This is a genomic window from Methylobacterium segetis (genome assembly GCF_004348265.1).
Classification (GTDB): Bacteria; Pseudomonadota; Alphaproteobacteria; order Rhizobiales; family Beijerinckiaceae; genus Methylobacterium; species Methylobacterium segetis.
Window position 1 is genome coordinate 1 of sequence record NZ_SMNT01000040.1, and the last position, 49,783, is coordinate 49,783.

45 protein-coding genes are annotated in these 49,783 nt (G+C 71.3%); 19 read left to right on the forward strand and 26 right to left on the reverse strand.

The genetic code is table 11. From position 1 onward, the window contains the following. Together E1J50_RS27265 and rsmD are read left to right on the forward strand one after the other, a co-directional pair. A partial coding sequence (locus E1J50_RS27265; protein ID WP_207919194.1) for a hypothetical protein occupies positions 1-1,631 on the forward strand: 1,631 nt, incomplete at its 5' end. Next, positions 1,628-2,197, forward strand: coding sequence for a 16S rRNA (guanine(966)-N(2))-methyltransferase RsmD (rsmD, locus tag E1J50_RS12145; protein ID WP_132253909.1), 570 nt, complete (start codon positions 1,628-1,630; stop codon positions 2,195-2,197). The genes E1J50_RS27265 and rsmD, both read left to right, overlap by 4 nt. A 15-nt stretch (positions 2,198-2,212) precedes the next feature. Here rsmD and mutL read toward each other — a convergent pair whose 3' ends face one another. From mutL to E1J50_RS12160, 3 genes are all read right to left on the reverse strand, one after another. Continuing rightward, a complete protein-coding gene (gene mutL / locus E1J50_RS12150; protein WP_132253912.1) occupies positions 2,213-4,171 on the reverse strand; it encodes a DNA mismatch repair endonuclease MutL in 1,959 nt (652 codons plus the stop codon). Positions 4,172-4,230: 59 nt separating this feature from the next. Further along, complete coding sequence (locus tag E1J50_RS12155; protein ID WP_132253914.1) at positions 4,231-4,557, reverse strand: hypothetical protein; 327 nt, start codon at positions 4,555-4,557, stop codon at positions 4,231-4,233. Positions 4,558-4,682: 125 nt separating this feature from the next. Then, positions 4,683-5,699: a KpsF/GutQ family sugar-phosphate isomerase gene (locus E1J50_RS12160; protein WP_132253916.1), complete on the reverse strand. Its 1,017-nt coding sequence runs from the start codon at positions 5,697-5,699 to the stop codon at positions 4,683-4,685. A 277-nt stretch (positions 5,700-5,976) separates the two neighbouring features. Here E1J50_RS12160 and E1J50_RS12165 point away from each other — a divergent pair, with 277 nt between their 5' ends. Then, positions 5,977-7,707 carry an outer membrane beta-barrel protein gene (locus E1J50_RS12165; RefSeq protein WP_245516548.1) on the forward strand — a complete coding sequence of 577 codons (1,731 nt, stop codon included), beginning with the start codon at positions 5,977-5,979 and terminating at the stop codon, positions 7,705-7,707. A gap of 24 nt (positions 7,708-7,731) precedes the next feature. Here E1J50_RS12165 and E1J50_RS12170 read toward each other — a convergent pair whose 3' ends face one another. From E1J50_RS12170 to E1J50_RS12195, 6 genes are all read right to left on the reverse strand, one after another. Further along, positions 7,732-8,325, reverse strand: coding sequence for an AprI/Inh family metalloprotease inhibitor (locus tag E1J50_RS12170; protein ID WP_132253921.1), 594 nt, complete (start codon positions 8,323-8,325; stop codon positions 7,732-7,734). A 167-nt stretch (positions 8,326-8,492) separates the two neighbouring features. Then, on the reverse strand, positions 8,493-9,296 hold the full coding sequence (locus tag E1J50_RS12175) for a succinate dehydrogenase iron-sulfur subunit (RefSeq protein ID WP_132253923.1): 804 nt from the start codon (positions 9,294-9,296) through the stop codon (positions 8,493-8,495). A 96-nt stretch (positions 9,297-9,392) separates the two neighbouring features. Then, positions 9,393-11,207 carry a succinate dehydrogenase flavoprotein subunit gene (gene sdhA, locus E1J50_RS12180; protein ID WP_132253925.1) on the reverse strand — a complete coding sequence of 605 codons (1,815 nt, stop codon included), beginning with the start codon at positions 11,205-11,207 and terminating at the stop codon, positions 9,393-9,395. A 31-nt stretch (positions 11,208-11,238) separates the two neighbouring features. After that, positions 11,239-11,652 carry a succinate dehydrogenase, hydrophobic membrane anchor protein gene (gene sdhD / locus E1J50_RS12185; protein ID WP_132253927.1) on the reverse strand — a complete coding sequence of 138 codons (414 nt, stop codon included), beginning with the start codon at positions 11,650-11,652 and terminating at the stop codon, positions 11,239-11,241. Positions 11,653-11,665: 13 nt separating this feature from the next. Further along, entirely contained in the window at positions 11,666-12,067 is a 402-nt protein-coding gene (sdhC, locus tag E1J50_RS12190; protein WP_132253929.1) for a succinate dehydrogenase, cytochrome b556 subunit, read from the reverse strand. Positions 12,068-12,201: 134 nt separating this feature from the next. Then, on the reverse strand, positions 12,202-13,452 hold the full coding sequence (locus E1J50_RS12195; protein ID WP_132253993.1) for an SLC13 family permease: 1,251 nt from the start codon (positions 13,450-13,452) through the stop codon (positions 12,202-12,204). Positions 13,453-13,829: 377 nt separating this feature from the next. Here E1J50_RS12195 and E1J50_RS12200 point away from each other — a divergent pair, with 377 nt between their 5' ends. Both E1J50_RS12200 and E1J50_RS12205 read left to right on the forward strand, forming a co-directional pair. Beyond that, a complete protein-coding gene (locus E1J50_RS12200; RefSeq protein WP_132253931.1) occupies positions 13,830-14,714 on the forward strand; it encodes a LysR family transcriptional regulator in 885 nt (294 codons plus the stop codon). A gap of 82 nt (positions 14,715-14,796) precedes the next feature. Continuing rightward, positions 14,797-16,485: a thiamine pyrophosphate-binding protein gene (locus E1J50_RS12205; protein WP_132253933.1), complete on the forward strand. Its 1,689-nt coding sequence runs from the start codon at positions 14,797-14,799 to the stop codon at positions 16,483-16,485. A 3-nt stretch (positions 16,486-16,488) separates the two neighbouring features. Here E1J50_RS12205 and E1J50_RS12210 read toward each other — a convergent pair whose 3' ends face one another. Beyond that, positions 16,489-17,826, reverse strand: a complete 1,338-nt coding sequence (locus tag E1J50_RS12210; RefSeq protein ID WP_132253936.1) for an Nramp family divalent metal transporter — start codon at positions 17,824-17,826, stop codon at positions 16,489-16,491. 179 nt (positions 17,827-18,005) lie between these two features. Here E1J50_RS12210 and mntR point away from each other — a divergent pair, with 179 nt between their 5' ends. Continuing rightward, a complete protein-coding gene (gene mntR, locus E1J50_RS12215; RefSeq protein ID WP_132253938.1) occupies positions 18,006-18,464 on the forward strand; it encodes a manganese-binding transcriptional regulator MntR in 459 nt (152 codons plus the stop codon). Between the two features lie 4 nt (positions 18,465-18,468). On the opposite strand, the gene E1J50_RS12220 is transcribed toward mntR, so the two are convergent. The 6 genes from E1J50_RS12220 to E1J50_RS12245 form a co-directional block, all read right to left on the reverse strand. Continuing rightward, positions 18,469-19,767, reverse strand: a complete 1,299-nt coding sequence (locus E1J50_RS12220) for a type III PLP-dependent enzyme (protein ID WP_245516549.1) — start codon at positions 19,765-19,767, stop codon at positions 18,469-18,471. Continuing rightward, positions 19,764-21,266 carry an AMP-binding protein gene (locus E1J50_RS12225; protein ID WP_132253940.1) on the reverse strand — a complete coding sequence of 501 codons (1,503 nt, stop codon included), beginning with the start codon at positions 21,264-21,266 and terminating at the stop codon, positions 19,764-19,766. Before E1J50_RS12225 ends, E1J50_RS12220 begins: the two co-directional genes overlap by 4 nt. Positions 21,267-21,359: 93 nt before the next feature. Then, positions 21,360-21,650: an acyl carrier protein gene (locus E1J50_RS12230; RefSeq protein ID WP_245516550.1), complete on the reverse strand. Its 291-nt coding sequence runs from the start codon at positions 21,648-21,650 to the stop codon at positions 21,360-21,362. Between the two features lie 99 nt (positions 21,651-21,749). Continuing rightward, positions 21,750-22,682 (reverse strand): transglutaminase family protein, encoded by a 933-nt coding sequence (locus E1J50_RS12235; protein ID WP_132253946.1) that lies wholly within the window; start codon positions 22,680-22,682, stop codon positions 21,750-21,752. After that, positions 22,679-25,198: a circularly permuted type 2 ATP-grasp protein gene (locus tag E1J50_RS12240; RefSeq protein ID WP_132253949.1), complete on the reverse strand. Its 2,520-nt coding sequence runs from the start codon at positions 25,196-25,198 to the stop codon at positions 22,679-22,681. Before E1J50_RS12240 ends, E1J50_RS12235 begins: the two co-directional genes overlap by 4 nt. Then, positions 25,195-28,464: a transglutaminase family protein gene (locus E1J50_RS12245; RefSeq protein WP_207919195.1), complete on the reverse strand. Its 3,270-nt coding sequence runs from the start codon at positions 28,462-28,464 to the stop codon at positions 25,195-25,197. Before E1J50_RS12245 ends, E1J50_RS12240 begins: the two co-directional genes overlap by 4 nt. Before the next feature lie 308 nt (positions 28,465-28,772). Between E1J50_RS12245 and E1J50_RS12250 the strand changes: the two genes are divergently transcribed. Together E1J50_RS12250 and ligD are read left to right on the forward strand one after the other, a co-directional pair. Then, the gene (locus E1J50_RS12250) at positions 28,773-29,948 is read left to right on the forward strand and encodes a zinc-binding metallopeptidase family protein (protein WP_132253953.1); all 1,176 of its coding nucleotides are present in this window, start codon (positions 28,773-28,775) and stop codon (positions 29,946-29,948) included. A 66-nt stretch (positions 29,949-30,014) separates the two neighbouring features. Beyond that, on the forward strand, positions 30,015-31,586 hold the full coding sequence (gene ligD / locus E1J50_RS12255; RefSeq protein WP_132253955.1) for a non-homologous end-joining DNA ligase: 1,572 nt from the start codon (positions 30,015-30,017) through the stop codon (positions 31,584-31,586). Between the two features lie 177 nt (positions 31,587-31,763). Here the strand turns inward: ligD and E1J50_RS12260 are convergent, their stop codons facing one another. After that, positions 31,764-32,225, reverse strand: coding sequence for a low affinity iron permease family protein (locus E1J50_RS12260; protein ID WP_132253957.1), 462 nt, complete (start codon positions 32,223-32,225; stop codon positions 31,764-31,766). Between the two features lie 563 nt (positions 32,226-32,788). Here E1J50_RS12260 and E1J50_RS12265 point away from each other — a divergent pair. The 4 genes from E1J50_RS12265 to E1J50_RS12275 all read left to right on the forward strand — a co-directional run bounded on the left by E1J50_RS12265 (position 32,789) and on the right by E1J50_RS12275 (position 35,450). Beyond that, positions 32,789-33,127 carry a VanZ family protein gene (locus tag E1J50_RS12265; protein WP_245516551.1) on the forward strand — a complete coding sequence of 113 codons (339 nt, stop codon included), beginning with the start codon at positions 32,789-32,791 and terminating at the stop codon, positions 33,125-33,127. Between the two features lie 26 nt (positions 33,128-33,153). Next, entirely contained in the window at positions 33,154-33,312 is a 159-nt protein-coding gene (locus E1J50_RS27270) for a hypothetical protein (protein WP_165937844.1), read from the forward strand. A 577-nt stretch (positions 33,313-33,889) separates the two neighbouring features. After that, positions 33,890-35,119: an acyl-CoA dehydrogenase family protein gene (locus tag E1J50_RS12270; protein WP_132253961.1), complete on the forward strand. Its 1,230-nt coding sequence runs from the start codon at positions 33,890-33,892 to the stop codon at positions 35,117-35,119. A gap of 67 nt (positions 35,120-35,186) precedes the next feature. Continuing rightward, the gene (locus tag E1J50_RS12275; RefSeq protein WP_132253963.1) at positions 35,187-35,450 is read left to right on the forward strand and encodes a GNAT family N-acetyltransferase; all 264 of its coding nucleotides are present in this window, start codon (positions 35,187-35,189) and stop codon (positions 35,448-35,450) included. A 63-nt stretch (positions 35,451-35,513) separates the two neighbouring features. Here E1J50_RS12275 and E1J50_RS12280 read toward each other — a convergent pair whose 3' ends face one another. The 6 genes from E1J50_RS12280 to E1J50_RS12305 all read right to left on the reverse strand — a co-directional run bounded on the left by E1J50_RS12280 (position 35,514) and on the right by E1J50_RS12305 (position 39,324). Next, the gene (locus E1J50_RS12280; RefSeq protein ID WP_132253966.1) at positions 35,514-36,413 is read right to left on the reverse strand and encodes a hypothetical protein; all 900 of its coding nucleotides are present in this window, start codon (positions 36,411-36,413) and stop codon (positions 35,514-35,516) included. A gap of 100 nt (positions 36,414-36,513) precedes the next feature. Beyond that, a complete protein-coding gene (locus E1J50_RS12285; protein WP_132253968.1) occupies positions 36,514-37,260 on the reverse strand; it encodes a DUF4336 domain-containing protein in 747 nt (248 codons plus the stop codon). A 69-nt stretch (positions 37,261-37,329) separates the two neighbouring features. After that, the gene (locus E1J50_RS12290; RefSeq protein ID WP_132253970.1) at positions 37,330-37,635 is read right to left on the reverse strand and encodes a hypothetical protein; all 306 of its coding nucleotides are present in this window, start codon (positions 37,633-37,635) and stop codon (positions 37,330-37,332) included. Between the two features lie 143 nt (positions 37,636-37,778). Continuing rightward, entirely contained in the window at positions 37,779-38,354 is a 576-nt protein-coding gene (locus E1J50_RS12295; protein ID WP_425374928.1) for a phospholipase A2 family protein, read from the reverse strand. A 101-nt stretch (positions 38,355-38,455) separates the two neighbouring features. Beyond that, positions 38,456-38,818 (reverse strand): YybH family protein, encoded by a 363-nt coding sequence (locus E1J50_RS12300; RefSeq protein ID WP_132253972.1) that lies wholly within the window; start codon positions 38,816-38,818, stop codon positions 38,456-38,458. 62 nt (positions 38,819-38,880) lie between these two features. Next, entirely contained in the window at positions 38,881-39,324 is a 444-nt protein-coding gene (locus tag E1J50_RS12305; protein ID WP_132253974.1) for an OsmC family protein, read from the reverse strand. A 259-nt stretch (positions 39,325-39,583) separates the two neighbouring features. Here E1J50_RS12305 and E1J50_RS12310 point away from each other — a divergent pair, with 259 nt between their 5' ends. From E1J50_RS12310 to E1J50_RS12320, 3 genes are all read left to right on the forward strand, one after another. Further along, positions 39,584-40,012, forward strand: a complete 429-nt coding sequence (locus E1J50_RS12310) for a PAS domain-containing protein (RefSeq protein WP_132253977.1) — start codon at positions 39,584-39,586, stop codon at positions 40,010-40,012. A gap of 118 nt (positions 40,013-40,130) precedes the next feature. Then, entirely contained in the window at positions 40,131-41,381 is a 1,251-nt protein-coding gene (frc, locus tag E1J50_RS12315; protein ID WP_132253980.1) for a formyl-CoA transferase, read from the forward strand. Between the two features lie 488 nt (positions 41,382-41,869). Next, positions 41,870-42,103, forward strand: coding sequence for a hypothetical protein (locus tag E1J50_RS12320; protein WP_132253982.1), 234 nt, complete (start codon positions 41,870-41,872; stop codon positions 42,101-42,103). Positions 42,104-42,162: 59 nt separating this feature from the next. On the opposite strand, the gene E1J50_RS12325 is transcribed toward E1J50_RS12320, so the two are convergent. Together E1J50_RS12325 and oxc are read right to left on the reverse strand one after the other, a co-directional pair. Beyond that, the gene (locus E1J50_RS12325; protein ID WP_132253984.1) at positions 42,163-42,855 is read right to left on the reverse strand and encodes an alpha/beta hydrolase; all 693 of its coding nucleotides are present in this window, start codon (positions 42,853-42,855) and stop codon (positions 42,163-42,165) included. 204 nt (positions 42,856-43,059) lie between these two features. Beyond that, on the reverse strand, positions 43,060-44,835 hold the full coding sequence (gene oxc / locus E1J50_RS12330) for an oxalyl-CoA decarboxylase (RefSeq protein WP_245516552.1): 1,776 nt from the start codon (positions 44,833-44,835) through the stop codon (positions 43,060-43,062). Between the two features lie 461 nt (positions 44,836-45,296). Between oxc and E1J50_RS12335 the strand changes: the two genes are divergently transcribed. The 4 genes from E1J50_RS12335 to E1J50_RS27280 all read left to right on the forward strand — a co-directional run bounded on the left by E1J50_RS12335 (position 45,297) and on the right by E1J50_RS27280 (position 49,479). Beyond that, positions 45,297-46,142, forward strand: coding sequence for a transglutaminase-like domain-containing protein (locus E1J50_RS12335; protein ID WP_132253986.1), 846 nt, complete (start codon positions 45,297-45,299; stop codon positions 46,140-46,142). Positions 46,143-46,250: 108 nt separating this feature from the next. Next, positions 46,251-48,899, forward strand: coding sequence for an MGH1-like glycoside hydrolase domain-containing protein (locus E1J50_RS12340; protein WP_132253988.1), 2,649 nt, complete (start codon positions 46,251-46,253; stop codon positions 48,897-48,899). A 78-nt stretch (positions 48,900-48,977) separates the two neighbouring features. Then, positions 48,978-49,130: a hypothetical protein gene (locus tag E1J50_RS27275; protein ID WP_165937845.1), complete on the forward strand. Its 153-nt coding sequence runs from the start codon at positions 48,978-48,980 to the stop codon at positions 49,128-49,130. A 175-nt stretch (positions 49,131-49,305) separates the two neighbouring features. Then, positions 49,306-49,479, forward strand: a complete 174-nt coding sequence (locus tag E1J50_RS27280) for a hypothetical protein (protein WP_165937846.1) — start codon at positions 49,306-49,308, stop codon at positions 49,477-49,479. Positions 49,480-49,486: 7 nt separating this feature from the next. Here the strand turns inward: E1J50_RS27280 and E1J50_RS12345 are convergent. Continuing rightward, positions 49,487-49,783, reverse strand: a 297-nt coding sequence (locus E1J50_RS12345; protein ID WP_132253991.1) for a DUF4399 domain-containing protein, incomplete at its 5' end; no start/stop codon positions are given.

Below are 49,783 nucleotides of genomic sequence, written 5' to 3' on the forward strand. Positions count from 1 at the left end.
AGCCCGGCGGCTTCGGAGGCAAGCCCGGCGGCTTCGGAGGCAAGCCGGGAGGCCGGTTCGGCGACAAGCCCGGCGGCGGCTTCCGCGGCAAGGCGGAGGGCCGGTCCGACGCGGCGTCCGGCGGGCCGCGGTCCGGTTCCCGTTCCGGCCCCCGGGGCGAGGGCAAGCCCGGCGGCTTCGGAGCCAAGCCCGGCGGCGGGTCGGGCCCGCGGGCCGGCGGCGGCAAGCCGGGTGGAGGCAAGCCCGGCGGCTTCGGGGGCAAGCCCGGCGGCTTCGGAGGCAAGCCCGGCGGCTTCGGAGGCAAGCCGGGAGGCCGGTTCGGCGACAAGCCCGGCGGCGGCTTCCGCGGCAAGGCGGAGGGCCGGTCCGACGCGGCGTCCGGCGGGCCGCGGTCCGGTTCCCGTTCCGGCCCCCGGGGCGAGGGCAAGCCCGGCGGCTTCGGAGCCAAGCCCGGCGGCGGGTCGGGCCCGCGGGCCGGCGGCGGCAAGCCGGGTGGAGGCAAGCCCGGCGGCTTCGGGGGCAAGCCCGGCGGCTTCGGAGGCAAGCCCGGCGGCTTCGGAGGCAAGCCGGGAGGCCGGTTCGGCGACAAGCCCGGCGGCGGCTTCCGCGGCAAGGCGGAGGGCCGGTCCGACGCGGCGTCCGGCGGGCCGCGGTCCGGTTCCCGTTCCGGCCCCCGGGGCGAGGGCAAGCCCGGCGGCTTCGGAGCCAAGCCCGGCGGCGGGTCGGGCCCGCGGGCCGGCGGCGGCAAGCCGGGTGGAGGCAAGCCCGGCGGCTTCGGGGGCAAGCCCGGCGGCTTCGGAGGCAAGCCCGGCGGCTTCGGAGGCAAGCCGGGAGGCCGGTTCGGCGACAAGCCCGGCGGCGGCTTCCGCGGCAAGGCGGAGGGCCGGTCCGACGCGGCGTCCGGCGGGCCGCGGTCCGGTTCCCGTTCCGGCCCCCGGGGCGAGGGCAAGCCCGGCGGCTTCGGAGCCAAGCCCGGCGGCGGGTCGGGCCCGCGGGCCGGCGGCGGCAAGCCGGGTGGAGGCAAGCCCGGCGGCTTCGGGGGCAAGCCCGGCGGCTTCGGAGGCAAGCCCGGCGGCTTCGGAGGCAAGCCGGGAGGCCGGTTCGGCGACAAGCCCGGCGGCGGCTTCCGCGGCAAGGCGGAGGGCCGGTCCGACGCGGCGTCCGGCGGGCCGCGGTCCGGTTCCCGTTCCGGCCCCCGGGGCGAGGGCAAGCCCGGCGGCTTCGGAGCCAAGCCCGGCGGCGGGTCGGGCCCGCGGGCCGGCGGCGGCAAGCCGGGTGGAGGCAAGCCCGGCGGCTTCGGGGGCAAGCCCGGCGGCTTCGGAGGCAAGCCCGGCGGCTTCGGAGGCAAGCCGGGAGGCCGGTTCGGCGACAAGCCCGGCGGCGGCTTCCGCGGCAAGGCGGAGGGCCGGTCCGACGCGGCGTCCGGCGGGCCGCGGTCCGGTTCCCGTTCCGGCCCCCGGGGCGAGGGCAAGCCCGGCGGCTTCGGAGCCAAGCCCGGCGGCGGGTCGGGCCCGCGGGCCGGCGGCGGCAAGCCGGGTGGAGGCAAGCCCGGCGGCTTCGGGGGCAAGCCCGGCGGCTTCGGAGGCAAGCCCGGCGGCAGGCCCGGCGGCAAGCCCCGCGGCGGCCGGTGAGGATCGTCGGCGGCGCGCTCCGCGGCCGACGCCTCGCCTCCCCCCGCACCGAGGCCATCCGGCCGACCTCGGACCGCCTGCGCGAGGCCCTGTTCAACGTCCTCGCCCACGCCTACGCGGACGCGGTCTCGGGGGCGCGGGTGCTCGACCTCTTCGCCGGCACCGGCGCGCTCGGCTTCGAGGCGCTCTCGCGCGGGGCGTCCTACGCGCTCCTCGTCGACGAGGGCGCGGAGGCGCGCTCCCTCATCCGCCAGAACATCGAGGCGCTGGGGCTCGAGGGCGTCACCCGCCTGTTCCGCCGCGACGCGACGAAGCTCGGCCCGGCCGGTCCGGCCGGGCGCTTCGGCCTCGTCTTCTGCGACCCGCCCTACGGCCGCGATCTCGCCCCGAGGGCCCTCGCCTCGGCGGCGCAAGGGGGGTGGCTGGAGCCCGGCGCACTCGCCGTCATCGAGGAGGCGGCGGAGGCCGCGCTCACCCTGCCGCCGGCCTTCGAGAGCCTGGAACGGCGGGTCTACGGGGACACGGCGGTGATGATCGCGATCTACGCGGGAGGCCGCGAAACGTGATCGCTTGGGGCCTGCTCAACGGCGCCCGAACAGCTTCTCGATGTCGGCGAGGCTCAGCGTCACGAAGGTCGGGCGGCCGTGGTTGCACGAGCCCGAGAGCGGCGTCGCCTCCATCTCGCGCAGGAGGGCGTTCATCTCCTCCGGCCGCAGGCGCCGGCCCGCCCGGATCGAGCCGTGGCAGCTCATCCGCGAGAGCACGGCGTCGAGCCGCCGCCCCAGCGGGCCGCCGCCTTCCGTGCCCGCCGCGCCCCCCTCCTCCAGCCCGCTCTCGGCCAGCGCGTCGAGGATGTCCGTGACGAGGGCGCGGATCGAGGTCCGGCCCAGGGCGGCGGGCACCTCCCGCACCAGCACGGCGCCGGGGCCGAAGGCCTCGATCGCGAGGCCGAGCCGATCGAGGTCGGCCGCGGCCGCGACGAGGCGCTCCGCGTCGTGGGGCGCCATCTCCACCACCTCCGGGATCAGCATGCCCTGCCGGGCGATGCCGCCCTCGGCCCGCTCCCGCTTCAGCCGCTCGTAGACGAGGCGCTCGTGGGCGGCGTGCTGGTCGACGAGGACGACGCCCTCGCGGGTCTGGGCCACGATGTAGGTCTCGTGGAGCTGCGCCCGCGCCGCCCCGAGCGGATGGTCGAGGGGCTCGCTCTCGGAGGGCGCCGCGCGCCAATCGGCCGCCGGCGGGGCCAGGGGCGGATCGGACGGGCCGGGTTCGAGGAGGGCCTGCGCCGCCTCGCCGAAACCCTCCGCCTCCGGTCCGGCCTCGGCCGTCTCGCGGCGGAACTCGGCCGGCGCCCCGAAGGAGGGCGCGCGGCCGGGAAAGAAGCTCGGCCGGGCCGGGCGGAACAGGCTCGGGGCACTCGCGCCCGTATGGGTGCGCAGCGGCGCAAGACCCCCCTCCGGCAGGGCCGCCCCCACCGGCCGCAGGGCCTCGAGCGCGCGGGCGGCGCCCGTCGTGGCGGAGCGGGCGCCGCCCCGGCGCAGGGCCTCGTGGATCGCGCTGACGATAAGGGCGCGCACGAGGCCGGGGTCGCGGAAGCGCACCTCGGTCTTGGCCGGATGCACGTTCACGTCGACGAAGCCCGCGTCGCAGGTGAGATGGAGCGCCAGGACCGGGTGCCGGTCCGAGGCCATGGTGTCGGCGTAGGCGCCGCGCACGGCCCCGAGGAGCAGCCGGTCGCGCACCGGCCGCCCGTTCACCGTGAAGTGGATGTGGGTGGCCGACCCCCGGTGGAAGGTCGGCAGGCCGACATGGCCCTCGAGCGCGAGGCCCTCCCGCGCCATCGAGAGCGGCAGCGCGTTCGGCCCGAAATCGGGCCCGAGCACCGCCACGAGCCGACGCAGCATCGCGGCCGGTCCCCCCTCCGTCTCGGCGGGGAAGACGATCGGCTGGCCGGATTCGGTGCGGAGGGTGAAGCGGATCCCGGGCTCGGCCACCGCGAGGCGGCGCAGCATGTCGGCGATGGCCGCCGTCTCCGCCCGGTCGGATTTCAGGAATTTGAGGCGGGCGGGCGTCGCCGAGAACAGGTCCGCGACCTCGATGCGGGTGCCGCGGGCGGCCGATGCCGGCCGCACCTCGCCCTTGAGGCCCGCATCGACGGTGAGGCTCGCGCCGGAGGAGGCCTGCGCCGTACGGGTGGTGATGGTGAGCCGCGCCACGGCGGCGATCGAGGGCAGCGCCTCGCCGCGACAGCCCAGGGAGGCGATGCGGGTGAGGTCCCCGTCCGGCAGCTTCGATGTGGCGTGGCGCTCCACAGCCAGCGCCAGATCCTCCGGATCCATGCCGATCCCGTCGTCGACGACCCGGATCAGGCGGCGCCCTCCCCCCTCGATCGTGACCTCGACCGAGCGGGCGCCCGCGTCGATCGCGTTCTCGACGAGTTCCTTCACCGCCGAGGCCGGGCGCTCCACCACCTCGCCCGCGGCGATGCGGTCGACGAGGATCGGGTCGAGGCGGCGGACCGGGCGGGCGGGGCTGGGCATGGCCGCGCCAATATAGGGGCCGGCTCGCTCCCGCGCGAGCCGGCCCGCAATCGCGTGCCTCAGCGCGTGTAGGTGAAGGTGCTGATCTGGCAGACGTTGACGTTGTTGCGCACCAGCGAAGCGCCGTTCTCGAACACCGCCTTGAAGTCGTAGCGGCAGGCGCCGGAGCCGTCGTCGATGTTGATGTCGAAGGTCTCGCCGTCATCGATCACGTCGCGGCCGAGGATGTCCTCCTCCCACTCGTTCGTGCCGGTCGTCGAGGCGTAGAAGTGCTTCATCGCCATGCCGGTCCTGTTGACGATGTCGACGTGCCGGTTGGCCGCCGTCGCGGCCTCACCGGCGAGAAGCAGCAGCCCGGCCGCGCCGAGCAGAGACGAAATGCGCATGGTCCAATCCCCCGAATCGACCGTCGTTGCGGCCGAGCTCGGGCGTAGCGCAGTTCAATTGCCGTTCCAAGTATAGGGCGCCGAACGAATTCTGTTCAGATCGGATCGGCCCGAGGAGAAACTGCTCAGGCGACGCCGGAGCGAAGCAGATCGTGGTAATGGACGAGGCCGACCGGGCGGCCGTCCTCCACGACGATCAGCGCCGTGATCTTCATGGATTCCTGGATCTCCAGCGCCTTGGCGAGGAGGGTCTCGGGGTTCACCGTCCGGGGATTCACGCTCATCACCGCCTCGACGGAGACGCTGTCGAGGTCGGCGCGGAACACGTTGCGGCGCAGGTCGCCGTCGGTGACGATGCCGGCGAGCCGCCCGTCGGCCTCGACGACGATCACCGAGCCGAAGCCCTTGGCGTCGATCTCGGCGATGGCCGCCCGCATCGGCGTGCCGCGGGTGACGCGGGGCAGCTGCGCATCCGTGTGCATCACCTCGCGCACCTGCCGCAGCGAGGCGCCGAGGCGTCCGCCCGGATGGTAGATCGAGAACTCGCGGGCCGAGAAGCCGCGCGCCTCCAGGAGCGCCACGGCGAGCGCGTCGCCGAGCGCCAGCTGCATGGCGGTGGAGGTGGTCGGCGCGAGCCCGTTGGGGCACGCTTCCCGCGCCTTCGGCAGGGTGAGACAGACGTCGGCCTCGCGCCCGAGCGTCGAGGCGGCGTTCGACGTGATCGCGACGAGCCCGACGCGGTAGCGCTTGGCGTAGCCGATGATGTCGGCGAGCTCCGTCGTCTCGCCGGACCAAGAGAGGGCCACGACCACGTCGTCGGGCTGCACCATGCCGAGATCGCCGTGGCTCGCCTCGGCCGGGTGGACGTAGAGGGCTGGCGTGCCGGTGGAGGCGAGCGTCGCGGCGATCTTGCGCCCGATATGGCCCGACTTGCCCATGCCGGTGAGGATGACCCGGCCGCGCGCCCGGCCGATCCGCTCGACCGCGGCGGTGAAGGGCGCGCCGAGCCCGTCCGCCACCGCCTCCATCAGGCAGGCGAGGCCCTCGCGCTCGGTGCCGATGGTGCGCAGGGCCGAGGCGACCGCCGCCCCGTGCGTGCCCGTCGCCGCGTCGCGCTCGCCGATCCGCTGTGCCAGGGCCATGTCCGGGACGCTCCCCTCGATCCGCCGTCGCGGGTCCCGCGGACCCGGATCCGGCGGATCCATGGCCGGCGAATGTGGTCGCAGCGGGGCCGGGCCGGCCGTGCCCCGAGGGTGCCGCAGGAGCCGTTAAGGTGCCGCTAACCCTGTTCGTTTACCGACGATCAAGATGCGGCCCGCCCGGCACCCGACGGTGCGCGCGGACCGAAGGACATCACGCGACGGCCCCACCCGTGACGGGCGGACCGCCCGCGGGTCACGGGCGGGGGATCAGGGGCCGGTGAAGCGGGGCAGGCCGATCGCGAGGGGAAGCCGGGCGTCGGGCCTCGCGCTGCTGGCTGCCCTCGGCGGCCCCGCGGCTGCCCAGAGCCCGAATTTCACGGCCGCGAGCCCCGTCACGGGCCAGCCCGACAACCCCGGTGCCGGCCTGGTTCCCGGGCAGGACGGCCTGCCGACGCTGCGCCCGAACCGCGACCCCGGCGCGCCCGGGTCCGGCCTCGCCGGTTCCTCCGCCGAGGGCGAAGATTCCTCGGGCAGCGCCACGGGCCGGTCGGCCCCGAGCGCCGGGACCCAGGCCCGGCTCACGGGCCGGAGCAACGCCGTCACCGGGCTCGAGGCGAGCAATCGCGCCCTCTCGACGCTGCTGCGCCAGCGCGCGGCCCCGCCCCGGCGCATCGGCACGGCGACGCGCCGGATCACGCAGCAGGCGACGCAGATCCCGCCGCCGGCGCTCCGCCTCAGTCCCGTCGTGCAGAACGCCGTCGTCGGCGTGCCGCTGCCGACCCTGTCGGCGGCCTTCGTTCCGACCCTCGGGCTGCAGACCCCGGGCGCGCTCCTGGCCAATGCCCTGCGCCGGCCGATCGCCACCGACGATGCCTACGCGCCCCTCGGGATCAAGCTCGGCACCTTCACGCTCTTCCCGTCCTTCACGCAGAGCCTCGGCTACGACACCAACCCGGACCAGACCACGAAGCAGCTGGCGCGCGGCTCGGTGGCCCTGAGGAGCGAGGGCGAGCTCAATTTCCGCAGCGATTGGTCGGCGAGCGAGCTCGCGGGCGAGTTACGCGGCGGGTACTCGAACTTCCCCGAGAACGATGCGGCGAGCCGGCCGAACGGGGCCGGCGCCGTCCGCCTGCGCCTCGACGCCAACCGGGATCTGCGCTTCGACGTGGAGGGCCGCTTCCTCGTCGACACGCAGCGCACGAGCAGCCCCGACCTGCAGGCGGCCGCCGTCTCGCGGCCGATCGTGGCGACCTACGGCACCTCGCTCGGTGCGACCCAGACCTTCAACCGGCTGCAGGTCTCGCTGCGCGGCTCGGTGGACCGCTCGGAATTCGAGGATGCCCGGCTCTCGAACGGCACGGTGCTGCCCCAGTCCGATCGCAACCTGAACCAGTACGGCCTGCGCCTGCGTACGGCCTACGAGATATCGCCGGTCATCACGCCCTTCGTGGATCTCCTGGCGGATACCCGGGTCTACGACCTGCGGCGCGACTCGACGGGCCTGCGGCGCGACTCGGACGGTGTCGGGATCACGGCGGGCGCCACCTTTGCCCTCGGACGCACCGTCACGGGCGAGGTCTCGGCGGGCTTCCAGCACCGCACCTACGTCGACCCGGCCCTGCGCGACATCAACGCGCCGCTCCTCAACGCGGCCCTCGTCTGGAGCGCCAGCCCGCTCACCACCGTGCGCTTCGGCGCCGTGACGGGCGTGACCGAGACGGCGGTGGCGGGCTCCAGCGGCATCCTGACGGAGGCGACGACGCTGGAGGTTCAGCACGACCTCCTGCGCAACCTCTCGATCACGCTGGGCGGCGCGCTCCTCAACAACACCTACGAGGGGACGAGCATCCGCGAGACGGGCTTCTCGGCGACCGCCCGCCTCGATTATCGCTTCAACCGCTGGCTGACGTTCCGCGGAAGCTACATCTACCAGCAGATTGACAGCACGGTCGCCGGCGCGAGCTTCAAGGACAACACCCTGCTGTTCGGCATGCGGGTGAACCCCTGACGGCGCGGGCCGCCGGTGCCCGGCTCAGCGCACGAGGGCCAGCGAGGCGCCGGACTTGGTCAACGCCCCGTCGAGGGCGCCCCCGCCCTGGCGCAGCCGCGCCGCCACGGTGCCGCCGGCCTGGTAGAGGTAGACCTCCCCGTCCCGGTAGTCCCAGGCCGTCACCTTGGCGAGATCCTTGTTGGCGCAAGCTGCGGCCGAGGCCTTGTAGAGGTCGAGGGCCGGCGCGCTCGACAGCGAGACCTTGCAACTCGCGCCCGACGCGTCGCGCGCGGTCCAGCTGCCGACGACGGCCGAGCGGCCGCTCGCCACGACCGGGGGCGGCGGCGGCGGGGGCGCGACGGGCTCCGCGATCACGTTTGAGCCTGGCGCCACGGCCGCGACCTCGCCGCCGACCGGCGGGGGCAGCCCGTCGGGTGCCGCCGTCGCGCCGGGCGGGGGCGCGAGCGGGGCCGCCGTCACGGCACCGGATGGCACGGCCGGCACCGTCGATTCCAGCGCGGCCTGCGGCCCGACGCTCGCCCGCGCGCGCGGCCCGTCGAAACGGGAGGTGCCGCAGGCCGCGAGGCTCACGGTGAGGGCGGCGACGGCGAGAGACGACAGCAACTGGCGCGGCATCGATCCACTTCCCTTCGGCGCCTTCCCGGCGCGTTTGCCCGCCTGCCTCACCGGCAAATGCGCTGCCCGCAAGGCGAGGACGGTGGCACCCCTTGGGGATTGCCGGGGTGCCGCCGGTTTTCGGGGAAGTGTGGCGGGCGCGCCTCACCGGGCGCCCGCTGGCCGCCTCAGACCTCGCGGGCGATCATCATCTTCTTGATCTCGGCGATCGCCTTGGCCGGGTTCAGGTTCTTCGGGCAGGTGTTGGCGCAGTTCATGATCGTGTGGCAGCGGTAGAGGCGGAACGGGTCGTGCAGCCCGTCGAGGCGCTCGCCCGTGTTCTCGTCGCGCGAGTCGATCAGCCAGCGATAGGCCTGGAGCAGCGCCGCCGGCCCCAGGAAGCGGTCGCCGTTCCACCAGTAGCTCGGGCAGCTCGTGGTGCAGCAGGCGCACAGGATGCACTCGTAGAGCCCGTCGAGGCGGGCGCGGTCCTCTGGCGTCTGCTTCCACTCCGCCTCGGGCGCGGGCGTCTCGGTCTGCAGCCAGGGCTCGATCGCGGCGTGCTGGGCGAAGAAGTTCGTCAGGTCCGGCACGAGGTCCTTCAGGACCGGCATGTGCGGCAGGGGGTAGATCCTCACGGCAGCGGACTTCTTGCCCGCCGCGTGCTCCTTGCAGGCGTCGATCCCCATCGTGCAGGCGAGCGAATTCTGCCCCTCGATGTTCATGGCGCAGGAGCCGCAGATCCCCTCGCGGCAGGAGCGCCGGAAGACCAGCGTCGAGTCGACCTTGTTCTTGATCCACAGGAGGGCGTCGAGGACCATCGGCCCGCAATCGTCGCGGTCGACCTGATAGGTGTCGATCCGCGGGTTGGCGCCGTCGTCCGGGTTCCAGCGATAGACCCGGAACTCGGTGAGGGTCTTCGCCCCCGCCGGTGCCGGCCAGGACTTGCCCTCGCGGAGCTGGGAGTTCTTGGGAAGGGTGAACTGAGCCATGGACTTCTCGCTCTCACGAGCCGGAGACGCAGCGGCGACCCCGGGACGGCGTCTCGCCTCCGCCCATCTCGGATCGCCGCATTCGGGAATGGTTCGTCAGTACACCCGCGCCTTCGGCTCGATGTACTGGATCTCGTTCGACATCGTGTAGGTGTGGACCGGTCGGTAATCGATCGCGACGGTGTGGCTCGACTCGTCGAGCCAGGAGAGGGTGTGCTTCATCCACTCCCGGTCGTCGCGGTCGGGGAAGTCCTCGCGGGCATGCGCGCCGCGGGATTCCTTGCGGTTGGCCGCCGATTCCATCGTGACGACCGCCTGGCCGATCAGGTTGTCGAATTCGAGCGTCTCGAGAAGGTCGGTGTTCCAGATCAGCGAGCGATCCGTGATGCGGATGTCCGCGGCCGCGTTCCAGACCTTGTGGATCAGGCCCCTGCCCTCCTCCAGCACCTCGCCGGTGCGGAAGACCGCGCAATTGTTCTGCATGGTCTTCTGCATCTCGAGGCGGAGTTCCGCGGTCGGCGTGCCGCCGTCGGCGTAGCGGAAGCGGTCGAGGCGGCCGAGCGCCTTGTCGGCCGAGCCCTTGGGCAGTTCCGGCTGGCGGCCGTTCGGCTCGACGATCTCGGCGCAGCGCAGGCCCGAGGCGCGGCCGAACACGACGAGGTCGATCAGCGAGTTCGAGCCGAGGCGGTTCGCCCCGTGCACCGAGACGCAGGCCGCCTCGCCGATCGCCATCAGCCCGGGCACCACCGTATCGGGGTTGCCGTCCCGCAGGGTCAGCACCTCGCCGTGATAGTTCGTGGGGATGCCGCCCATGTTGTAGTGCACGGTCGGCAGCACGGGGATCGGCTCCTTCGTCACGTCGACGCCCGCGAAGATCTTGGCGCTCTCCGAGATGCCGGGCAGGCGCTCGTGCAGGATCTTCGGGTCGAGATGGTCGAGGTGCAGGAAGATGTGGTCCCCGCCCTTGCCGACGCCGCGGCCGGCGCGGATCTCCATGGTCATCGAGCGCGAGACCACGTCGCGGGAGGCGAGGTCCTTGGCCGAGGGCGCATAGCGCTCCATGAAGCGCTCGCCCTCCGAATTCGTCAGGTAGCCGCCCTCGCCCCTGGCCCCTTCGGTGATCAGGCAGCCCGCGCCGTAGATGCCGGTCGGATGGAACTGCACGAACTCCATGTCCTGCAGCGGCAGGCCGGCGCGCAGCACCATCGCGTTCCCGTCGCCCGTGCAGGTGTGGGCCGACGTCGCCGAGAAGTAGGAGCGGCCATAGCCCCCCGTGGCCAACACCGTCATCTGGGCGCGGAAGCGGTGGATCTCGCCCGAGGCCTGGTCGATCGCGATGACGCCGCGGCAGCGCCCGTCCTCGTCCATGATCAGGTCGAGGGCGAAGTACTCGATGAAGAAGTTGGTGTGGTTCTTCACCGCCTGCCCGTAGAGGGTGTGGAGCATGGCGTGCCCCGTGCGGTCGGCCGCCGCGCAGGTGCGCTGCGCGGTGCCCTTGCCGTAATCGGTCGTCATGCCGCCGAAGGGCCGCTGGTAGATCTTGCCCTCTTCCGTGCGGGAGAAGGGCACGCCCCAATGCTCCAGCTCGTAGACCGCCGCCGGGGCGTTGCGCACGAGGTACTCGATCGCGTCCTGGTCGCCGAGCCAGTCCGAGCCCTTCACGGTGTCGTACATGTGCCAGCGCCAATCGTCCGGCCCCATATTGCCGAGCGAGGCCGAGATGCCGCCCTGCGCCGCCACGGTGTGCGAGCGGGTCGGGAAGACCTTGGTGATGCAGGCGGTGCGCAGGCCGGCCTGAGAGCAGCCGACCGTGGCGCGCAGGCCCGCGCCGCCGGCGCCGACCACCACCACGTCGAAGCTGTGGTCGTGGATCGTGTAGGCGGGCCGGCTCCCGCTCGTTCCGTTTGCCATCGGCGGCTCCTTGATCTCTCGGGGGCTCAGGTCAGGCGAGGCGGGCGAGGCCCACGCGCAGGATCGCGTAGAGGCAGGCCACCGCGACGACGACCGCGTAGAAGTTGTTGGCGAAGAGCGCCGCGATGCGCAGCGCCTTGTCGTGCACGTAATCCTCGATGATCACCTGCATCCCGAGCCGCATGTGGAGCGTCACGGAAATCACCGCGAGGATCAGGATCAGCGCGACGATCGGGTGGCCCATCAGCGCCACCGCCTCGGGGTAGGGCCGGCCGACCATCAGCGCGACGATCACCACGAAGGCGAGCATCAGGGGCGCGTTCGAGGCCGCGGTCAGCCGCTGCAGCCACCAGTGGCTGGCGCCGTGGCCGGAGGGGCCGAGGCCGCGGACGCGCGCGCGGGGCGTGCGGATCGAGAGGTTCGTGTTCTGGCGGTTGTCGGCCATCGGGGAGCCTCCCTCAGCGCAGGGTCAGGGCGAGCGCCCAGATGACGACGGTCAGCGCCACCGAACCGATCAGCGTGCCGCGGGACAGCCACAGGCGCTCGCCGCGCTCCAGGCCGACGCCGAAATCCCACACGAAGTGGCGCAGGCCGCCCAGCATGTGGTGCATCAGCACCCAGGTGTAGGCGAACAGGACGAGGATCCCGATCCACGAGCCGAAGAACCACGCGACCCAGGCATAGGCGCCCGGCCCGGAGGCCAGAGCCACGAGCCAGATCGCGACGAGGGCCGAGCCGCCGTAGAGCGCCGTTCCGGTGATGCGGTGGAACACCGACATCGCCATGGTCCAGGTCCAGCGATAGATCTGGAGGTGGGGCGAGAGCGGCTGGGCGACCGTAGGTCTGGCGGTGGGGGCCATGCGGATCCTCGGGTGCTCTTCGAAACTGGACTGTCTCTAAACTCACGTATCGCTAGTGCGGTGCAGCGCAAGCCGCAATGCGACAAGGGGCGGAGGCGCTTCGGCGTGAGACCGGCTGTGATCTGTCACGGGGCTCACGGCATCTGCCCCACGATACGCCACCACAAGTAGTCGAGTGGGGCGATCACAATCAGGGACACGAGGCCGAGCGCCAGGGTCAGGCGGGTCGCGTCGGAGAGGTCCACCCGGCCGAGGTCACTCGCGAAGACGATCGGGGGCGCCTGATAGGGCAGGAACAGTGCGGAGTAGCCCACCACCTGCACCATCACGACGCTCATCAGGTCGAGGCCCGTCGCCCGCGACATCTCCGAGGCGAGCGCGGTGTAGAGCGCGGGCGCCCCGTTCGCCGTGACGACGAGAGCGAGGGCGCTCGCGATCAGGGTCAGCACGCCGAAATTCCGGGCCGGTGCGCCCGGCTCCAGCGGCGCGACGGCCAGCAGCGCGTGGCCGAGGCGCGCTCCGAGACCGGTTTCGTTGACGAGCGCGACGAGGCCGAGCAGGGCCGCGATGTAGAAGCAGGTCCTCAAATTCACGGCGCCGAAGGCCTCGGGCCGCAGGACCCCGATGCGAGGCAGGAGGCAGATCACCGCCGCCGAGAGGCCGACCCAGGCCGGGGCGATGTGATGCAGGCTGTCGGTGACCCAGAGCGCCAGGGTGCCGACGAGGATCAGCGCGAGGCGCCGCTCCTCCCCCGAGAGGGGGGGCAGCGGCGGCAGGCTGCCGGCCTGCGCCTCCAGCCGGTCGGGGAAGATCTTCAACGTCAGCCAGACGAGGAATCCGCCCTTCACGAGGGCGAGCACGGGCGCGTGAAGCCAGAGGTAGGGCAGGTAGGCGAGGTGCAGCCCGTGCTGCACCTCCGCGGTGCCGGCCATCACGAGGTTCGGCACGTTGGCGGGCAGGATCGCCGCCGACAGGATCGGCGTCGCGACCCCGACGGCGAGCACCGCGCCCGTGCGCCCCTTGCGGCCCGCCGCGAGGCCGAAGGCGTCGCAGAGCGCCAGAACCACGGGCACGAGGAGCGCGATGCGCCCGAGATTCGAGGGCATCACGAAGGCGAGGGCGAAGGAGAAGGCCGTCAGCCCGGCGATGAGGCGCGGGTAGGAGCCGCCGAGATGGCCGCTGAGCGAGCGGGCGAGCCGGGCCCCGAGGCCCGTGCGGGTCATGGCAAGGCCCACCACCATGCCGCTGAGGACCAGCCAGAAGGCCGAGGAGGCGAAGCCGGAGAACACGGTCGAGGGCGCACCGAGCCGGAACAGCATGGCGGCGGCGAAGAACAGCATCGCCGTCACCACCTCGGCGACGCTCGCCGTGGCCCAGAGCCCCATGCAGAGCACGAGGAGCCCGGCCGTGATGAGGAGGGCGGTGTCCCCGCCCGTCAGGCCCGCGAGCCAGCCGTGCAGGAAGCCGTCCAGGGGAGCCTGAGCCTGCATCGGCTGTGGAGGATCCTGAGACAGGGGATTGCGGGCACCTGTGCCGGCGCCTCGCGAGCCCGGACTCTTCCCTGGAATGGGACCCGTTCGCAATTCGGGATCGCGCGATGGAGCCTTCGCCGCTGACGAAGGGTCGCCGCTGTAACTCTCCGGCGGCCTCGGTGGTATACCAGGGGAGCGCGGGGCTTTCGCGGTCGGCCGCCGGGTTGCAGGATGTCCCAGCCTTCGCCGCTCGCGCAAGCCCGCACGGCCGGCGCCCCCGGAGAGGAGCGATGCTGCGCTTCGATATCGTCGATCTGGGCCTGTTCCGCCACGTGGTCGAGGCGGGCTCGATCACACACGGAGCGGAGCGGGCGAATCTCGCCCTCGCCGCCGCCTCGGCGCGGATCCGGGCGATGGAGGACAGCCTCGGCGCGGCCCTCCTCGTGCGCAACCGGCAGGGGGTCACGCCGACGCCGGCCGGGCGGACGCTCCTCGCCCATGCCCGCACGCTCCTCGCCGACATCGAGCGCATGCGCGAGGAGATGTCGGCCTATTCGGGCGGCACGGCGGGCCAGATCCGCATCCTCTCGAACACCAACGCGCTGACCGAGTTCCTGCCGGAGGTGCTCTCGGCCTACCTCGCGCGCCATCCCGGCGTCAGCGTCGACATCGACGAGCGCACCTCGGACGAGATCGTCGGGCTCGTCGCCGAGGGCACGGCCGATCTCGGCATCGTCTCCGGCACGGTGGATACCGGCGCCCTGCAGACCTTCCCGTTCCGGCAGGACCGCTTCGTCCTCGTGGCGGCCCCGGACCATCCGCTCGCGGCGCGGGACTCGGCGGCCTTCGCGGAGGTTCTCGCCCACGATCTCGTCGGCCTAGACCGGATGAGCGCGATCACCCGCTTCCTCGCCGACAAGGCGGCCCGGATCGGCCGGCCGATGCGGCTCCGCGTGCAATTGCGCAGCTTCGATGCGGTCTGCCGCCTCGTCGAGTGCCGGGTCGGGCTCGGCATCGTGCCCGAGACCACGGCGCAGCGCGCCGCCCGCGGCATGGCGATCCGGATCGTACCCCTCGCCGACGGCTGGGCGAGCCGCGACCTCACCCTGTGCCTGCGCAGCCTGGAGGCGATGCCCGCCTTCGCGCAGGATTTCGTGGCGCATCTGCGGGCGTGAGACGCGTCCGGCACATCCGTTGCCTCGCAGGCCCGAAGGCGTAGCCTGTCCTCCGGCGTACAGGCATGAGGAGACAGGCCCGATGAGCATCGCGACCGTCGAGGGCCTCGGGCGCCGCCGCGGCGCCGCCGTGCTCGTCGAGGTGCTGCGCAGCGAGGGCGTGCGCTACATCTTCGGCAATCCGGGCACCACCGAACTGCCCCTGATCGATGCCCTGACCGATGCGGCCGACATCGCCTACGTGCTGGCGCTCCAGGAGGCGAGCGCGGTGGCGATGGCGGACGGCTACGCGCAGGCGGCGCGGCGGCCCGGCTTCCTCAACCTGCACACGGCGGGCGGACTCGGGCACGGCTTCGGCAACCTGCTCAACGCGCAGATCGCCGGCACGCCGCTTGTGGTGACGGCGGGCCAGCAGGATTCGCGGCACGCCATCACCGACCCGCTGCTGTTCGGCGACCTCGTCACCATCGCGGCACCGACCGTGAAATGGGCCCGCGAGGTCACCCACGCCGACCAGCTGCCGATCCTGCTCCGCCGCGCCTTCCACGACAGCAGCGCGGCACCCTCCGGCCCCGTCTTCCTGTCGCTGCCGATGGACGTGATGGAGGAGATGACGGACGCCTCCCCGGGCGAGATCTCGACCATCGACCGCTGCGCGGTGGCCGGCTCCCTCGACCGGCTCGCCGATCATCTGGCCGGCCTTACACCGGGCCGCCTCGCCATCATCGCGGGCGACGAGATCGAGGCGAGCGACGCCTCGGCCGAGGCCGTGCGCCTCGCCGACGCGCTCGCCGCGCCCGTCTACGGCTCCTCCTGGCCGGCCCACATCCCCTTCCCGACCGCGCACCCGCTCTGGGCGGGCAATCTGCCGACGAAGGCGACAGAAATCGCCGAGATCCTCGGGGCTTACGACGCGGTCTTCGCCCTCGGCGGCAAGTCGCTGATCACGGTGCTCTACACGGAAGGGCCGGCGGTGCCCGCCGGCACGCAGGTGTTCCAGCTCTCGGCGGACGTGCGCGACCTCGGCCGCACCTACTCGACGGCCCTCTCCATGGTCGGCGACATCCGCGCCTCCCTGAGAGCGCTGCAGCCCCTTCTCGAGGCGCGCATCGCGGATGGCGCGGAGACCTACGCGGCGCTGCGCGCGCGGGCGGTGACGCGCTACGAGGAGCGGCGCACCCGGCTCTCGGCGGCGGCGGACGCGGCCTTCGCAGACCCCGTCATCCAGCCCCTCGTCGCCGCCCGCGAGATCGCCCGGGCGGTCGGGGCCGACACCGCGATCGTCGACGAGGCGCCAGCGACGCTCGGCCACCTGCGCACCTTCCTGCACAGCGCCTGGACGCGGCAATATTCCTCGATCCGCGGCGGTGTGCTCGGCTGGGGCATGCCCGCCTCGGTCGGCTTCTCCCTGGGACTCGACCGGGCGCCCGTGGTCTGCGTCGTCGGCGACGGGGCGGCGATGTACTCGCCGCAGGCCCTCTGGAGCGCGGCCCACGAGCGGCTGCCCGTGACCTTCGTCGTCATCAACAACGCCGAGTACAACATCCTGAAGCGCTTCATGCGGGGGCAGGCGCACTACGCCTCGGCGCGGGCGAATCGCTACATCGCCATGGACCTCGTCGACCCCCGCATCGACTTCCCCGCGCTCGCCGCCTCGATGGGCGTGCCGGCCCGCCGCGTGGAGCGGGCCGTCGACGTCGCGCCGGCGGTCGAGGCCGGCATCCGGTCCGGCGTGCCGAACCTCGTGGAGATCGTCGTCAGCCCGACGTGATCCTCAATCCCCCGCGAGCCCCGGCACCGGCACCCCGAAGGCCTGGGCGAGCAGCACGACATTGAGCGCGAGCACGATGGTGGCGCCGGCGACGGAAGCGATCTGCGTCAGGCGCCCGTTGGCGAAGGCCCCCATCAGGTCCGGCCGGCGGGTGAACAGGACGAGCGCGATCATCGGCACGGGGAGAGCCAGCGAGAGCACGACCTGGCTCAGCACGAGGGCCCGGGTCGGGTCGACGCCGATCGCGATCACCGCGAAGGCCGGCAGCATGGTCACGAGGCGGCGCAGCCAGAGCGGGATGCGCCAGCCGACGAAGCCCTGCATCACCAGTTGCCCGGCCATCGTCCCGACGACCGAGGAGGAGAGCCCCGACGCGATCAGCGAGACGAGGAACACGCCCGCCGCCGCCGGACCGAGGAGCGGGGTCAGGGTGTGATAGGCCTGCGAGATCTCCGCCACGTCGCTGTGCCCGAGGTGGAAGGCGGAGGCCGCCATGATCACCATCGACATGTTGACGAGGCCCGCGATGGCGAGCGCGATCACCACCTCGCGGTTCGAGTAACGCACGAGCCGCCGCCGGTCGGCATCGTCGCGGGCGACCGTGCGGCTCTGGGTCAGGCCCGAATGCAGGAACAGGGCGTGGGGCATCACGGTGGCGCCGATGATGCCGACCGCGATGGTGAGCGCCTCCGCGTCCGGAATGCGCGGCGTGGTGAGCCCCTGCGCCGCCGCGCCCCAGGCGATCGGCGCGATGAACAGCTCGACCGCGTAGCAGAGGCCGATCGTCACGACCATGGTCCCGATCACGATCTCCATCCAGCGGAAGCCGCCCCGCTCCAGGAGGAGGATCCCGTAGGTGACGATCGCGGTCACCACCATGCCGGCGAAGAGCGGCATGCCGGTCAGCAGCGCGAGGCCGATCGCGCCGCCGAGGAACTCCGCGAGGTCGGTCGCCATCGCGGCGAGCTCGCTCACCACCCACCTCGTCAGGCGCACGGGTTTCGGGAACTCGTCCCGGCAGACCTCGGCGAGGTTCCGGTTCGTCACGATGCCGAGCTTGGCCGAGAGCGCCTGGAACAGCATGGCCACGAGATTCGCGACCAGCACGACCCAGAGCAGGGTGTAGCCGTACTTGGCGCCGGCCTGGATGTTCGTCGCGAAATTGCCCGGGTCCATGTAGGCGATCGAGGCCATCACGGCGGGGCCGGTGAACAGGAGGAAGCGCCCGCGCCCGCGGTGCCGCCCGTCGAGGACGTCGCGGATCTCGCGCTCGGTGCGGCGGCTCAGCCCCTCTTGGGCCGGCGCCGGAAGCGCCTCTCTGGTCAGGATCTGTGCCGGCATGATTCGCTTGAGCGTCGCGGTTTGTATAGCATCAGCTATAATGATGTGCCCCGGCTCAAGATCAAGGGTCTTGTTCGAACGGGACTCCCCCTCCCCCGCACGGATTTGCTAGAAGGTGGCCAGCGGTCAACGAGGCTCGCGCCGAAGCGGGCTCGGCCAAGCGGGAGACAGCCGGCACCATGCAGGACACCTCACGGCCGGTCCCTGAACCCGCGCTTCTCGACCCGGAGGTCCATGTCGAGAGCTTCCGCCAGGCCCGCGAGGCGCGCCGCCTGGAACTCGTGGAGGATTACGTCGAGCTGATCGCCGACCTGATCGGCGATGGCGGCGAGGCGCGGCAGGTCGATATCGCCGCCCGCCTCGGCGTGGCGCAGCCGACGGTGGCCAAGATGCTGAAGCGGCTGGCCGAGGAGGGCTTCGTTCAGCAGAGGCCCTATCGGGGCGTGTTCCTGACGGAGGCCGGTCAGGCGCTCGCCGAGCAGAGCCGCGAGCGCCATCGCATCGTGGAGCGCTTCCTGTGCGCGCTCGGCGTCAGCGCCGAGACCGCGCGCCGCGACGCCGAGGGCATCGAGCACCACGTCAGCGGCGAGACCCTGGAGGCGTTCCGGCGCTTCGCGGAGACGCGCTCGGACGCGTGAGGCCCTAGCCCGCCCGCGGCCGGATCACCTTCGCCCTCCCGCCATCGACCAGCACCTCGCTCGGGCTCGGATGGCTGAGGAAGCCGGTCGGGCTCGCCGTGAGGGCGTAGGCGCCCGATTGCAGCACCGCCACGAGGTCGCCCGCCGCGAGGTCCGGCATCGGCGCGGCCCGGGCCAGCATGTCGAGGGGCGTGCAGAGGGGGCCGACGACCGCCGCCGGCGCCCGCTCCGCGCCCGCCTCCTCCACAACCGCGACGACGGGGTAGTCCCGCTTCACGATCTGGCCGAGATTGCCCGAGGCGGCGAGGTGATGGTGCATACCCCCATCCGTGATCACGAACCGGCTGCCGCGGGACACCTTCACGGCGCGCACCCGGGCGACGTAGAGGCCCGCCGGCCCGGCGAGGAAGCGGCCGGGTTCCAGCACGATGCGGGCGGGGGCGAGGAGCGGGTCGGCGGCGACGCGCGCCCGAAGGGGGGCGAGCCCGTCCCGCAGGCCCGCGAGGTCGAGGGCGGAATCGCCCGCGAAATAGGGGATGCCGAGCCCGCCGCCGAGATCGATCGTCTCGAGCGGCCGCTTCGTGCGGGCGCCGAGGCGGGCGGCGAGGTCGAGGCCATAGGCCCATTGCGCGAGGAGCGTGACTGCGCTCAACCCCTGCGTACCCGCGAAGAGATGGAGGCCGCACAGGTGCAGCCGCGGCTCGGCCTCGATCCGGTCGACGATTAACTCCAGTTCCTCCTCGTCGAAGCCGAAGGGCGAGGGCTTGCCGCCCATCCGCATCGCCCCGCCCTGCGCGCCCGCGCCCGGGTTGACCCGGATCGCCACCCGCACGGGCCGGCCCGCCGGGGCGGCGTTCGCCACGCGGGTGATCTCCTCCGCGTTCTCGAGGTGGATCTCGCCGATGCCCCCCGCGACCACGCGGGCAATGTCGGAATCGGACTTTCCCGGCCCCGCGAACAGGATCCTCTCCGGGGGGACGCCCGCCGCGAGCGCCGCCGCGAATTCGGCGCCCGATGCGATCTCGGCGCCGGCCCCCTCCTCCCGGAAGATCCGGATCACGGCGGGGTTGGGATTCGCCTTTACCGAGTAATCGACCCCGGCGAAGCCCTCGACGGCCTTCGCCAGCGCCCGGTAGGACCGGCGCAGGGTCGCGGCGTCGTAGACGAAGAGCGGCGTGCCGTGGGCCTCGGCGAGCGCCCGCAGATCGAGCCCCCCCACCTGCAGAGCACCGTTCGTGCGCGAAAAATTCTCCGCGATCAGGCGTGCGGCGAGATCGGGGCCTTCCGTCTCCGGCATCGTCATCGGCGCTCCGCGACGAGGCGCTTGTAATCGACCTTGCCGTTCGGCGTCACGGGCAGCGACGCCACCGTCTCGACGGCGCGGGGCACCATGTGGGGGGCGAGCTTGGCGCGGGCGATCCGCAGCACCTCCGCCTCCGGCAGGGGCGCGCCGGCCGCCACCGCCACCGCGTGCACGCGCTCGCCGATGCTCGGATCCGGCAGGCCGATCACCGCCACCTGCCGGAAGGCGCCCGTCTCCATCAGGGCGGCCTCCACCTCCGTCGGGCTCACGCGGAAGCCCTGCGTCTTGATCATCGCGTCCTCGCGGCCGAGGAAGGTGAAGAAGCCGGCCTCGTCCTCCACGACGATGTCGCCGGAGCGGCAGACGAGCCCGCCCCTGCCGAGCGGGTCGGGCACCAGCACGCGGGCCGTGTCCTCAGGCCGGTTCCAATAGCCCATCGAGACGGTCGGTCCCCGATGCATCAGGATGCCGGGCTCTCCCGGCCGCGTGCGCTTGCCCGTCGCATTCACCGCGAAGATCTCGGTCTCGGGGATGGCGCGGCCGATCGAGCCCGGCCGCGCCTCGATCTCCTCGGGCGGCAGGTAGGTGGAGCGGAAGGCTTCCGTCAGCCCGTACATCAGGACGATGCGCGTCTGCGGCAGGGCGGCGCGCAGGCGGGCCACGGTCTCGACGGGCACGGCGCCGCCGGAATTCGTGATGTAGCGGAGCGAGGACAGGTCGGCCCGGGCGAGGCTCGGCGCCGCGCGGGTGAGAAGCGCCCACAGGGTGGGGACCCCGGCGAGCCCGGTGATGCGATGGCGCTCGACGGCGCGCACCACCTCGTCGCCGAAGCGGAAGCTGAGGAGCACGCAGGTCGCTCCCTGCTCGACCGCGGTGAGGAGCTGATTCAGCCCGTAATCGAACGAGAGCGGCAGCACCGACAGGATGCGCTCCTGCGGCCCGATGCCGAGATAGGTCCGCACGATGCGCGTCCCGGCGATCAGGTTGGCGTGGCTCAGCATCACGCCCTTGGGCAGGCCGGTCGAGCCCGAGGTGTAGAGGATCGCCGCGAGATCACGCGGCTCCGCGCGGGGGATCTCCGGCGCCGCGCCATCGACGGGAACGTCGAGGTCGGGGATGATCCGCAGCCCCGGCAGGTCGTCGAGGGCGCCTTCGAGCCCGGCCCGGAGGGCGTCGTCCGTCAGGAGTGCCGCCGCGCTGCAATCGGCGAGGATGTGGCGCACCTGCGCCGGGCGAAGGCTCGGATGGATCGGCACGAACACGGCGCCGGCCCGGGCGATGGCGAAGATCGCGACGCACTCGGAGATCGATTTCGGCAGCAGGAAGCCGACCCGGTCGCCCGGGTTGATCCCGGAGGCGGCGAGGTGGCCCGCGAGCGCGGCGGCCCGTGCGCGGAAGGCTCCGTAGGTCAGACGACGATCGCCGTCGACGATCGCGACGCGCTCGGGCGCGCAGGCCGCGCCGTCGAGGAGGTCGTGCAGGAGGACGGGCGGTATCATCCCTGCCAGCCCCGAGCCTGAACGGGCCGCGGGAGCGGCCCGCGCCGCGTCAGGGCAGAATTCGGAGCGGCGCGACCCGGTCGTCCGGCCCAATCATGCGGCCGCATGCTCGGGCTGCGCGCGCCCGGCGTCGATCTTGCCGGCGATGTAGCGGGCGAGCGCGTCGACGCTCTCGAAATTCTGGAGGCCGAACGCCTCCTCCTCGATCTCCACGCCGAAGCGCTCGCCGAGATCGAGCACGAGGTCGAGCACGCCGATGGAGTCGAGGGCGTCGCTCGTCACGAGGGACGTCTGCCCCGTCACGGCTCCCGGCGCGAGGCCGGGATTGCGGCCGGCGATGAAGTCGAGGATCGCCTCCCGCACCGCATTCGTCTGAACCAGCACCTGACTGTCTCCCCCGCGTTCCGGACCGGGACCGCGCGCCATATCGATCCGGCATCGAAAAGTCCATGGCACCTGAATGGCGGCCGAATGCGGGCGCAATCAGGCGACGAAGGCTTCCCGCGCCTCGTGACCAGTGTCCGCCGCCTCCTGCGGCATCGGCTCGTCCTCGGGCACCACGTCGACCTCGACCTTGAGCTTCTGCGAGCCGGAGGCCGAGACGACGCCGTCGATGGGCGAGACGTCGCCGTAGTCGCGACCGCGCGCGACGACGATATGGTGATCGCGCACGCCGACGCCATTGGTCGGGTCGAGGCCGTGCCATCGGCCGCCGCACCAGAGCGCGACCCAGGCGTGGCTCGCATCCGCCCCGCGCAGGCGCGGCCGCCCGGGCGGGGGCGTCGTGCGCAGGTACCCGCCGACATAGGCGGCCGGCAGGCCGAGGCCGCGCAAGGCGGCGATCATGATATGGGCGAAGTCCTGGCAGACGCCGGCCCGCAGGGCGAAGGATTCGGCGAGCGGCGTCGCGACCGTGGTGGCCTTGGAATCGAAGCGGAAATCGCCTCCGATCCGGTGCATCAGCTCGACGGCGCCGCCATAGGCGCTGCGCCCCGGCGGGAAGCTCGCCCGGGCATAGTCCGTCACCGCGGAGACCAGCGGCACCCGTGCGCTCGGGAACAGGAAGTGGGCCGGAGCGTCGGGCCCGAGGCTCGGCTCGGCGAGGGCTGCCGCGCGGACCGTCTCCCAGGAGGGGCCGGATTCCGGCTCCGGCAGGGGCGGCCGCTCCACCCGCACGCGGGAGAACGCCTCGACCCTGAACTCGGTATGGGGCGCGTCGAGGATGAACGAGACCGTCTCGCTGCCGAAATAGTCCCGGCGCAGGGTGCGGCCGCGCGGCTCCGGGGTGATCGCCACCGCGCTCTCCAGCACGGTCTGCCCCTCCCCGTCCTGCGGGCGCAGGCGCAGCGAGCAGCGGGCGAAGCGGACCGGTCTGCGGTAGCGGTAGGCGGTGAGATGGCGCAGCGTGTAGATCACGCGAGCCCCGCGAGCTTCTCCGGGCGCAGGCCCTGAGGCCCGTTCGGGAAGTAGCGCCCCGCGACCGCGTCGGCCAAGCGTTCCAGTTCGCTCTCGAGCCGGGCCATGGCCACGCCGTCGAGATCGGCCGCCTCGCAGCCCGCGAACTCGGCGCGGATCCGCGCGGCGAGCCGCCGGTGCGGCTCCGGGATGCCGTCGGCCGACAGCGCCGGCAGATCGTCGAGGTGGCGCAGGATCGCCTCCACTTGGAAGGCGACCGAGCGCGGGTTGAAGGGGTCGAGGAGCACCATGTCGCGCACCGGCTCGAGGGCCACGCCCTGCATGTAGCGCGCCCCGTAGGTCACTTGCGAGTCGCACAGGGCGAGCATCACCCCGAGATCGTCCGCGCTCGCCTCGTCGCCCGCGAAGCTCATCGCGAAGGAGCAGGTGTTGATCGCCCGCTCGATCCGGCGCCCGAGATCCACGAAGTGCCAGCCCGCGGCGCGGCTCATGTTCTCCTGGGTCAGGCCCGAGAGCGCGGCGATGTGGCTCAGCGCCCGCTCGGCCCGGCCGAGGAGTTGCGCCTCGGCGAAGTCGCGGCCCTCGTCGAGGGCGAGGAGGTCGGTGAGGTCGGCGAGGACCCGCCACGCCTCGCCGGAGAGGCGGGTGCGCAGGGTCGCGGCGTTGCGGCGCGCCCGCGCGACATGGGCCCGGGCCGAGCCGTGGATCTCGCGCCCGATCAGCGCCTCCTGCGCGAGCGCGGCGGTCGGCAGGTCGGGGGCGCTCACCGCGCCCCACTCGGCCAGGATCGCGCGCAGGCGCAGGGCGGCGGGAGCGCGGACGCTGCCCGTGATGTCGGTGACGACGGCCTCGCCGACGCTGACGAGGTGGGCAAGGACGAGGCGGGTCACCGCCTCGGCGCGCTCGGCGTAGCGGCCGAACCAGAACAGGCCGTCGGCCGCGCGCGACGGCAGATGGCCGGCGATGCGCCGCACCCGGGGGGCGCCCTGCATGGACAGCGTCGGCGCGTCGACGGGGCGGTCCGACAGGACCCAGACGTCGGCGGCGCGGATCCCGAGCCGCATCTCGGTCGGGTCGACGTCGGGCCGCTCCGAGAGGCGGCAGAAGCCGCCGGGCAAGACGCGCCAGCCCTCGGGCGTCGCCGCCGCGAAGACGCGCAGCGCGAAGGGCCGCGGCACGAAGCGCAGGCCCCTGTCCGCGCGCTCCCAGCCCGGCATGGTCGAGAGGGGGGCGGGTTCCTGCCCCACATAGTCGAAGGGCCGGTCGCGCAGGGCCTCCAGCACCCGCGCGCGCTCGGCCGCGATCGTGGAGGGAGCGAGGATCGCGTCGCGCCCCGCCCCGCGGGTCGGGGTGGCGGCGGGCCGAAGGGTCAGGTCGTCGAGATGGTCTCGGACATGGGCGAGCCCGTCCGGATCGCCGCACCACCACGTGCGCGGGCTGTCGAGCTGGAGTTCCTGGCCGAGCAGCGCCCGGGCGATCCCGGGGAGGTAGGCGGCGAGCGCGCCCGACTCGACCATGCCGGAGCCCGGCATGTTGCCCATCACGAGGCTGCCGTTGCGCAGCGCGTCGAGCACGCCCGGGATGCCGAGGCGGGAGACCGGGTTCAGTTCGAGCGGGTCGAGATAGTCGGCGTCGATGCGCCGCCAGAGCACGTCGGCGCGCTTGAGCCCGGAGACGGTGCGCACGTGAAGGCAGCCGTCCTGCATCACGAGATCGTCGCCCTCGACGAGCATCAGGCCGAGATAGCGGGCGAGCGCCGCCTGCTCGACGTAGGTCGAGGAGAAGGGGCCGGAGGTCAGCAGGCAGATGCGTGGCTCGGCCCGTTCGGCGCCGGCCGCGAGCGCCTGCCGGAAGGCCTGGAAGAAGGCGGGCAATCGCTCGACGTGGAGGTCCTGGTAGAGATCGGGGAAGGCGCGGGTCAGCACCATCCGGTTCTCCAGGGCGTAGCCGAGGCCGGAGGGAGCCTGGGTACGGTCGGCGAGCACCCGCCAGCGCCCGTCGGGGCCGCGCCCGATATCGGCGGCGTAGAGCTTCAGGTAGCGCCCGCCGGGGGGCGCCACGCCGTGGAGCGGGCGCAGGAACTCGGGGCTGCTCGCCACCACCGCGGCCGGCAGCAGGCCCTCCGCCACGAGCCGGCCCGGCCCGTACACGTCGGCGAGGATCGCCTCCATCAGCTCGGCCCGCTGGACGAGCCCCGCGCTCAGGGCCCGCCATTCGGCCGCCTCGATCACGAGCGGCAGGGAGCCGAGGGGCCAGGCATGCTCGCGCTGGTCGCCGTAGATCCGGTAGGAGATGCCGGCGTCCCGGATGTGCCGCTCCGCCGAGACGAAGCGGGCCATGATCTCGTGTTCGGCCAAGCGCCCGAGCCGTTCGAGGAGCCGGGTCCAGGCGCCGCGGGGGTGCCCATCCGGCCCGAGGACCTCGTCGGGAAGTCCGGCTTGCGGACGATAGGCGCCGGTCCAGCGGGCGAGCCGCTCGGACACGCCCTCCCCGTCCGCTGGCCCGGCCGGGCTCATCGGGGCGCCGGCACGCGCAGGTCGAGCGTCAGGGGGAATTCGGGGTTCGCCTCCTCGCGCGGCATCGCGACCCCGCCCGGCGTGTGGCCCTGGGCCTGGAAGCGGGCGAGGCGCCGCCCCTCCGCCTCGTAGGTGTTGACCGGGTAGGTCTCGTAGTTGCGCCCGCCCGGATGCGCGACGTGGTAGCGGCAGCCGCCCAGCGAGCGACCGCTCCAGGCGTCGAGGACGTCGAGGGTCAGCGGCGCGTGGGGTGCGATCGTCGGGTGCATCGACGAGGCTGGCTGCCACGCCTTGAAGCGCAGGCCGGCCACCGCCTCGCCCGCCGTACCGGTGCCGGTCATGGGCAGGCGCCGCCCGTTGCAGGCGATGACATGGCGGCCCGGCACGAAGCCGTTGACCTTGACCTGCAGGCGCTCGACCGAGCTGTCGACGTAGCGCACCGTGCCACCGATCGCCCCCTCCTCGCCCAGCACGTGCCAGGGCTCCAGCGCCTGCCGCAGCTCCATCGTGACGCCACCGTGCTCGACCCGGCCGAAGACGGGGAAGCGGAACTCGCGCTGCGCCTCGAAGGCCGTCGGGTCGAACTCGTAGCCGGCCCGGCCAAGGTCCTCCAGCACGCCGAGGAAGTCCGCCCAGAGGAAATGCGGCAGCATGAAGCGATCGTGGAGCGCCGTGCCCCAGCGGACACAGCCGCCCTCCTGCGGCTCGCGCCACAGCCACGCCACGAGCGCCCGCAGCAGGAGCTGCTGGGCGAGGCTCATGCGTGGGTCCGGCGGCATCTCGAAGCCGCGGAACTCGAGGAGGCCGAGGCGGCCGGTCGGCCCGTCCGGCGAGTAGAGCTTGTCGATGCAGATCTCGGCCCGGTGGGTGTTGCCGGTGACGTCGACGAGGATGTTGCGGAAGATCCGGTCGACGAGCCAGCGGGGGATGTTCGGGTCGTCCGGTGCGGGCACCTGCGCGAGGGCGATCTCCAGCTCGTAGAGGCCGTCGTGGCGGGCCTCGTCCATGCGCGGCGCCTGGCTCGTCGGACCGATGTAGAGGCCCGAGAACAGGTAGGACAGGGACGGGTGGCGCTGCCAGTAGAGGACGAGGCTCTTGAGGAGATCCGGCCGGCGCAGGAAGGGAGAATCATCCGGGCTCGCGGCGCCCATCACCACGTGGTTGCCGCCGCCGGTGCCGGTGTGGCGCCCGTCGATCATGAACTTCTGGGCGCCGAGGCGGGTCTCGCGGGCATCCGTGTAGAGGTCGGTCGTGATGCGCACGGCCTCGCGCCAGGTCGCGGCCGGGTGCACGTTGACCTCGATCACGCCGGGGTCGGGCGTGACCTTGATGACGTTGAGGCGCGGATCGTAGGGCGGCTCGTAGCCCTCGATATGGACCGGCTGGCCAATCTCGGCCGCGGCCGCTTCGAGCAGGGCGAGGAGTTCGAGGTACTCGTCGGCCCGCTGCACGGGCGGCATGAAGACGTGCAGGATGCCGCCCCGCGGCTCGACGGCGAGCGCCGTGCGCACGGCGACGCCCGTGATGCCGGCGCCGTTCCGGGTCGCGCTGCCCGGATGGCCGGCGGGCAGGTTGCCGCGCGGCTCCAGCGGGTCCTGGGGCTGGTAGTAGGGGTAGTGCTCGGGCGGCACGTGGGGCAGCGAGCCCAGCGGCAGGCGGAAGCCGAGGGGCGAATCGCCGGGCGTCAGGAAGGCTTGGCCCCGGCGGAAGTCCCAGGTTTCCGAGATCCAGAGCCTGTCCGCCCCGCCGTCCTTGCCGGTCGGCAGGCTCGCCAGCGGCAGCACGTAGCCCGCCGGTTCGCCGAGACCCCGCTCGAACACGCGGCGCATGCGGGCCTCGTCCTCGGCGTTCGGCAGCTTCGGCTGGTCGGCCGTGACGTTCGCGGGCAATTCCGCTTCCCGCTCGGACCAGTAGGTCGGGTCCTCATAGGCCGGGATCACGTAATCGGGCAGTTCGAGCCGTCGGGCGACCGCATCGATGAGGGCCTTCGCCTGCGGCCCCTTCGCATCTCGCGGGCCGTCCTCGGCGGCGATCAGGGCATCGTCGCGCCAGACCGGCTCCCCGTCCCGCCGCCAGTAGAGGGCGAAGGCCCAGCGGGGCAGGCTCTCGCCGGGGTACCACTTGCCCTGGCCGTAATGGAGCATGCCGCCCGGCGCGAAGCGGGCGCGCAGGCGCCGGATCAGCTTGTCGGCGAGCGCCCGCTTCGTCGGGCCGACGGCGGCGGCGTTCCATTCCGGGCTCTCGAAATCATCGATCGAGACGAAGGTCGGCTCGCCGCCCATGGTCAGGCGCACATCCTGCGCGGAGAGGTCCGCGTCGATCCGGTCGCCGAGCCGGTCCATCGCGGCCCAGACCGCGTCCGAGAAGGGCTTGGTGATGCGCGGCGCCTCGGCCACGCGCGTCACCGTCATCTCGAAGCCGAACTCGACGCCGGCAGGCTCCGCGAGCCCCGAGATCGGAGCGGCGGAGCTGTAATGCGGCGTGGCGGCGAGCGGGATGTGGCCCTCGCCACAGAGGAGGCCCGAGGTGGCATCGAGCCCGACCCAGCCGGCGCCCGGCAGGTAGACCTCGGCCCAGGCATGGAGATCCGTGAAGTCGGTCTTGGTGCCCTCCGGCCCGTCCACCGCCGTCGTGTCCGGCACGAGCTGGATCAGGTAGCCGGAGACGAAGCGGGCAGCGAGACCGATCCGGCGCAGGACCTGAACGAGGAGCCAGGCCGAATCCCGGCAGGACCCCCTCTTGAGCGTCAGCGTCTCGGCCGGCCTCTGCACGCCCGGTTCCATGCGCACGCCGTACACGACCTCCGAGCGCACGAGATCGTTCAGGGCGACGAGGAACGAGACGGTCGCGTTCTCCTTGGGCAGCCGCTTCAGGAGCGCCTCGATCTCCGGGCCGTCCGCATCTTCGGGCTGGAGATAGGGCGCGAGCTCGGTGGCGAGCTCTTCGGGGTAGGAGAAGGGCCAAGCCTGGGCGTACTCCTCCAGGAAGAAGTCGAACGGATTGATCACCGAGAGGTCGGCCGTCAGATCGACCTCGATCTTCAACTCGGTGGTCTTCTCCGGGAAGACGAGCCGGGCAAGCCAGTTGCCGTTCGGGTCCTGCTGCCAGTTCACGAAGTGGTTCGCCGGCGTCACCTTCAGGGCGTAGGACGGGATCTTGGTTCGCGTGTGCGGCGCCGGACGCAGGCGCACCACCTGCGGCCCGAGGGCGATCGGCCGGTCGTAGCGGTAATGGGTGACGTGGTGCAGGGCGGCTTTGATCGACACGGGCACTCCGGTCTTCGGGACGATGGCTTCGGGTCGGCCTTGAGCCTGACGGGACTGGATCCCGCCGGGATGCATCCCGCGAGGATAGCACGGGCGGACCCGCCGGGCCGGTCCCGTGCCAGCGGCGGGCCGAGGCCGGGACCATCAAGCAAGTTCCGTGCAGCCGAGCACCCTCGCCGCAATCCGCTCCTTGCCGGGGTAACGGGCCGGGAGCAAGGGCGCACCGGCGGCCGGGGACCTTTGACGGGGGAGCCGCCTTGTCGCTCGATAGGGCGGCCCGCGCTCGCTGCAGGCTCCCGGATTGCGTCATGAAGATCTTTCAGTGCCAAGCCTGCGACCAGCCGGTCTCCTTCGAGAGCACGGCCTGCGAGAGTTGCGAGCGCCGGCTCGGCTACGTCTGCGAGGTGCACGAGGTCTCTGCGCTGGAGCCGTCCGAGCCGTCGGCCTACGGCATGCAGACCTTCCATGCCTACGCCCACCCGGCCCGCAAGGTCCGGTTCTGCGCGAACGCAGCCTACGGGGCCTGCAACTGGCTCGTGGCCGAGGATTCTCCCGAGATCTACTGCACCGCCTGCCGCCACAACCGGGTGGTGCCCGACCTCACGGTGCCCTGGAACGTGGCGCGCTGGCGCCAGATCGAGGCCGCCAAGCACCGGCTGTTCTACTCGCTGCTGCGCCTCGAACTGCCGCTGCCGACCCGCGCCGAGGACCCGGCCGGCCTTGCCTTCGACTTCCTGGTCGATCCCGCCGAGACCTTCCTGATCGGGCCGCCGATCCTCACCGGCCACCTCGAGGGGCTGATCACGCTCAACATCGCCGAGGCCGACGACGTCGAGCGGGAGCGGCGGCGCCTCCTGTTCGGCGAGTATTACCGGACGCTGCTCGGCCACTTCCGCCACGAGGTCGGTCACTATTTCTGGAACGTGCTCGTGCGCGACGATCCGAGCCTGTGGACCTTCCGGTCCCTGTTCGGGGACGAGAGCCAGGATTACGGCGCGGCGCTTCAGCGCCACTATGCCAACGGCGCCCCGGCGGATTGGGAGGAATCCTACGTCTCGGCCTACGCGACGAGCCACCCGTGGGAGGATTTCGCCGAGACCTGGGCGCACTACCTCCACATGGTCGACACGATCGAGACCGCCTCGACCTTCGAACTGCATGTGCGCCCACGCCTGCGCGCCGGGCCGGCGGAGCCCGTGGTGATCGACTTCGACCCGCACCGCACGCCGGACCTCGGCCGGCTGATCGAGGCGTGGCTGCCGCTCACCTACGCGGTGAACTCGCTGAGCCGCAGCATGGGGCAGGCGTCCCTCTACCCCTTCAAGCTGACGCCCGCCGTGATCGCGAAGCTCGCCTTCATCCACGAGCGGATCTACGCCGTGCGGTGGCAGGATCCGGCGCTGCCCGGCGAGGCGGCCGGCGCCGACATCCTGAAGGCGGTGATCGCAGGACTTCGCAACCCGGTCGCGGCGCCGAACGTGTGAGGCGGCTCGGGCGTTGAAGAGCGCCCCCCTTTTCGGCCCGTCGAGCCGCTTGCCCCGTCGCCGCCCATGTCGAGCCTATCCTCAGACCCCGCCCTGTCCGCCTACAACGCGAAGCGCGATTTCGCCCAAACCGCGGAGCCGCCGGGCCGACGCGCAGCGGGCGAGGGCCACCGCTTCCTCGTGCAGAAGCACGCGGCCCGCCGCCTCCACTACGATTTCCGGCTGGAACTCGACGGCGTCCTGCTGAGCTGGGCCGTGACGCGCGGCCCGAGCCTCGATCCTGCAGAGAAACGCCTCGCCGTCCGCACGGAGGACCACCCCGTCTCCTACGCCGATTTCGAGGGCACGATCCCGGCGGGCCAGTACGGGGGCGGCACCGTGATGCTGTGGGACCGGGGCTGTTGGCAGCCCGAGGGGGACCCGCGGGCGGGTCTGCGGGACGGGCGCCTGCGCTTCCGTCTCGATGGGGCGCGCCTGCGCGGGGACTGGATGCTCATCCGGATGCGGGGCACGGCGGAGGCCCGCGAGAACTGGCTCCTGCGCAAGCTCGACGACGCGGAGGCCCGCACGGATTTCGACCTGACCGAGGCGCATGCCGCGAGCGTCCTGAGCGGCCGCACGATGGAGGAGATCGCCGGGACGGCGGGGCGGGCGGATACAGCCGCACCGCGGGCAAGGGCTTCCCGCGCAAAGCCTCCGACGCGTGAAGCCCCGAAAGCCCCACGGGCAGTCCGGGAGGCGTCCGGGAGCGTGCTCCTGCGCCACGGCGTGCGCATAACGAGCCCCGATCGCGAACCCTATCCGGACGCGCACGTCTCGAAGCGCGACCTCGTTGCCTATTACGAGCGCGTCGCGGCGCTGATGCTGCCCGAGATCCGGGGGCGGCCCCTCACGCTGATCCGCTGCCCCCGCGGCATCGGCGAGCGCTGCTTCGTCCAGCAGCATGCGGGGGCCGGGCTGCCCGGAACGGTGCGCCGGGTTCGGCTACGGGAGGCCACCGGCACCGTGCGGGAGCATGTGGCGGTGGACGATCTGCCCGGCCTCCTCGGTCTCGTCCAGATGGGCGTCCTTGAATTCCACGGCTGGGGCTCGCGGGCGGGATCGGTCGCCTCGCCGGATCGGCTCGTCCTCGACCTCGATCCGGATCCGGCTCTGCCCTTCTCTGCCGTGGTGGAGGCTGCCCGGACGATCCGTGAGCGCCTCGCCGCCGACGGACTCGCCGCCTGGCCAATGCTGTCCGGAGGCAAGGGCATCCACGTCGTCGTGCCCCTCGTGGCGCTCAAGCGCTCGGGCTGGTCGCGTCTCGGCGGCTATGCCGAGGCCGTGGCCCAGGCTCTGGCGCGCGAGGAGCCCGCACGGTTCACGGCGAACGTTGCGAAGGGGGAGCGCGCCGGCCGAATCTACGTCGACTACCTGCGCAACGAGCGGGGCGCGACGGCGGTGATGCCGTTCTCGACGCGCGCCAAGCCCGCGGCGAGCCTCGCGATGCCGTTGTCCTGGGAAGCGCTCACCGACATCGGCTCGCCGCAGGCCTTCACCCTGCGCCGCGTGCTCGACGGGGGGCTGCCGGATCTGGCGGGCTGGGCGGCCGCGCCGCAGACGCTGCCGCGCGGCACCTCCGGGACGAGGGCGCGGTGAGGCGCGGGGCCGGGAACACTCGCGCGATCCCCGAGGTTTTTCGAGGGCCGGGTGGCATCGGCGTTGCCCCCGGCGGGCCCTCCACGGGCGTTTCCTCCCTAGACTCGGGCCGCTCCTCGGAGCGGCCATTTTCTTGACCGGGCGAGGTCGACGCCTTTCCGGCTGCCATGCGCGGAGTCAGGCCGGGTAATGCGGCATGCCCCCCGCGCGCCGCGCGGCGTCCCGCGCCTTGGCATCGGCGCGCTGCTCGGCCGCCTGGGCCGCCTCGACCGTCTCGCAGGGCTCGGTCGTCGCACGGGACGCGCAGCGGCTGCGCAAGGCGTCGAGTTCCTCCTCGGTCAGGCTCTCGATGCCGATGTAGCGGTTCTGGGCCGCGCTCACCCGGATCAACTCATCGAGCTTGGCCTGAATCGCGGCGCCATCGCGGTTCTGGGTGTTCTGGATCAGGAACACCATCAGGAAGGTCACGATCGTCGTGCCCGTATTGATGATGAGCTGCCATGTATCCGAGTAGTGAAACAGGGGACCCGTCACCGCCCAGGCGAAGATCACCAGGATGCTCAAGGCGAAGGTGATCGGTTTTCCCGCGCCGCGCGCCACGTGCGACGCGAATTCGGTGAAATGTCTACCGGGAGTCATGGGACTGGTCTCGGGCCGCGCACGGAGACGCTTACCGCCTTCTAACGGAATGCGGCTCCCGACGGTTCACCGACGACCGACCGCCGCATCGGGCGCTCACCCGGCGAAGGAGGCTCGTCGCGCGAGGCCCGCGACTGCGCGTCCGCTCAGGAGGCTCGCAGGGCGGCGGGGCCGCGCGAAGCCTTCACCTCGAAAATCTGGTCCCATCGCATGCGAATCAAGATTTCTCGTAAGCGCTGAACGTCGTTGCGGCTGGGATGTGAAGCTTTCGTCTTGATTTCTGCAAGGAACGCACGGTCTTTATCTGTCATCACGACACCGTCTTACGCGAAGGATCGTCAGGGTATCTGCATCGGCGCGGCTGACAAGCCTCCGGCCCCTGACAGCGGTTGGCGCCTGTAAGCGCGCACGGCCAAGCCGTTGTGCGGCCTCGCACACCGCATCTCGGCGAGCCGGCTCACACTTCGCCCTCCCGCCGAGCGCGCGGCCTCAGGGCCTCGACGCTTGCGTTCCACACGTCCGGAGCGGTCGCATTGCCAAGGATGATCGCGGTCGCGCGCGTCTTGAGCGTTCTCCTGCTCGCGGCCCTCGTCGCCGTGACGGTGGCGCCGATCGGATATCGCCCGATCTCGGGGGCACCGGTCTCCGTCGAACGGTGCGGAGCCTTCGCGCTGCTCGGGTTCCTTCTCGCGGTCGGTTACCCGCGTCGGCGCTGGCAGGTCTTCGTCTTCACGCTCGCCGCGGCGGGCCTGCTCGAGATCCTGCAGATGCTGCAGCCGAGCCGCCACGGCCGCCTCGCGGACTTCGCGGTGAAGGCTGCAGGCTGCGGCTTGGGTGGGCTCTTGGCCCTGGCGCTGACCTCCTGGCCCCGTCCCTCGACATCGCGGGACGGGCGGAACTGAGCGCGCCTCAGGAGCCCGCCTGCGCCATGGGCCGGCTGCCTGACATCACGGGCTCTGCCAGCATGGTCCGGCTGCTGCCGCAGCGCGGGCAATGCTCGAACCGCGAGGATGTCTGGGTGCTCCAGCCGCGCGCCCTGAGACGTTCGACGAGTTCCGGCGGCCATTCGGCGGGCTGCCACGCGTGAATACCGAACCAGCAGCGAGGATCATGAGTCATGACTGCCTCCCGATCTTCACCAGAGTCTAATATTTCGACAGCGCAGTAAATTCGCTTTCGCTAATTTCCACCTCGTTCGTCAGCGGACGCTCGTCACAGAACGAAGACAACATTCCACACCATCGATACGGCAGGCGGCGAAGAGCTCGCCGGCTGGACACATTCTCCTTTCGCATCGGCGTCGCGGCTTATTTTCTTCTGCGCGGCGGATCCGGGCGGACGGGCCGATACGGCTTGCGCCGTGTGCGCCATGTCACGACGAAATAAACGTGGCCGTGGCACGAAACATCCGCGCAATCGCACGACGCTACGAGAGGCGCCGCAGGCTTGACGGCAGCTCCGGGCTGACGGGGCAGCCGCAGGAGAAGCATCGATGGTCACCGATCTCCAGTTCCGCCGCATGTGCATCGTCGTCTTCGCGATGGGTCTCGTCACGGCGCCGCTTCTCAACGCCCTTCTGCCCTGACAGCGTGGCCGTTCTCCCCGAACGCCTTAAGTAGACCCGGCGCCCTGCCGGAGGAGCGGCAGGCACCCGGGGGACACCCATGCCGAAGCCTGACGATCGTTACGCGCCGCGCCCGCCGGAACTCCTCTCGCCGTGGCGGACGGAGGCGCGGCTGCGCCTGCAACAGGAAGCCCGCGCGTTCGCCCACGACGTGGTCCTGCCCATGGCCGACGAGCTCGACCGGCAGAAGGCCGAGATGCCGCGCTCGCTCATCGACGCGATGGCGGAGAGGGGTTGGTTCGGCATCACGATACCCGCCGAGCATGGCGGCCTCGGCCTCGGCGTCTTCGAATACTGCCTCGTCTCGGAAGAACTCGCCCGGGCCTGGCTGTCGGTGGGCAGCATCCTCGCCCGCGGCCAGGGCCTCGGCACCCAGACCCTCGACGACGCGCGGCGCCTCGACCTGCTTCGGAAATCCGCTCGCGGCGCGTGGATCGGCAGCATCTCGCTGTCCGAGCCGACCGCTGGCTCCGATCTTGCCGGCGTGCAGACCCGCGCCGTCCGCGAGGGCGATGAATGGGTGCTCACCGGGACGAAGCGCTGGGCCGGCTTCGCCCGTGCGGCAGACTTCATCGAGGTGCTGGCGCGGACCCGCGACCCGGAGCCCGGCGAGCCGCGATCGGCAGGCCTCGAACCGTTCCTCGTCGTCAAGGAGCCCGGCACCTTCCCGAAGGGTGTGACGGGCCGCGTCATCGACAAGATCGGCTATCACGGTTTCCTCACCTTCGAACTCGAACTCGACGGCGTGCGGGTGCCCGAGAGCGACCGGCTGACCGGCCTCTACGGGGACGAGGGGGCGGACGCCGATTCCGGCGGGTTCGCGGCCGTGCAGCGGGGCCTCAACATCGCCCGCGTCCACACCGCGGCCCGTGCGGTCGGCGTCGCACGCGCCGCCGTGGAGGACACGCAGGCCTACCTGCAGGAGCGCGAGCAGTTCGGCCACCCGATCGGCGACTTCCAGGCGCTCCGCTTCGCGCTCGCCGATATGGCCGCGGAGGTGGCGCAGGCCCGTGCCTTCTGGTGCCAGGTCGCCCATCTCCTCGACCAGGGCGAGCCCGCCGAGAGCGAGTCGGCGATGGTCAAGCTCCTCGCGACCGAGATGGCGGTGCGGGTGACGAACCAGGCGATGCAGCTCCACGGCGGCAACGGCTACACCACGGAGCGGCGCGTCGAGCGCTACTGGCGCGACGCGCGGCTGACCACGATCTTCGAGGGCACCAGCGAGATCCAGCGGCGCATCATCAGCGACCGGATGCTGCCGCGGCCCTGACGAGCGAGCCTCGCAGCGCACCTCCCGCGTTCCTAGATCCTGCGGGACGATCCGACGCGAGGAATCCATGTACGACAACGCCGAGCGGGGCCGGTTCGAACTCGATATCGAGGGGCAGACCGTCTACGCCGATTACCAGCGCCGGGAGGGCATCCTCGTGATCCGCCACGTCTATGCGCCGCCCCCGCTGCGGGGCACCGGTGCGGCGGACCGGCTCATGCACGCCGTCGCGCGCTCCGCTCGCGCGGAAGGACGCAGGATCGCGGCGCTGTGCGGCTATGCGGGGGCTTGGCTGCGCGCGCAGCCCGAGCACCGCGATCTGCTCGTCTGATCCCGGGAGGCGGATGATGCGAGCGGCGGGAGCCCGCGGCCGGGCCTCCTGCAAGCGGCAGCGCTAGAAATTGTAGCCGACCCGGAGCCGCATCTGGTGCCGGTCGAAGTTCGTGAGGTCGAGGTCTCTCGGGCCGCCCTGCTCCCGCCCCGCAACCTGGAGGCTCCAGGTTGCGGAAACCCAGGCCTTCGGCGAGAGGCTGGCGTAGAGGGTCGGGCCGATATAGGCCGCCTGGCCGCCCAGCCGACCGAGGACGAGGCCCTGATAGGCCCGGGCGTAGCGCGCCTCACCCCCCAGGAAGAGCCCGGGCCTGACCTGATAGGCGAGCGCGCCGGCGATCTCCACGCCGGAGCCTTGAGCGGGCGGCGCGGCGTCGCTCAGGGTCGAGGCGAACCCGAAGCTCGCATTGAGCGCGGCCACGAGCCGGCCCGGCACGATCTCCCGGTCGGCGAGCAGGGCCACGTCGGTCCCGAAGCTGCGGGCCGGAAGACCCGAGGCGGAATCGACGCTGCCGTATCCCGGCACGACGCTCAGCGTCAGGCCGAAGGTGGCCGTCCGCCGATCGAGGAGGCGCAGCCGCGTTTCGAGGAAGCCGCCGTTGAGGCCGCCGCTGGTGCGGCCCGGCGTTCCGACGTCGTAGGCGTTGAAGGTCAGGCCGGGAGCGAGGCGGAAGTCGGGCGTGATCGGCATCTTGAGAGCGAGGCTCGAATCCACGGCCCGGAAGCCTCCGCTCCGGCGCCCGAAGCGGCCCGTGGTCTCCCATTCCAACTCCGTTTCCCCGGGAACGCCGAGGTCGCTGCCCTCCGCGAAGCCGAACAGGTGCTCGCTGTCGATGTCGCCGGGACTGAGATTCTCGGCGGCGCTCGGAGCGGACTGGCCCCGCGCGATGCCACCCGAGAGGGCAACGGCCAGCACGACGGCGAGAGAGGCGGTTCCCCCCGGCCGGAACGGCGCTGCCCGCATTGTCTGACCTCATCTTTATAGCTGATGCTATATCTGATAGGTGAGGCTGTGCGGGGACGTCAAGGCATGTTCGGGGTCGCGGCGACGGGGAGAAAGGCGCTCAACCCGGCAGCAACCAATCCAGGGAGCGCGCGAGGCGGGCCGTTCCATCGCGTTCGAACCAACGTCCGTGGCTGAAGACCACCCGTTCGGGTGCGAAGGCGGCGAGGCGGCGGGCCGCCTCCGCCGCGGGGGCGCCCTTCAGCCTCACGACGGCACGCAGATAGATGGGCGCCCGGCCGTGGGGTGCGCACACGCCCACGAGGCGCGCCAGGGGGCGGATCGGGCCCGGCAGCCGTTCGGGCTCCAGGTTCAGGACGAGGTCCGTCAGCACCAGCGTCCGCGAAGCCGCATGATGGAAGGCGACTTCTCGAAATCCGGCGCGGCCCGGCACGACCACTTGGTCGAGGTCGGCGCTCCATGCGGCCGGGGCGGCCTCGGGCAGGTCCTTATCGACGCGAAGCCCGGATCGGCGGACCTGACCGCGGTCGCGCAGCCCCGGCGCTGCCCAGACCGTTGCCTCGGGACATTGCGTCTGCCAGGCCGCGACGAAGGTCCAGTGGGCGCTGTTCGGCGCGACGAGATGACGGATGGGGCCGAGCCGGCTCAGGGCGTCGTGCAAGGCGGGGTCGTAGCGAGTCGGTGAATGCAACCAAATGCTGCCGTCCGCGAGGCGCACCACCGTCATCCGGACCGGCAGCGGCATGCCGAGGACGTGCAGGGGACCGCTGTCGACGATCCAGACGCGCTCGGCGACAGGTTTGGGAACATCGAGGGGCGGGTAGGTCGGCTCGACACGCTGCGGCATCGATTCCTCCTCCGCACGGCGAAGCGGCCGGGGCGGGGCGCGGCGGTTCCGCCCCGCCCCGGCGAGCGGTCAGTAGCGCTCGTATCGCTCGTAGCGGCGCACGTAGCCGCGGTCGCCGCCGTCGTAGAAGCGCCGGGGGCCGACGTCGCGGGAGGATCCGCAATAATTGAGGCCCTCCTCGTAGCAGACGCTCGGCGGCCCGGGGATGTAACGGCCGCCGCGGCGGCACGAATAGCCGCACATCGCGACCGGAATCGCATCGCCCTGCGAGAGCCCGTGCCCGGCCTGCGGCAGCCCCGGCGCGGCCCCGGCGGCGCCGAGGCCCGCGACGAGCAGGCCGGCTGCCACGAGCGTGGTTCTGAGTGAGATGATCATAGGCTTCCTCCTTCGGCTCACCCGGGAGAGGGTGGGACGTGTCGACGCCCGGCATCCTGCAAATGGCCGCGTGAATGGCTCCGGAACGGCCCTGCGAGGGAGAGGGTTCCGACGTCCCCGGCCGGGTCGGATCGCTGCCTGGATCAGGGCGTTTCGCAGGCCATGACCTCTGCGGCCTGGACCACGCTCAGCGCGCGGCGGCGCACTTCCAGGGCGATGCCCGGCCTCTCGGACACGGCGGCCGCCTCGCGCTTGAGGACCGCGTTGCAGGCGCAGGAGCGATGGGCGGCGGCATCGAAGCACGCGTCGTGGCGCTGACAGGCCGCATCGAGATCGTCGATCGGCGGGAGGCCCTCACCCCTTTGCCCGGCTCCGCAATAATTGCCGTGAAAGAGTTCGGCCCCGGTCAGGACGTTGGCGAGATTGCCGCGCGGACTCGCCGGCCCCTCGCGCTGTCCGCTCGGGTTGAGGTCGTTGGCGGGGCCGCCGGCCTGCGTGCCTGAGCTCCTCAGGGATTTCGGGATGGTCGAGCGCAGGCCGGGCTCGTCCAGGCTCTCGGCGGAGCGTGAGTTCGGCTCGGTCAAGTCGGGCAGGGACGGTGGCGGCCCGGGTACGGGCTCCTCGACCTCGAGGGGGGCGGGCGGCGCGCCCTGGGCCGACGCGGCAGGCGCGAGCGCGATGGTGGCCAGGACGAGGAGGATGCGGACGAGAGAGGTCAAGGGAGCGGTTTCCGATGGTCGTGCGATCAGAAAGTCCGAGCTTGGCCTTCTCGTTCCACCAGCCCCGGAGGCGTGCCCGTGCTTGGGCCGCCGCGGGGGGCTCACCCTTTCGGCTTGATCTTGAGCTGGTCGATCACCCAGCGCCAGCCTCCGTCCGACTGCTCGCGGGCGACCTCCGCGGAGATCGTGCCGTTCGGCAGGCGCGCGAAGGTCATCGCAAGCGCGCCGTTGCGGATCGGGGGCAGAACCTCGGCCGCCGGGAAGTCCGAACGCCGCGACAGGAGATCGGTGTAGAAGGCGCGGATCTCGGCGTGCCCCCGGGCGACGACGTCGCCGGCAGCCAGAACCGCGTCGGGCTCGTAGAGCGCCACAAGACCCTCGACGTCGCCGGCATTGGCGCGGGCGTTGAAGAGCCCGGCGAGGTCCTGAGGCTCGCGAGCCGGCTCATGATCGGGACTGGACATGGGGTTCCTCTCCGCTCTGATCTCACTCGGCCCGGGTTCCGGGCGCTCGCGACGGCCGAGCCTCAGCGCAAGCGCTCGCCCGCGGCGTCCCGGACGGCGACGCTCACCGGAATGCCGGCCTTCACGCTCTCCGAGACCGTGCAGAACCGCTCGAACTGGGCGAGCACCCGGTCGATCCGCGGCAGGTCGGCAGCCCGGTGGCCGAGCGCGATCGCGACGTCGATTCCATAGATCCGCAGACGCCCTTCCGGGTTCCGCTCGACGCTGCAGGTCGCCTCGGCCCGGATGCCGCTCGCGTCCTGGCGGTACTTGCCGAGCGCGAAGACCATGCTGGCGCAGAGGCAGTTCGTCACGCTCGCGATCAGCAACTGCTCGGGAAACGGCCCCTCCCCCGCGCTGATCGGCACCGACTCGTCGACGAGGAGGTGTGGGATCAGCGCGCCGAAATCGACCGTGAATTTGTATCCTTCCACCTGCGTGATCGTGATGCTTGGACCGCTCGCCATCCTGCCTCGCTCTCCCGCACGCTCCGCTCGGCGGAGACAGGCCGCCCGGAGAACGCTCGCCGACCCTGCCCCGCTCCCGTCCCGCGGAAAATTCCCGCCCCTCGGCGTCGGGACGGGCCTCATTCGCATCGTCCCTTGACATCAGCTGATATGTGGCATACCAAATGCCAATCACCTAACAAGAGCCCGACAGGGCGCAAGCAGTCAGCAACCACGTCGTACCCGCAGCAAGTAACGCGGCGCATTCGTCGGGACATTCATGTCGCAGACCTTCGACTTGGCGCAGATCATTACCGCGGCGGGCGATGCGATCGTCGTATCGGATGTCGAGGGTGCGATCACCGTCTGGAATCCGGCCGCCGAGCGGATCTTCGGGTTCACGCAGGAGGAGGCCCTCGGCCGGTCGCTCGACCTGATCACGCCGGAGCGCCAGCGCCAGCGCCACTGGGACGGGTACCACAAGACCATGGAGACCGGCGTGACCCGCTACGGCACGCAGGTGCTGCGGGTCCCGGCCCTGCACAAGGATGGGCGACCGCTGTCGATCGCCTTCACGGTGGCCCTTCTCCGCGGCGCGGACGACGCGGTCATCGGCATCGCGGCGATTATCCGCGACGAGACGAGCCGGTGGAACGACGAGCGCGAGATGCGCCGTCGCCTCGCCGACCTCGAGGCTCGGGTGTCTTGAGAAATTTGCGAGCCAATCCAGAGGAATAACTGGATAGCTCGGCAAGTGTTTCCCGGTCCGGTGCGGACTGGGCTTGGACGAAGTTTAAGCGCGAACCGTCGAAAGGGAGAATGCCGAGATGAGCAAGCCGCTCGAGGGAATCAAGATCATCGACTTCACGCACGTCCAGGCGGGTCCCGCCTGCACGCAGCTGCTCGCCTGGTTCGGTGCGGACGTGATCAAGGTCGAGCGTCCGGGCGCCGGCGACGTGACCCGGACCCAGCTCCGCCACGTCGAGGATGCGGACGCGCTCTACTTCACCATGCTGAACTCGAACAAGCGCTCGCTCACGCTCGACACCAAGACTCCGCAGGGCAAGGAAGTCCTGACGAAGCTCATCAAAGAGTCCGACGTCATGGTCGAGAATTTCGGCCCCGGCGCCCTCGACCGGATGGGCTTCTCCTGGGCCAAGATCCAGGAACTCAACCCGGGCATGATCCTCGCCTCGGTGAAGGGCTTCTCGGACGGTCACCACTACGAGGACCTGAAGGTCTACGAGAACGTGGCGCAGTGCGCGGGCGGTGCGGCCTCCACCACCGGCTTCTGGGACGGCCCCCCCACCGTGTCGGCCGCGGCGCTCGGCGACTCGAACACCGGCATGCATCTGGCCATCGGCATCCTCACGGCGCTGCACCAGAAGAACAAGTCCGGCAAGGGCCAGAAGGTCGCCGTCTCGATGCAGGATTCGGTGCTCAACCTCTGCCGCGTCAAGCTGCGCGACCAACAGCGCCTCGACGCGCTCGGTTACCTCGAGGAGTACCCGCAATACCCGCACGGCCAGTTCTCGGACGTGGTGCCGCGCGGCGGCAACGCGGGCGGTGGCGGCCAGCCGGGCTGGGTGCTGAAGTGCAAGGGCTGGCAGACCGACCCGAACGCCTACATCTACTTCACGATCCAGGGCCATGCCTGGGCCCCGATCTGCAAGGCGCTCGGCAAGGAGGAGTGGATCGACGATCCGGCCTACAACACGGCCCGCGCCCGTCAGGACAAGATCTTCGAGATCTTCGCCCTGATCGAGGACTGGCTCGCCGACAAGACGAAGTTCGAGGCCGTCGACATCCTGCGCAAGTTCGACATCCCCTGCTCGCCGGTGCTGTCGATGAAGGAGATCGCCAACGACCCGTCGCTGCGCGCCAGCGGCACGGTGGTGGAGGTCCCCCACCCGAAGCTCGGCTCGTACCTGACCGTCGGAAGCCCGATCAAGTTCTCCGACATGGCGGTCGAGGTGAAGCCCTCGCCGCTGCTCGGCGAGCACACGGACGAGGTGCTGAAGGACCTCGGCTACTCGGCCGAGCAGATCGCCGCCCTCCACGAGGCCCGCGCCGTCTGATCTCCTCAAGCCCAGACGCTTGAAAATCCTGGGGCGGCGTGCCGGCGGCACGCCGCCCCTTCTCGTATCAGGGATCGGCCGGCATCCCGCCCGCGCCGCGGGCCGCCCCCGGCCGAGCGGCCTGTGCCCGAGATCCGGTACCCGAGGCTCGACGGAAGATGCGGCTGCGCCGCTTCAACCCGGTTGGCGCCGCTCAGCCCGTGGGAGCGCCTGCGCTCGGCCCCTGGAGCTTCCGCCTGCATCCTCGCAAAAGGGTTCGTCAGCCACGTCGCCCTGCCGGACGGATCAGCCCTTCCCCGCCCTGATGGCTCCGATGGGCACCTCGGCCGCGCGCCTCTTCGCGCGGTCCCGGCCAGCCCGCTCGCGCAGCCGCGGTCGATCCTCAGGCGGCGACCTCGTCGCGAGCCTCGCAGGCATCCCAGTGGCGGCGGCAATCCCAGACCCGTTTCTCGCCCGACGCGGTCGCGATCTCGCTCGCCATCGCGGCCATGATGGCGCTGCACCGCCTTACGACCACGCGCGTGCTGATCGGGCGGCCTGAAGCCCCGATTGCCGACGTGGTGATGCGGATATCGGAACTCGGGCTGCTTCACCGTCCGGTGATCGGGCCGGACGAGCGTCATGTCGACATTCGCTCCCGGACGGACGCGACTGCCGCCTTCGGCGATGCGGCCGGGACGCAGGATCACGCCGTCCCGGCGAGGCTGGCGCTCCCCGCCTGAGGGGGGATGCGCGGGGCAGCCTCGGCCTCGCTGCAATCCCTCCCCGGCGGCGCGGTCTCCTAGCCCGCCTCGTTGTCGACGAGGAAGAAGTCGATCGCCATCGCGGCGACCGCCGGCCGGTAGGCGTGGGGGCCGTCATATTCGACCGCGGTCACGTCGTAGCCGGCCTCCCGCAGGCGGGCGACGTGCATCCGCGCGCTGCGATCGATCGGGATCTGCTCGTCCTTGACGCCGTGCGAGATGAAGACCTTCGGCGCGCCCGTCTGCACCTGCACCGACATGAAGCCCGCCGAGGAGACGATGACGTGGGTCACCACATCCCCGTTCGTCAGGCCGACGGAGAGGGCGTAGCTTCCGCCGTCCGAGTGGCCCGCGAAGGCGAGGCGGCCGGGATCGAGCAGGAAACGGGAGGAGACTTCGGTCAGCGCCGCGTCGAGGCGCAGGCGGTCGGGGCCGTTGCCGGCGATCACGATGTCCCAGGTCGGGTACTGCGATTGCGGGGCGAGCAGCAGGAAACCGCGCGCCTCGGCATGCCGCTCCAGCATCGGAAGGATCTTCTCCGCGCTGCCGCCGCCGCCGTGGAACAGAACGACCAGGGGCGTCGGCCTGCGCGGCTCGATCGTCGGCGGGACCACGAGCACCGCGTCGCGCTCGTCGAACAGACCGAGCGTGTGGCGTCCGGGACCGAGGGGCGGCTTGACCGGCAGGCGGTGGTGGAAGCCGAGGCGGCCGGCGAGGTGGGGATCGATCATGCGGGCGGTCCTGGAAGGCCGGCTCCGGTCTCGCGAGCACCGGCTCGAGGAAGCTTTGACGGGGCGATCCGGCAAGAGCCCCCGGCCAGGGGCTCCGGCTCCGAACCGGCTCCGAAGCGGAAAAGGGCTGCGGCGGGCTCGTCCGAGCCTGCCGCAGCCCTTGCATCCTGCCGGATCGCCGGCGATGTCGGATCGGTGAAGAGCTTACTTCTTCTTCTTCACCGTGCTCTGCGGGTTGAGGCTGCCGATGTTGCCGCTCTCGGTCCCGGCATTCGGGTCGATCACGGCGTTGATGAGGGTCGGCTTGCCCGAATCCATCGCCTCGTTGACGGCGCGGGCGAGCTCGTCCGGCGTCGTCGCGTTGACGCCGATGCCGCCGAAGGCTTCCATCATCTTGTCGTAGCGGGAATCCTTCACGAACACCGTCGTGCCGGGATCGCGGCCGGTCGGGTCGGTGTCGGTGCCGCGATAGATGCCGTTGTTGTTGAAGATCACGATGCAGACCGGAAGGTTGTACCGGCAGATCGTCTCGACCTCCATGCCCGAGAAGCCGAAGGCGCTGTCACCCTCGACCGCGAGAACCGGCTTGCCGGTCTCGACGGCGGCGGCGATGGCGAAGCCCATGCCGATGCCCATCACGCCCCAGGTGCCGACGTCCAGGCGCTTGCGCGGCTGGTACATGTCGATGACGCTCCGGGCGAGATCGAGGGTGTTGGCGCCCTCGTTGACGAGGATCGCGTCCGGCCGCTCCTTGATGATCGTGCGCAGCGCTCCGAGCGCGCCGTGGAAATCCATCGGCGTCGAGTTCTTGAGGAGCTTGGCCGACATCTTGGACAGGTTCGCGTCCTTGCGAGCCTTGATGCCGTCCGTCCACTCGGCGGGCGGAGCCTTCCAGTCGTCACCCATGCCCTCGAGCAGCGCCGAGACGCAGGAGCCGATGTCGCCGACGAGCGGGGCGACGATCTCGACGTTCGAGTCCATCTCCTTCGGCTCGATGTCGATCTGGATGAACTTCTTCGAGCCCGGCTCGCCCCAGGTCTTGCCCTTGCCGTGCGACAGAAGCCAGTTGAGGCGGGCGCCGACCAGAACGACGACGTCGGCATCCTTGAGCACCATCGAGCGGGCGGCGCCGGCCGACTGCTCGTGCGTGTCGGGCAGGAGACCCTTGGCCATGCTCATCGGCACGTAAGGGATGCCGCTCCGCTCGACGAGGGCGCGGACCTCCTCGTCGGCCTGCGCGTAGGCCGCGCCCTTGCCGAGCACGAGGAGGGGGCGCTTGGCGCCCTTGAGCACGTCGAGGGCGCGCTTGACGGCGGCGGGAGCGGGAAGCTGGGCCGGGGCCGGATCGATCACCTTGACGAGGGACTTGGCGCCGGTCTCGGCGTCGATCACCTGCGAGAAGAGCTTGGCCGGGAGATCGAGGTAGACGCCGCCCGGACGGCCCGAGCAGGCCGCGCGGATGGCGCGGGCCACGCCGATGCCGATGTCGGCGGCGTGGAGCACACGGAACGCCGCCTTGCAGAGGGGCTTGGCGATGGCGAGCTGGTCCATCTCCTCGTAGTCGCCCTGCTGAAGGTCGACGATCTCACGCTCGGAGGAGCCCGAGATGAGGATCATCGGGAAGCAGTTCGTGGTGGCGTTGGCGAGCGCGGTCAGGCCGTTGAGGAAGCCCGGCGCCGACACGGTGAGGCAGATGCCGGGCTTCTTGGTGAGAAAGCCCGCGATCGCGGCCGCATTGCCCGCGTTCTGCTCGTGACGGAACGAGATCACGCGCATGCCCTCGGCCTGGGCCATGCGGCCGAGATCGGTGATCGGGATGCCGGGGACGCCGTAGATCGTATCGATACCGTTGAGCTTCAGCGCGTCGATGACGAGGTGAAAGCCGTCGGTTTGCTCCGGCCCGGTATCCTCAGCATTGGTCACGCTCTCGGCGTTGAACTCCGACTCGGTGAACGACTGGTCCGTGGTGTTCCTGTCCATGACCGCTTCCTCCGACTTCCCTAGGCTTTGTTTCAGTTTCGGTTCGCGGCTGCCCTTTGGGGCCGTTGCCGCCATCTCGCCGAGCGCGCCCGCACGTGGCGTTCGGCCCGTCGGGCCCGATGGCGGCCGGCCTTGCCGGAAATCCGCCCCAGTCCCGGATCAATCCTGCCCGTATCAGCCACGCTGAACCGGGTTCTTCTCGTTCGTTACGGCAGGGCTGGCATACCAAATACCAAATTGGCTGTCAAACACGGATCGACTGCCCCCGGCCCTCTTCGGGAAACGCGGTCAGAGGCTTTCGGGCACCGGTTATCGGCCGGTCCGGGCGAGCGTGGAGCAGGGCGGGTCGAATCGATTGCCCGCAATTCGTGCAGGTTCAACCAATATCTGGGCAGTAACGGCGGGAACGTTCGCGCGTCCGGATGTTTAAGGGCTTAACATGAATTGATGAAGCAACGATCATGCGCATCCGCACTGGCTACACCATCGCCTTTGACACATTCGGCCCGACGCCGATGCTGCTCCTTCTCAACGTGCGGCCCGAGCGTCGCCGGGACCTCATGACGCCGGAGCGGATCACGTTCGACCCGCCGGTCGAAGCGCGCCAGCACCTCGATGAGTTCGGCAACGTGCGCACGCGCATTCTCGCCCCCGCCGGGCGCATCACGATGTCGGCCGATTTTCTCATCGACGATTGCGGCGAGCCCGACATCGTCGCCGCCGATGCGAGGCAGATCCCGGTGCAGGACCTGCCGGACGACGTGCTGGTGTACCTGCTCGGCTCCCGCTACTGTGATACGGACAAGCTGTCGAACACGGCTTGGCAACTCTTCGGGAACGCGCCCGAGGGCTGGGGCCGGGTCCAGGCCATCGTCGATTACGCGCACGAGCGCATCCGGTTCGACTATCAGCAGGCCGACTCGACCCGCTCGGCCCATGATGGCCACAGCCAACAGGTCGGCGTCTGCCGCGACTTCGCGCATCTCGCGATCACGCTCTGCCGCTGCATGAACATCCCGGCGCGCTACGCGACGGGCTATCTCGGCGACATCGGCATTCCGCCCGTGCCGGACCCGATGGATTTCTCCGCGTGGTTCGAGGTCTATCTGAACGGTCCGCAGGGCCCGCGCTGGTACACGTTCGATGCCCGCCACAACACGCCGCGCATCGGGCGCATCGTGATGGCCTACGGACGGGACGCCACGGATTGCGCCATCACCACGAGCTTCGGCCCCGCGCCGCTTGCGACCTTCGAGGTCCATACCGACGAGGTCGATGCGGCGTTCCTTCTCGGGCAGGCTGCCTGAACGCCCGACCGGACCGGGGCGGCTCGACTATCCCGCTGGCCGCCGCCGGACCGGCTTGGCGCTGAAGATGCATTGCCCTGAGGCCCGGCAACGGCTGAAGGGATCATCGTGGACGAGGTGGATCGTTGGGCCGAGCGGCGGCGCATCGCCGAGCAGGGGCGGGGCGAGCGGCCGTGGTGGCTCTGGGGGCCGTATCTCAGCGAGCGCCAATGGGGCACTGTCCGCGAGGATTACAGCGCCGACGGCAATGCGTGGCGCTCCGTCTCCCACGAGGCGGCGCGCTCCCGCGCCTATCGCTGGGGCGAGGACGGAATCGCAGGTCTGAGCGACGACCACGGCCTGATGTGCCTGTCGCTCGCCCTCTGGAACGGGCAGGACCGCATCCTGAAGGAGCGCCTGTTCGGGCTCACGAACGAGGAGGGCAACCACGGCGAGGACGTCAAGGAGATCTATCACTACCTCGACGCGGTCCCGAGCCACGCCTACCTCAAGGTCCTCTATCGCTACCCGCAAACCCCCTTCCCCTATGCGGAGATCGTGGAGGAGAGCTGGCGGCGGGGCCGCCGCGAGCCGGAATACGAGATCGAGGACACCGGCGCCTTCGCGGAGAGCCGATTCTTCGACGTCGTCGTCGAGTACGCCAAGGAGGATGTCGACGACATCCATATGGTGGTCACGGCCCTGAACCGGGGCCCGGAGGCGGCCGACCTCCACCTCGTGCCCCAGATCTGGTTTCGCAACACGTGGTCCTGGCGCGATGGTGAGGATGCGTCCCGCCCGGTTCTGCGGCGCGAGCACGACCATGTCGCCTGCGAGCATCCGCGGCTCGGCTCCTATCGCCTGACCTTCGCCGGTGATCCAGCCCTGCTGTTCTGCGAGAACGAGACGAACCGGCGCCTGCACGGGGGCGATCCCGACGCTGCGGGCCCCTTCAAGGACGGGATCAACGCGCATCTCGTCGAGGGTGCGCGGGACGCCGTCGCGGAGGATTCCGGCACCAAGCTCGGCTTGCACTACGCCGTCCGCCTCCGCCCCGGCGAGACGGCAACGGTGCGGCTACGCCTCGCCTGCGGGCGGCGGCCGCAACCGGTCGATATGGACGATGCCCTGCTCCGACGCCGGATCGCGGAGGCCGACGCCTTCTACGACCTTCTGCAGGACGGGCTCGCCGATGAGGACCGCCGCCGCATCTTCCGGCAGGCCGCCGCAGGGTTGATCTGGTCGAAGCAGCTCTACCGCTACGATGTTCGCCTCTGGCTCAAGGGCGATCCCCGCATGCCCGCCCCTCCCCGGGAGCGCGAGGGCGGCCGCAATGCGGTCTGGGGCCATTTCGCGGCTGCCGACGTCCTCTCGATGCCGGACAAATGGGAATACCCCTGGTTCGCGGCCTGGGACCTCGCCTTCCACTGCCTGCCGCTCGCGGTGCTCGACCCGGATTTCGCCAAGGCCCAGCTGCTGCTCCTGACCCGCGAGTGGTACATGCACCCGAACGGGCAGCTTCCCGCCTACGAGTGGGAGTTCGGTGACACGAACCCGCCGGTCCATGCCTGGGCGACCTTCCGGGTCTTCGAGATCGACCGGGCACGCCGCGGCGGGCGGGGCGACCTCGCCTTCCTTGAGGGCGTGTTCCACAAGCTCCTGATCAACTTCACATGGTGGGTGAACCGCAAGGACGCGACCGGCCGGAACGTCTTCCAGGGCGGCTTCCTCGGCCTCGACAATGTCGGCGTGTTCGACCGCTCGCGGCCCCCGCCCGGCTTCGGCATCGTCCATCAGGCGGACGGCACCGCCTGGATGGCGATGTACGCCCTCAACATGATGCGCATCGCGCTGGAGCTCGCCCTCCACAACGACGTCTACGAGAGCACCGCCTCGAAGTTCTTCGAGCATTTCCTCCTCATCGCCGAGGCGATGACCGACATGGGCGGCGAGGGCTTCGGCCTGTGGGACGAGGAGGACGAGTTCTACTACGACGAGGTCGACATGGCGGACGGCCGGATGATTCCGCTGCGCGTCCGCTCGATGGTCGGCCTCGTGCCCCTCTTCGCCGTCGAGGTGATCGATCCGGGCGTGATGGCCCGCCTGCCCGATTTCGCGCGGCGCCTGCGCTGGGTGCTGGAGAACCGCCCGCACCTCGCCCGCCTCGTCTCACGCTGGAACGAGGGCGGCGTCGGCGACCGCAAGCTCCTGTCGCTGCTGCGCGGGCACCGGATGAAGGCGCTCCTGCGCCGCGTGCTCGACGAGAGCGAGTTTCTGTCGCCCTTCGGCGTGCGCTCCCTCTCGAAGGCGCATCAGGAGCATCCCTTCGCCCTCAACGAGCTCGGCGCCTCCTTCACCGTGGCCTACGACCCTGCCGATTCGACCTCCAACATGTTCGGCGGCAACTCGAATTGGCGCGGGCCGGTCTGGATGCCGATGAACTACCTCATCATCGAGGCCCTGCGCCGCTTCCACGCCTATTACGGCGACGAGTTCGTGATCGAGTACCCGACCGGCTCCGGCACCCTGCTGACCTTGAACGCGATCGCCGACGCGCTGGAGGATCGGTTGATCGCGCTCTTCACCCGGGACGCGGCGGGCGGGCGCCCGTATCGGGGCGGGCGCCCGCCCATCGACGCGGGCGCCGGGGGCGACGACCCGCTCCTGTTCCACGAATTCTTCGACGGCGAGACCGGGCGCGGCCTCGGCGCCTCGCACCAGACCGGATGGACGGCGCTCGTCATGAACCTTCTTCTCTCGCAGGCGGGGCGCAGCTGACGCCCGGGCCGGGTGTGAGTTCCGTCACGGTTCCGAGGCGCGCGTCGGGGGAAGCTCGCTCCAATCGGAGCGCGTCCCATGTCGCGTCGCATCCTCAGCCTGATGGCCCTCCTCCTCGTCACGGACGCGATCGTTGTGCACGGGCGAGGCCCCCGCCCCTCCCAGATCGTCTCGCCCGATGCGGGCGAGACCGCGCGGCTCGGCCGGCAATACGTCCTCCCGCGCACTTGATCTCACCGGGTTAGGCTGAGGGCTGCGACGTGTCCCATGTATCCATGACGATGATGCGAGCGTGATCTCGATCACGGTTCGCGATCGGCAGGAATCCTACAGGTTCGGCGAGATCCGAGAGCGGATTTCTCTTCGCGGCAGCAGCCTCGAAGATCACGAACCTCAGGATTCCGCCATGATGAAGTGTCTCGTCATCGCCGTCGCCCTGCTGGCGACGATGGTCATCGTCCGCGCGAGCATGCTCGCGGCGCCGGCGCGGGTGCCGGTCAGGGCGACCTCCGGCATCGACATCCGCGAGATGACGGTGCGGTCGAACCTCCCGCCCTCCGACCCGTACGACGCGTTCTGACCGGCGCTCAACGGTCGCGGTGGCGCGCCACCCGCGGCCGGCGCCCGTTGCGGGTGACGAGGACCTTGATCGTCTCGGACATCACCGGGGGCACGTGCGGGACGTGGTCGGCATCGGCCAGCACCAGCTGAAGGGTGTGGGTGCCGAGCGGAAGCGTCACCTGCGCCTCCGTCTGCCCGAGACCGAAATGCAGGTGATTGAAATCGTTCGGGATGCGCTCGTCGGGGGAGCGCAGGGGCGCGTCGATCAGCAGGTGGTGATGGCCGGTATTCGCCTTGTCGAACCCGGCCGGGGCGACGCCCAT

What these genes read in the sequence shown, in the direction of transcription:
- mutL (WP_132253912.1), bottom strand. Translation starts at nt 4,171, where the DNA reads ATGCCCAGCCCCGCCCGCCCGGTCCGCCGCCTCGACCCGATCCTCGTC.
- E1J50_RS12155 (WP_132253914.1), bottom strand. Translation starts at nt 4,557, where the DNA reads ATGCGCATTTCGTCTCTGCTCGGCGCGGCCGGGCTGCTGCTTCTCGCC.
- E1J50_RS12160 (WP_132253916.1), bottom strand. Translation starts at nt 5,699, where the DNA reads ATGGCCCTGGCACAGCGGATCGGCGAGCGCGACGCGGCGACGGGCACG.
- E1J50_RS12170 (WP_132253921.1), bottom strand. Translation starts at nt 8,325, where the DNA reads ATGCCGCGCCAGTTGCTGTCGTCTCTCGCCGTCGCCGCCCTCACCGTG.
- E1J50_RS12175 (WP_132253923.1), bottom strand. Translation starts at nt 9,296, where the DNA reads ATGGCTCAGTTCACCCTTCCCAAGAACTCCCAGCTCCGCGAGGGCAAG.
- sdhA (WP_132253925.1), bottom strand. Translation starts at nt 11,207, where the DNA reads ATGGCAAACGGAACGAGCGGGAGCCGGCCCGCCTACACGATCCACGAC.
- sdhD (WP_132253927.1), bottom strand. Translation starts at nt 11,652, where the DNA reads ATGGCCGACAACCGCCAGAACACGAACCTCTCGATCCGCACGCCCCGC.
- sdhC (WP_132253929.1), bottom strand. Translation starts at nt 12,067, where the DNA reads ATGGCCCCCACCGCCAGACCTACGGTCGCCCAGCCGCTCTCGCCCCAC.
- E1J50_RS12195 (WP_132253993.1), bottom strand. Translation starts at nt 13,452, where the DNA reads ATGGGGCTCTGGGCCACGGCGAGCGTCGCCGAGGTGGTGACGGCGATG.
- E1J50_RS12200 (WP_132253931.1), top strand. Translation starts at nt 13,830, where the DNA reads ATGCTGCGCTTCGATATCGTCGATCTGGGCCTGTTCCGCCACGTGGTC.
- E1J50_RS12205 (WP_132253933.1), top strand. Translation starts at nt 14,797, where the DNA reads ATGAGCATCGCGACCGTCGAGGGCCTCGGGCGCCGCCGCGGCGCCGCC.
- E1J50_RS12210 (WP_132253936.1), bottom strand. Translation starts at nt 17,826, where the DNA reads ATGCCGGCACAGATCCTGACCAGAGAGGCGCTTCCGGCGCCGGCCCAA.
- mntR (WP_132253938.1), top strand. Translation starts at nt 18,006, where the DNA reads ATGCAGGACACCTCACGGCCGGTCCCTGAACCCGCGCTTCTCGACCCG.
- E1J50_RS12220 (WP_245516549.1), bottom strand. Translation starts at nt 19,767, where the DNA reads ATGACGATGCCGGAGACGGAAGGCCCCGATCTCGCCGCACGCCTGATC.
- E1J50_RS12225 (WP_132253940.1), bottom strand. Translation starts at nt 21,266, where the DNA reads ATGATACCGCCCGTCCTCCTGCACGACCTCCTCGACGGCGCGGCCTGC.
- E1J50_RS12240 (WP_132253949.1), bottom strand. Translation starts at nt 25,198, where the DNA reads ATGAGCCCGGCCGGGCCAGCGGACGGGGAGGGCGTGTCCGAGCGGCTC.
- E1J50_RS12250 (WP_132253953.1), top strand. Translation starts at nt 28,773, where the DNA reads ATGAAGATCTTTCAGTGCCAAGCCTGCGACCAGCCGGTCTCCTTCGAG.
- ligD (WP_132253955.1), top strand. Translation starts at nt 30,015, where the DNA reads ATGTCGAGCCTATCCTCAGACCCCGCCCTGTCCGCCTACAACGCGAAG.
- E1J50_RS12260 (WP_132253957.1), bottom strand. Translation starts at nt 32,225, where the DNA reads ATGACTCCCGGTAGACATTTCACCGAATTCGCGTCGCACGTGGCGCGC.
- E1J50_RS27270 (WP_165937844.1), top strand. Translation starts at nt 33,154, where the DNA reads ATGGGCCGGCTGCCTGACATCACGGGCTCTGCCAGCATGGTCCGGCTG.
- E1J50_RS12270 (WP_132253961.1), top strand. Translation starts at nt 33,890, where the DNA reads ATGCCGAAGCCTGACGATCGTTACGCGCCGCGCCCGCCGGAACTCCTC.
- E1J50_RS12275 (WP_132253963.1), top strand. Translation starts at nt 35,187, where the DNA reads ATGTACGACAACGCCGAGCGGGGCCGGTTCGAACTCGATATCGAGGGG.
- E1J50_RS12280 (WP_132253966.1), bottom strand. Translation starts at nt 36,413, where the DNA reads ATGCGGGCAGCGCCGTTCCGGCCGGGGGGAACCGCCTCTCTCGCCGTC.
- E1J50_RS12285 (WP_132253968.1), bottom strand. Translation starts at nt 37,260, where the DNA reads ATGCCGCAGCGTGTCGAGCCGACCTACCCGCCCCTCGATGTTCCCAAA.
- E1J50_RS12290 (WP_132253970.1), bottom strand. Translation starts at nt 37,635, where the DNA reads ATGATCATCTCACTCAGAACCACGCTCGTGGCAGCCGGCCTGCTCGTC.
- E1J50_RS12300 (WP_132253972.1), bottom strand. Translation starts at nt 38,818, where the DNA reads ATGTCCAGTCCCGATCATGAGCCGGCTCGCGAGCCTCAGGACCTCGCC.
- E1J50_RS12305 (WP_132253974.1), bottom strand. Translation starts at nt 39,324, where the DNA reads ATGGCGAGCGGTCCAAGCATCACGATCACGCAGGTGGAAGGATACAAA.
- E1J50_RS12310 (WP_132253977.1), top strand. Translation starts at nt 39,584, where the DNA reads ATGTCGCAGACCTTCGACTTGGCGCAGATCATTACCGCGGCGGGCGAT.
- frc (WP_132253980.1), top strand. Translation starts at nt 40,131, where the DNA reads ATGAGCAAGCCGCTCGAGGGAATCAAGATCATCGACTTCACGCACGTC.
- E1J50_RS12320 (WP_132253982.1), top strand. Translation starts at nt 41,870, where the DNA reads ATGATGGCGCTGCACCGCCTTACGACCACGCGCGTGCTGATCGGGCGG.
- E1J50_RS12325 (WP_132253984.1), bottom strand. Translation starts at nt 42,855, where the DNA reads ATGATCGATCCCCACCTCGCCGGCCGCCTCGGCTTCCACCACCGCCTG.
- oxc (WP_245516552.1), bottom strand. Translation starts at nt 44,835, where the DNA reads ATGGACAGGAACACCACGGACCAGTCGTTCACCGAGTCGGAGTTCAAC.
- E1J50_RS12335 (WP_132253986.1), top strand. Translation starts at nt 45,297, where the DNA reads ATGCGCATCCGCACTGGCTACACCATCGCCTTTGACACATTCGGCCCG.
- E1J50_RS27275 (WP_165937845.1), top strand. Translation starts at nt 48,978, where the DNA reads ATGTCGCGTCGCATCCTCAGCCTGATGGCCCTCCTCCTCGTCACGGAC.
- E1J50_RS27280 (WP_165937846.1), top strand. Translation starts at nt 49,306, where the DNA reads ATGATGAAGTGTCTCGTCATCGCCGTCGCCCTGCTGGCGACGATGGTC.